Origin of the sequence: Cellvibrio sp. KY-YJ-3 (genome assembly GCF_008806955.1) — a bacterium.
Lineage (GTDB): Bacteria > Pseudomonadota > Gammaproteobacteria > Pseudomonadales > Cellvibrionaceae > Cellvibrio.
The window spans coordinates 230686-288356 of the sequence record NZ_CP031727.1; the positions used below are offsets into that span (position 1 = coordinate 230686).

General features: G+C 48.8%; 53 protein-coding genes (2 of these 53 only partly in view). 21 read left to right on the top strand and 32 right to left on the bottom strand.

Features of this window, described 5'->3' with window-relative positions:
- A protein-coding gene (locus D0B88_RS01075; protein ID WP_040391211.1) for an HDOD domain-containing protein crosses the window boundary here: on the top strand, window positions 1-795 show its 3' portion. The gene continues 57 nt to the left of window position 1, outside the view; only the last 795 of its 852 coding nucleotides appear in the window; its start codon lies beyond the left edge, outside the window; the stop codon is at window positions 793-795.
- A 78-nt stretch (window positions 796-873) separates the two neighbouring features.
- Here D0B88_RS01075 and ilvC read toward each other — a convergent pair whose 3' ends face one another.
- The gene (ilvC, locus tag D0B88_RS01080) at window positions 874-1890 is read right to left on the bottom strand and encodes a ketol-acid reductoisomerase (RefSeq protein WP_007640245.1); all 1017 of its coding nucleotides are present in this window, start codon (window positions 1888-1890) and stop codon (window positions 874-876) included.
- 158 nt (window positions 1891-2048) lie between these two features.
- On the opposite strand from ilvC, the gene ilvY reads away from it, so the two are divergent.
- Window positions 2049-2915, top strand: coding sequence for an HTH-type transcriptional activator IlvY (gene ilvY / locus D0B88_RS01085; protein WP_151054382.1), 867 nt, complete (start codon window positions 2049-2051; stop codon window positions 2913-2915).
- A gap of 4 nt (window positions 2916-2919) precedes the next feature.
- Here ilvY and D0B88_RS01090 read toward each other — a convergent pair whose 3' ends face one another.
- Genes D0B88_RS01090 through D0B88_RS01120 form a run of 7 tightly spaced genes read right to left on the bottom strand, consistent with a single transcriptional unit; the run spans window position 2920 to window position 10273 of the window.
- A complete protein-coding gene (locus D0B88_RS01090) occupies window positions 2920-3486 on the bottom strand; it encodes a DNA-3-methyladenine glycosylase (RefSeq protein ID WP_151054384.1) in 567 nt (188 codons plus the stop codon).
- 11 nt (window positions 3487-3497) lie between these two features.
- Window positions 3498-4442, bottom strand: coding sequence for a hypothetical protein (locus tag D0B88_RS01095; protein WP_151054386.1), 945 nt, complete (start codon window positions 4440-4442; stop codon window positions 3498-3500).
- Window positions 4443-4445: 3 nt separating this feature from the next.
- Complete coding sequence (locus D0B88_RS01100) at window positions 4446-6335, bottom strand: iron-containing redox enzyme family protein (protein ID WP_151054388.1); 1890 nt, start codon at window positions 6333-6335, stop codon at window positions 4446-4448.
- Between the two features lie 3 nt (window positions 6336-6338).
- Entirely contained in the window at window positions 6339-7202 is an 864-nt protein-coding gene (locus D0B88_RS01105) for a fatty acid desaturase (RefSeq protein ID WP_151054390.1), read from the bottom strand.
- A 5-nt stretch (window positions 7203-7207) separates the two neighbouring features.
- Complete coding sequence (locus D0B88_RS01110; RefSeq protein ID WP_198284739.1) at window positions 7208-8008, bottom strand: sterol desaturase family protein; 801 nt, start codon at window positions 8006-8008, stop codon at window positions 7208-7210.
- 35 nt (window positions 8009-8043) lie between these two features.
- Entirely contained in the window at window positions 8044-8535 is a 492-nt protein-coding gene (gene ilvN, locus D0B88_RS01115; protein ID WP_007640230.1) for an acetolactate synthase small subunit, read from the bottom strand.
- Window position 8536: 1 nt separating this feature from the next.
- Window positions 8537-10273: an acetolactate synthase 3 large subunit gene (locus D0B88_RS01120; RefSeq protein WP_151054392.1), complete on the bottom strand. Its 1737-nt coding sequence runs from the start codon at window positions 10271-10273 to the stop codon at window positions 8537-8539.
- Between the two features lie 514 nt (window positions 10274-10787).
- On the opposite strand from D0B88_RS01120, the gene D0B88_RS01125 reads away from it, so the two are divergent.
- Together D0B88_RS01125 and D0B88_RS01130 are read left to right on the top strand one after the other, a co-directional pair.
- Entirely contained in the window at window positions 10788-11210 is a 423-nt protein-coding gene (locus D0B88_RS01125; RefSeq protein WP_151054394.1) for a DUF4124 domain-containing protein, read from the top strand.
- A gap of 242 nt (window positions 11211-11452) precedes the next feature.
- Complete coding sequence (locus tag D0B88_RS01130) at window positions 11453-12286, top strand: choice-of-anchor L domain-containing protein (protein ID WP_007640223.1); 834 nt, start codon at window positions 11453-11455, stop codon at window positions 12284-12286.
- 83 nt (window positions 12287-12369) lie between these two features.
- Here D0B88_RS01130 and clpB read toward each other — a convergent pair whose 3' ends face one another.
- The 4 genes from clpB to rluD form a co-directional block, all read right to left on the bottom strand.
- Window positions 12370-15027 (bottom strand): ATP-dependent chaperone ClpB, encoded by a 2658-nt coding sequence (gene clpB / locus D0B88_RS01135; RefSeq protein ID WP_151054396.1) that lies wholly within the window; start codon window positions 15025-15027, stop codon window positions 12370-12372.
- A 188-nt stretch (window positions 15028-15215) separates the two neighbouring features.
- Window positions 15216-15719, bottom strand: coding sequence for a DUF4870 domain-containing protein (locus tag D0B88_RS01140; protein ID WP_007640219.1), 504 nt, complete (start codon window positions 15717-15719; stop codon window positions 15216-15218).
- Between the two features lie 135 nt (window positions 15720-15854).
- Window positions 15855-16646: a peptidoglycan editing factor PgeF gene (gene pgeF / locus D0B88_RS01145; protein ID WP_151054398.1), complete on the bottom strand. Its 792-nt coding sequence runs from the start codon at window positions 16644-16646 to the stop codon at window positions 15855-15857.
- Window positions 16639-17604 (bottom strand): 23S rRNA pseudouridine(1911/1915/1917) synthase RluD, encoded by a 966-nt coding sequence (gene rluD, locus D0B88_RS01150; protein ID WP_151054400.1) that lies wholly within the window; start codon window positions 17602-17604, stop codon window positions 16639-16641. Before rluD ends, pgeF begins: the two co-directional genes overlap by 8 nt.
- A gap of 162 nt (window positions 17605-17766) precedes the next feature.
- Between rluD and D0B88_RS01155 the strand changes: the two genes are divergently transcribed.
- Window positions 17767-18672: an outer membrane protein assembly factor BamD gene (locus D0B88_RS01155; RefSeq protein ID WP_151054402.1), complete on the top strand. Its 906-nt coding sequence runs from the start codon at window positions 17767-17769 to the stop codon at window positions 18670-18672.
- An 84-nt stretch (window positions 18673-18756) separates the two neighbouring features.
- On the opposite strand, the gene D0B88_RS01160 is transcribed toward D0B88_RS01155, so the two are convergent.
- Entirely contained in the window at window positions 18757-20385 is a 1629-nt protein-coding gene (locus D0B88_RS01160) for an NAD+ synthase (RefSeq protein ID WP_151054404.1), read from the bottom strand.
- A 257-nt stretch (window positions 20386-20642) separates the two neighbouring features.
- Here D0B88_RS01160 and D0B88_RS01165 point away from each other — a divergent pair, with 257 nt between their 5' ends.
- Both D0B88_RS01165 and D0B88_RS01170 read left to right on the top strand, forming a co-directional pair.
- Complete coding sequence (locus D0B88_RS01165; protein ID WP_151054406.1) at window positions 20643-22298, top strand: PAS domain-containing sensor histidine kinase; 1656 nt, start codon at window positions 20643-20645, stop codon at window positions 22296-22298.
- A 43-nt stretch (window positions 22299-22341) separates the two neighbouring features.
- Window positions 22342-23757: a sigma-54 dependent transcriptional regulator gene (locus tag D0B88_RS01170; protein ID WP_151054408.1), complete on the top strand. Its 1416-nt coding sequence runs from the start codon at window positions 22342-22344 to the stop codon at window positions 23755-23757.
- Between the two features lie 41 nt (window positions 23758-23798).
- On the opposite strand, the gene D0B88_RS01175 is transcribed toward D0B88_RS01170, so the two are convergent.
- The 6 genes from D0B88_RS01175 to D0B88_RS01200 all read right to left on the bottom strand — a co-directional run bounded on the left by D0B88_RS01175 (window position 23799) and on the right by D0B88_RS01200 (window position 31539).
- Entirely contained in the window at window positions 23799-24242 is a 444-nt protein-coding gene (locus D0B88_RS01175) for a type IV pilin protein (protein WP_151054409.1), read from the bottom strand.
- A 20-nt stretch (window positions 24243-24262) separates the two neighbouring features.
- Window positions 24263-28729 carry a pilus assembly protein gene (locus D0B88_RS01180; RefSeq protein WP_191966483.1) on the bottom strand — a complete coding sequence of 1489 codons (4467 nt, stop codon included), beginning with the start codon at window positions 28727-28729 and terminating at the stop codon, window positions 24263-24265.
- Between the two features lie 63 nt (window positions 28730-28792).
- The gene (locus D0B88_RS01185) at window positions 28793-29365 is read right to left on the bottom strand and encodes a PilX N-terminal domain-containing pilus assembly protein (RefSeq protein WP_151054413.1); all 573 of its coding nucleotides are present in this window, start codon (window positions 29363-29365) and stop codon (window positions 28793-28795) included.
- An 18-nt stretch (window positions 29366-29383) separates the two neighbouring features.
- A complete protein-coding gene (locus D0B88_RS01190) occupies window positions 29384-30466 on the bottom strand; it encodes a PilW family protein (RefSeq protein ID WP_191966556.1) in 1083 nt (360 codons plus the stop codon).
- Window positions 30467-30476: 10 nt separating this feature from the next.
- Window positions 30477-30911: a type IV pilus modification protein PilV gene (gene pilV / locus D0B88_RS01195; RefSeq protein WP_191966484.1), complete on the bottom strand. Its 435-nt coding sequence runs from the start codon at window positions 30909-30911 to the stop codon at window positions 30477-30479.
- Between the two features lie 19 nt (window positions 30912-30930).
- Window positions 30931-31539 (bottom strand): GspH/FimT family pseudopilin, encoded by a 609-nt coding sequence (locus D0B88_RS01200; RefSeq protein ID WP_151054419.1) that lies wholly within the window; start codon window positions 31537-31539, stop codon window positions 30931-30933.
- Between the two features lie 192 nt (window positions 31540-31731).
- Here D0B88_RS01200 and D0B88_RS01205 point away from each other — a divergent pair, with 192 nt between their 5' ends.
- Window positions 31732-32253, top strand: coding sequence for a GspH/FimT family pseudopilin (locus tag D0B88_RS01205; RefSeq protein ID WP_151054421.1), 522 nt, complete (start codon window positions 31732-31734; stop codon window positions 32251-32253).
- 9 nt (window positions 32254-32262) lie between these two features.
- Here D0B88_RS01205 and ispH read toward each other — a convergent pair whose 3' ends face one another.
- The 7 genes from ispH to murJ form a co-directional block, all read right to left on the bottom strand.
- Window positions 32263-33198 (bottom strand): 4-hydroxy-3-methylbut-2-enyl diphosphate reductase, encoded by a 936-nt coding sequence (gene ispH, locus D0B88_RS01210; RefSeq protein ID WP_151054423.1) that lies wholly within the window; start codon window positions 33196-33198, stop codon window positions 32263-32265.
- Window positions 33199-33200: 2 nt separating this feature from the next.
- Window positions 33201-33650 (bottom strand): peptidylprolyl isomerase, encoded by a 450-nt coding sequence (locus D0B88_RS01215; protein ID WP_151054425.1) that lies wholly within the window; start codon window positions 33648-33650, stop codon window positions 33201-33203.
- On the bottom strand, window positions 33643-34140 hold the full coding sequence (gene lspA / locus D0B88_RS01220) for a signal peptidase II (RefSeq protein ID WP_007640192.1): 498 nt from the start codon (window positions 34138-34140) through the stop codon (window positions 33643-33645). The genes D0B88_RS01215 and lspA overlap by 8 nt, the downstream gene beginning before the upstream one ends.
- A 126-nt stretch (window positions 34141-34266) precedes the next feature.
- Window positions 34267-37065: an isoleucine--tRNA ligase gene (ileS, locus tag D0B88_RS01225; RefSeq protein WP_151054426.1), complete on the bottom strand. Its 2799-nt coding sequence runs from the start codon at window positions 37063-37065 to the stop codon at window positions 34267-34269.
- Window positions 37066-37126: 61 nt separating this feature from the next.
- A complete protein-coding gene (locus tag D0B88_RS01230; protein ID WP_007640187.1) occupies window positions 37127-37621 on the bottom strand; it encodes an MgtC/SapB family protein in 495 nt (164 codons plus the stop codon).
- A 56-nt stretch (window positions 37622-37677) separates the two neighbouring features.
- Window positions 37678-38634 (bottom strand): bifunctional riboflavin kinase/FAD synthetase, encoded by a 957-nt coding sequence (gene ribF / locus D0B88_RS01235; RefSeq protein ID WP_151054428.1) that lies wholly within the window; start codon window positions 38632-38634, stop codon window positions 37678-37680.
- A 117-nt stretch (window positions 38635-38751) separates the two neighbouring features.
- A complete protein-coding gene (gene murJ, locus D0B88_RS01240) occupies window positions 38752-40293 on the bottom strand; it encodes a murein biosynthesis integral membrane protein MurJ (RefSeq protein WP_191966557.1) in 1542 nt (513 codons plus the stop codon).
- Between the two features lie 202 nt (window positions 40294-40495).
- On the opposite strand from murJ, the gene D0B88_RS01245 reads away from it, so the two are divergent.
- The 4 genes from D0B88_RS01245 (at window position 40496) to D0B88_RS01260 (ending at window position 43963) form a co-directional block, all read left to right on the top strand.
- Window positions 40496-41035: an MliC family protein gene (locus D0B88_RS01245; protein ID WP_191966485.1), complete on the top strand. Its 540-nt coding sequence runs from the start codon at window positions 40496-40498 to the stop codon at window positions 41033-41035.
- 196 nt (window positions 41036-41231) lie between these two features.
- Window positions 41232-42248: a glycosyltransferase family 2 protein gene (locus D0B88_RS01250; RefSeq protein WP_151054434.1), complete on the top strand. Its 1017-nt coding sequence runs from the start codon at window positions 41232-41234 to the stop codon at window positions 42246-42248.
- Window positions 42249-42371: 123 nt separating this feature from the next.
- The gene (locus D0B88_RS01255) at window positions 42372-42674 is read left to right on the top strand and encodes a YebG family protein (protein ID WP_007640183.1); all 303 of its coding nucleotides are present in this window, start codon (window positions 42372-42374) and stop codon (window positions 42672-42674) included.
- A gap of 395 nt (window positions 42675-43069) precedes the next feature.
- Entirely contained in the window at window positions 43070-43963 is an 894-nt protein-coding gene (locus D0B88_RS01260; protein ID WP_225318474.1) for a transporter substrate-binding domain-containing protein, read from the top strand.
- A gap of 49 nt (window positions 43964-44012) precedes the next feature.
- On the opposite strand, the gene D0B88_RS01265 is transcribed toward D0B88_RS01260, so the two are convergent.
- The gene (locus tag D0B88_RS01265; RefSeq protein ID WP_151054436.1) at window positions 44013-46025 is read right to left on the bottom strand and encodes a phytanoyl-CoA dioxygenase family protein; all 2013 of its coding nucleotides are present in this window, start codon (window positions 46023-46025) and stop codon (window positions 44013-44015) included.
- Window positions 46026-46234: 209 nt separating this feature from the next.
- Between D0B88_RS01265 and D0B88_RS01270 the strand changes: the two genes are divergently transcribed.
- Together D0B88_RS01270 and D0B88_RS01275 are read left to right on the top strand one after the other, a co-directional pair.
- On the top strand, window positions 46235-47500 hold the full coding sequence (locus D0B88_RS01270) for a glycerophosphodiester phosphodiesterase family protein (protein ID WP_151054438.1): 1266 nt from the start codon (window positions 46235-46237) through the stop codon (window positions 47498-47500).
- A 114-nt stretch (window positions 47501-47614) separates the two neighbouring features.
- Window positions 47615-47875: a TIGR03643 family protein gene (locus D0B88_RS01275; protein ID WP_007640173.1), complete on the top strand. Its 261-nt coding sequence runs from the start codon at window positions 47615-47617 to the stop codon at window positions 47873-47875.
- 10 nt (window positions 47876-47885) lie between these two features.
- On the opposite strand, the gene D0B88_RS01280 is transcribed toward D0B88_RS01275, so the two are convergent.
- The 5 genes from D0B88_RS01280 to D0B88_RS01305 all read right to left on the bottom strand — a co-directional run bounded on the left by D0B88_RS01280 (window position 47886) and on the right by D0B88_RS01305 (window position 51601).
- The gene (locus D0B88_RS01280; RefSeq protein ID WP_151054440.1) at window positions 47886-49091 is read right to left on the bottom strand and encodes an SAM-dependent methyltransferase; all 1206 of its coding nucleotides are present in this window, start codon (window positions 49089-49091) and stop codon (window positions 47886-47888) included.
- 179 nt (window positions 49092-49270) lie between these two features.
- Window positions 49271-49438, bottom strand: coding sequence for a CsbD family protein (locus D0B88_RS01285; protein WP_007640164.1), 168 nt, complete (start codon window positions 49436-49438; stop codon window positions 49271-49273).
- 216 nt (window positions 49439-49654) lie between these two features.
- Window positions 49655-49897 (bottom strand): hypothetical protein, encoded by a 243-nt coding sequence (locus D0B88_RS01290; RefSeq protein ID WP_151054442.1) that lies wholly within the window; start codon window positions 49895-49897, stop codon window positions 49655-49657.
- Window positions 49898-49909: 12 nt separating this feature from the next.
- The gene (locus D0B88_RS01295) at window positions 49910-50335 is read right to left on the bottom strand and encodes an OsmC family protein (RefSeq protein ID WP_151054444.1); all 426 of its coding nucleotides are present in this window, start codon (window positions 50333-50335) and stop codon (window positions 49910-49912) included.
- Between the two features lie 354 nt (window positions 50336-50689).
- On the bottom strand, window positions 50690-51601 hold the full coding sequence (locus tag D0B88_RS01305) for a LysR family transcriptional regulator (RefSeq protein ID WP_151054446.1): 912 nt from the start codon (window positions 51599-51601) through the stop codon (window positions 50690-50692).
- 117 nt (window positions 51602-51718) lie between these two features.
- On the opposite strand from D0B88_RS01305, the gene D0B88_RS01310 reads away from it, so the two are divergent.
- The 7 genes from D0B88_RS01310 to D0B88_RS19065 form a co-directional block, all read left to right on the top strand.
- Window positions 51719-52327 carry an MBL fold metallo-hydrolase gene (locus D0B88_RS01310; protein WP_225318475.1) on the top strand — a complete coding sequence of 203 codons (609 nt, stop codon included), beginning with the start codon at window positions 51719-51721 and terminating at the stop codon, window positions 52325-52327.
- Between the two features lie 90 nt (window positions 52328-52417).
- Window positions 52418-52603, top strand: coding sequence for a hypothetical protein (locus tag D0B88_RS19060; protein WP_225318476.1), 186 nt, complete (start codon window positions 52418-52420; stop codon window positions 52601-52603).
- Window positions 52604-52766: 163 nt separating this feature from the next.
- A complete protein-coding gene (locus tag D0B88_RS01315) occupies window positions 52767-53327 on the top strand; it encodes a GbsR/MarR family transcriptional regulator (RefSeq protein WP_040391534.1) in 561 nt (186 codons plus the stop codon).
- Between the two features lie 18 nt (window positions 53328-53345).
- On the top strand, window positions 53346-54701 hold the full coding sequence (locus D0B88_RS01320) for a cytochrome ubiquinol oxidase subunit I (protein WP_040391196.1): 1356 nt from the start codon (window positions 53346-53348) through the stop codon (window positions 54699-54701).
- A gap of 10 nt (window positions 54702-54711) precedes the next feature.
- The gene (locus D0B88_RS01325) at window positions 54712-55731 is read left to right on the top strand and encodes a cytochrome d ubiquinol oxidase subunit II (RefSeq protein ID WP_151054450.1); all 1020 of its coding nucleotides are present in this window, start codon (window positions 54712-54714) and stop codon (window positions 55729-55731) included.
- Between the two features lie 89 nt (window positions 55732-55820).
- Window positions 55821-56891 carry a beta-ketoacyl synthase N-terminal-like domain-containing protein gene (locus D0B88_RS01330; protein ID WP_151054452.1) on the top strand — a complete coding sequence of 357 codons (1071 nt, stop codon included), beginning with the start codon at window positions 55821-55823 and terminating at the stop codon, window positions 56889-56891.
- Between the two features lie 65 nt (window positions 56892-56956).
- Window positions 56957-57671, top strand: partial view of a hypothetical protein gene (locus tag D0B88_RS19065; protein WP_225318477.1) — the 5' portion only. Its footprint extends 680 nt past the window's final position; only the first 715 of its 1395 coding nucleotides appear in the window; it begins with the start codon at window positions 56957-56959; its stop codon lies beyond the right edge, outside the window.

The following is a 57671-nucleotide window of genomic DNA, read 5'->3' on the forward strand; positions in this document are numbered from 1 at the left end:
ATTGCCAAGGAGCTGCAAGGCGATATTGTATTTCCAACCTGTTTTGATGTATCCGCGCGAATCTCGGAAATTATGCGCAGCGATTCTGCAAGCCTTCGACAAATTGCTCAGGAAATACAACACGATCCACTAGTCACCAGCAAAATCCTGCAACTTGCCAATTCAGCAAGCTATAACCCATCCGGGCACAGTATTACCGATATTGAAAAGGCCCTGAATCGCACAGGACTGGAAATTGCCCGGTCTGTAGCCCTTGCCTGCGCATTGACCCAGCTTGCACAAACCCACGAAACAAGCATTTTTGCACCCGAGCTAAAACAGCTGCTTATACACAGCCTTAAAACAGCAGCCATAGCCAAAGTACTGGCGTTAAAGCTAACGCGCGTGGCACCGGAAACCGCCATGTTGGCAGGATTGATCCACGATCTTGGCGCGTTTTTTATTCTGCATCGCGTGACTCGTTACCCGGAGTTGGTTGAGCGCCCGGAGAGCGTTAGCTATCTGGTTGCGCAGTGGCATGAAAGTATTGGAACGATTTTGCTGGATGCTCTCGGCCTACCCACCGAGATTATTAATGCAGTGCAGGAAATCGACATCCCCAGGGTGCAAATTACCCAGCCACGCAATTTGTCTGAAATTGTGTATATCGCCAATCTGTTTGCCGGGGGATTTAGTGAAATACAGAAACTTGACCTACCAAACCTGCAGGAGCCGCTCGAATTGAAAGATCCACGCTATACCGCACTCTACACAGATATGGATGAAGCTTGCGCCGAAATGCTCAATCTCTGGTGAACGCACAATCGCAGCATAAAAAAACCCGCACGAAGCGGGTTTTTTACACATAACTCACTACATTATTAACTGCAGGAATTAGTTTTTGCTTTGGTCAACGATTTTGTTGGCTTGAATCCAAGGCATCATCGCACGCAACTTGGCACCCACAACTTCGATACCGTGAGCGGCGTTGTTACGACGCGCAGCAGTCATAGAAGAGTAGTTAGTTGCGCCTTCAAGGATAAACTTCTTGGCGTATTCGCCAGTTTGGATATCTTTCAGCGCTTGACGCATAGCTTTGCGCGACTCTTCGTTGATCACTTTAGGACCAGTCACGTATTCACCGTATTCAGCGTTGTTAGAGATGGAGTAGTTCATGTTGGCGATACCGCCTTCGAACATCAGATCAACGATCAACTTCAGCTCATGCAAGCACTCGAAGTAAGCCATTTCTGGCTCGTAGCCCGCTTCAACCAGGGTCTCGTAACCCATTTTCACCAACTCAACCGCACCGCCGCACAGAACAGCTTGCTCGCCGAAGAGGTCGGTTTCGGTTTCGTCTTTGAAAGTGGTTTCGATAATACCGGTACGGCCACCGCCTACGCCTGATGCGTATGACAGAGCAGTATCTTTCGCCTTACCTGATGCGTTTTGGAAAATCGCGATCAGGTCAGGAACGCCGCCGCCGCGCACAAACTCAGAACGCACGGTGTGGCCTGGTGCTTTTGGAGCGATCATGATTACGTCCAAATCTTTGCGTGGCACTACTTGGTTGTAGTGAATCGCAAAGCCGTGAGCGAAAGCCAAGGTAGCGCCTTGCTTGATGTTTGGCTCGATCTCTTCTTTATAGAGTTTTGATTGGAACTCATCCGGAGTGAGGATCATCACTACGTCAGCTGATTTAACCGCAGTCGCAACGTCAGTCACTTTCAGGCCGTGAGCTTCAGCTTTTTTAACTGTGGCAGAACCAGCGCGCAGACCAACAACCACATCAACGCCTGAATCTTTCAGGTTGCACGCGTGCGCGTGACCTTGTGAACCATAACCAATGATGGCCACTTTTTTGCCTTGGATAATAGAAAGATCGGCATCTTTATCGTAATAAACGTGCATAACAGACTCCTGTTGGGATGATTACCGCCTGACGATGAGAAATCACAAGGCGACTTGGATAAAAGGTCGCCAGTGTAGAGAAACACCCGCATCGCGTAAAATGATATATTCGCAATTCAATATTTCAGTTTATGCAACGAGGTTATTAATCGCTAATCATGGATATCACCAAACTCCGGTTGTTTTGCAATCTCGCCAGCAGCCTGCATTTTGGCCGCGCCGCCAATGCCTGCCATGTAAGCCCGTCAACACTCAGCCGCAACATCAAACAGCTTGAGGACGATTTGGGCGTGAGCCTGTTTGTACGCGACAACCGCTCGGTGATCCTCACTCACGAAGGCGAACAATTTCTGGGGTTTGCCAAAGAAGTGATCCAACAGTGGGAGACATATCAAGAATCCCTACTGGCGCAGGCCGATCAGCTGCGCGGCCAACTCAGCATTTATTGTTCGGTAACGGCAAGCTACAGCTTCCTTTATGAAATCCTCACCGAGTTCCGCGTTAAACATCCCGGCATTGCGATCAAACTCCACACCGGCGACCCAGCACAATCGATCGAGCGAATTCTGGCGGGTGATGAGGATATCGCCATCGCCGCCAAACCCGACAAACTTCCCGCAGGCATCAGCTTCAAACCCATTAACAGCTCACCGCTGATTTTTATCACCGCGAATAATGAAGATTGGCAAGGTGAAAGCTGGAAGGATATTCCGGTGATCATTCCCGAAGAAGGTTTGGCGCGGGAGCGATTAAATATCTGGTTCGATTCACTCGGTATCAAGCCCAATATTTACGCCGAGGTAAAAGGGAACGAAGCGATTGTCAGCATGGTGAGCTTGGGATTCGGAGTGGGCGTTGCACCGCAGATCGTGGTGGACAACAGCCCGCTCGCGAACAAGGTAAAACGTTTTGACCCACAACCGGATCTCGGCCCTTACGACACGGGGATTTGTGTGATGGAGAAACGATTGAAAAGCCCGATTGTGAATGCGTTTTGGAGCCAGCTGCGCGAGCCAAATAATTAATCGATTAACGAAAAGGTTTACTGAGAAAAGGCGAGCCCGCCAAACCAAAACGCCATGGCAAATCCATGGCTTTGGAAATACCAATGCGTGGGCCATGAATAACATCAACCGACGCAACTGCAGGCAATAGCTTGAAAGGCCTTTTCCTAAGGGAGCGACCAGTAAAGGCATGGATAATGCCCAATGCCTGCCCCACACGCCCCGGCCCCGAGCAGAGCAAACGTTCAGCCTCAACACCGCGACGCGCGCGCATGATCTCTAACCCTTTGGTGGGTTGAATCGCCCGAATCAAAATACCTGCACCATGCCCCTCAGGTGAGCAAACAAAATTCAAACACCAGTGAATGCCGTATGAGCGATAAACATAAGCGCGGCCCGGCGGTCCAAACATGGACGCATTGCGTACACTGGGACCGGAAAATGTGTGGGATGCAGGCTCGGACTGATCGTAAGCTTCTACTTCAACAATAATTCCTCCTACGCCATTCACAAAAAATTGCGCACCGATCAACTGCGGAGCAACCTCGTGCGATGGAGCAGAGAAATCTATTACTGAAAAAATATCGCTCATTACATACCTACTCAGTTTGCATCCGCAACCGATGTTGATTGGTTGACACTGTAATCCGGCGCATGATGTTCAGTTTGTGCTTTTTTCAAATCCATTAACAAGGCATGCAGCATTTCCGTTGACAATCCGTGAAGCACCAAACGATAGCCAGCGCGCAAGGTGCTCATCGGCACAAGTGGGTGCTTGTTATTAAGTAACACCAAATGTTGCGGCGAGTTTAAAATGGTTGCCACATACAAACCGATGGTTTCATCTAATTGCAAGGAATTGGATGCGCGCCAAAAATCGTTATCAGTTAAAAATAGTTGGTAGGTGGGCGTAAACATTTCGATGGCGGTTTGCAGGTCGATTCCATTGAGCTTTCCGCGCGGCATTGAATCCAATGCTAGCTCCGGCTCTTTGATCATACTGAAATCAGGGTTCGCGACTGGCGCTAATTTTTTATCCGCATCGCGCAGTGCCTTGCCTAGGCGAATCACAAAATTAAACAGATTCAGATCGTGTTTTAAAAACAGCTCATCTTTTAAATCGTCGAGATTCATTGGCTTGAGCGGAGAGGTTTCTACGGCAACCGGTGCGTTGGCAGCAATAAATTCCAGAATCTGTGCGCCCATATGAAAATGGCGCAGCACCAACCAATTAGCTTCAGGGCGCACAAAATATTTCAAACCCGTAGCAAGAATCCAATGCAGCAGTTTGGAGGCGGCCCAGTTGCGCGGCACCACCACTTTAACAATCTGAATTAATACAATCAGCGTGCGCGCAATCGGGCGTACAAAGGGCAACAGAAATTGGCGCGAAGGGGTTTCCGAATCCGCGAGCCATGCCTTTTTCACATGATCCGGTAGCGGTGTGCTTTGATCCAAATACAACGCGAGCCAAGGGCTCGGGTCGCGCGGATCAAATTCCGTTTGCAAAAACGTTGGCAGCTTTTCAGTTTTTTCTACATTATCCATTCGCTATGACTCCAGAATATGTTCGAACTGCATAAGATACAGTTGTGCCGTACGTTTGGCAGTGGCGATAACCGCGTTTGCGGCCTTTGGATCAATCGCCAGCACCAATTCAACCGCCGCCAACCAACGCGCGAGATGATGCTCATCATTCGCACCGTGGTATTCCAAAAAGCGAAATGCACTTGCGGGCAAATCCACTTGTTTGCGCAGCAAAGGCAAGAGCGCAGGCACGATACGCTGGCCAGTACCTTCAATAATATAAATCGCACCCAATAATCCGATGGGGTTTTTCGTCGCTGCCAGCGAATGCAAATAGCTATTCAAGGCTTCGCCACCGGGATTGCGGCGCAAATTATCGAGCGGTTCAGTTCCACCTGCCGCGCAATAATCTTCATACAAAATTTTAAAATCGTTTTGTTCTTCGCCGGCGTGGGTTTCGATTAACGCAGCCAGATCAGCATAGCTACCCGTGAGCGATGCAACGGCTTCGCGCATCCACTTACTGCCCTCGCGCACTTGTGGCACCCATTGCGCAGTCCAATGTCGATAATCTTCCAATGCAAATTGCTGGCTCACCAATTTGTGGATAACCGGGCTACGCCATACTTGCGAACGATAGTCATGCCAGATACCCGCAAGCCTCGTTAATACGCTTTGTAAATGTTGAGGAGCGGAGCGTGGATCATGAGGTGCTGCAATATCCGGCAGCGCGGTTTTTTCTGACGTTATCGAATTATTTATGGGAGCAAGATTAGCAGCCAAAGGGGCATTGGCCGCTTCCACTTCAATCAACATATAGGCCGCTGTCATACGGCCTGACTCGGGAATAAAACAAAATATTTTCTCGCCCGGCTTAACTTGATGCGTATCGAGAAATTCCGCGAGCATAATAAAAATTGATGCCGAACCAGTATTGCCGCGCGTGGTTAAATTGCTGTACCAGCGCTCGCGTGGAATGGTTAATCCCGCTTTATCTAACAACTCCCCTACCACCGGAATAAAACGTGCGGATGAGTAATGGCAGAGGAAATGATCAATCTCATCCGAAGCCACCCAACCATCGTGCACCAGTTTTACGTATTCGTGGATACTTATATCAAACAAATGCGGCAGCAAGCGAATATCCTGCCGCAGCGAAAGAGCACCCGCCGCTTCCGCCTCGCTGGATGACGGAAAATCGAGAAAGGATTTGCTGCGATCCTCCGTTAAACCAAGCTGCATACAAACAGGATAATCTCCGGCAAAACTTTTTTGGTGTATCCAGTTTATTTTTAAGCGCACACCATTTTTTGCCTGTGGTGCATCGGTAAGCAATACTGCACCAGCGCCGTCAGATAACATCCAACGCAAAAAATGTGCATCAAAATCGCTGCTGTAACCGCGCGGTGCAAAGCGACTTTTTTTGAAAATGCGCGACGGCATTTCAGCGGTTGCAACCAATGCTTGCTGATGCGCCCCCAGCTCCACCGATTGCGCCGCATAAGCCAGTGCAGAAATACCGGCGGCACACACACCAAGGCTCGACAAGGTTTCCATCGGCGGCGCACCCAACTCACCTTGCACCATAGCCGCAAACCCGGGAATTAAGGCATCGCTACCCGACGAGCCCACCGACAGCAAACTCACATCACTTAAACTCATACTAGCGCGCGCCAAACAATCGTGGATGGCATTAGCCGCAAGCTGTGTATGCGACGTTACTGTCTCGCCATTTTTATCAATCGCATAATGTCGGGTTTGAATACCATTTTCCGCCAGAATTTTATTTTTTATGCGCAGCGATATGCGATTAATCGGTGCAATAAAATCATCCATCTCCTGATTATTGACCGGTTCACCCGGCAAGTGATAACCAGCGGATTGGATGTAAACACGATTAAAACGGGTAGGCATAAATTAGTCCTTGTGATGTAACGAGCGGCTGCGCCAACGCGGGTGCAGCAACGCCAATAGATAGGTGCGCAGCATATAACGCAACAAACTTTTTTCATGCAACGCAGGGTGAACTTGGGAAACATAGTCTTGATGCAATTCCGGCAACTGTGACCAATGGGCACGCGGGTGTTTATGATGCGCCGTATGCAATCCAATATTAAATAACAAAGGGTTAAGCAAACCATAAAAATTGCGTGCAAAGTGTAAATTTTTGCCAGAGCCATCGGCATGCGCATGCTGAAGATAATTTGTCGCCAACAACCAATGAAGACCATGTAGCTGCGGAATCAATACCAGCACTAACCATTTCTCCCAATCGATCACGGCCAGCGCCAGCCAGAAACCAATAACAAGAAGATACTGCAATACACAATAATAAAAATAGGCGCGCTGGAATTTATAACGACGTTTTAGGTAAGCAATAAATTCCGGATATAACACTGAAATTGCCTGTAGCGGATGCAACAAATATCCCAGCAAATGATTAGTGTCGCCGCGTGCACCGGGTGTATTAAAGCGATAGGTGCGTGTTATATCCTGTTCACCATGTTGATAACGGTGATGATTAGCAATGTGGGAAGGATAAAACACAAAGGTGGGATGCCCCTGCAGCAGCGTAATCCATAAATCGGTAAGGCGATTTAACCGACGCGAAGTCCAGATACGCAAATGCGTGTGATTATGGTGGATCACGCCCACGCCTAAGGTTAAAAATAATTCCAACAAATAGAGTGGCCAACTAAATCCCTGTTGCCATTGCCATAACACCAACAATGGTAAAACCAGCAAGTACGCCAGGCTTTGCCAATCGCGCCAGTTACGCATAGTGTTTAGCGCACTCGCCAGCGATTAATTTGTTTGTCGGCGGCATCCGCAGGCAATGCAGTTTTGAAAAGCTTATCCATAAATGGAAACATAAAACCGTAATTGCCATTAAAACAAGCGTGATGCAAATGATGGCGGCGACTGGCATTGTGAAATACGCTATGCCCGGTGGTTTTCCAATCGTAATTGGAGTGACCAATACTGTTGAACAACAGGCTAAATAACGGCACAGAGAAAAGTGCATACACACTAAAATCATGTACCAACATCGGCAATAAAATTACATTGCCCAACATTAATGCTTCTACTGGATGAAACGCATAGGTCGACCAAGGAGTAGTGACCACCGAGCGATGATGAGGCAAATGAAAGCGACGCAACCAGCGAGTATGCAGCAACCAATGATTGGCATAAAAATGGATTTCATTCCACACCACCAAGACCAAAATTTCGATCAAGGTTTGCAGCACTGAAGGATTTACCGCGAGCTTCGCCCACCCCAACTGCAACAAGCCCCACGGAAAAATCATGCCTACCCCAAAAATCCCGATAGAGCTGGCAGACAATAATAATTCCCTCTCCAACTGGCCATCGCCAATTGGGCGAGGATCAAGCTTGGCGCCCAAACGCCAGCGCGGCAATAACTGTTGGGTAAGAATCAGGTTGAGTATGCCAAACAACAGATAAATTCCACCAAAAAATGCGAGCCCAGCACCGGCAATCTCAAAAATATTGCAATTTAAAATAAAGTCGCGCATCAACCTGAATCCAGCAAATAATTTTTCATAAAAAAGGCCGATGCTCATGCAAGCATCGGCCTTCATCATACAAACAAAAACACTTACAAACTCAACACTTTCTCGCCACGTGAAATACCGCACACACCGGTACGCACGACTTCGATAATTGCTGCATCACCCACCGCTTGTAAAAACGCGTCGAGTTTGTCGCTCGCGCCGGTGATTTGGATGGTGTAGAGCGTACTGGTGACATCCACGATTTGACCGCGGAAAATATCCACGCAGCGTTTTACTTCTGCGCGCTGTGCACCGGATGCTTTGACTTTGATCAGCATAAGTTCGCGCTCGATGTGCGAACCTTCGGTTAAATCCACCAACTTAACCACATCAATTAATTTATTGAGGTGTTTGGTGATTTGTTCGATTTTGTGATCATCGCCAATGGTGGTCAGGGTCAAACGCGACAGGGTTTCATCTTCGGTTGGTGCCACAGTGAGGCTCTCAATGTTGTAGCCGCGCTGGGAAAACAAACCTACTACACGCGACAAGGCACCGGGAGCGTTTTCAACTAATACAGAAATAATACGTCTCATATCAGGTGCGCTCCGTTTTGCTTAACAACATGTCGCGCATGGAACCGTTGGGCGCAACTTGCATGGGGTAAACGTGTTCGGATTGATCCACCATGATATCCATAAAGACTACGCGATCTTTCAATGCAAAACACTCTTCCAGTTTCGCCTTGAGCTCTTCGCGTTTGGTGACACGAATACCGACATGACCATAGGCTTCCGCGAGCTTGATGAAATCCGGCAGCGAATCTTCATACAAACTTTCCGCGTAGCGGCTGGAGTACTGCATGTCTTGCCACTGGCGAACCATACCGAGCGCCTGGTTGTTCAAACAAATCACTTTGACGGGTAAGTGATATTGGGTACAGGTGGACAATTCCTGGATACACATTTGAATTGAGCCTTCACCGGTTACACACACCACGGTTGCATCGCGATCTGCCATTTGCACGCCCATTGCCGCTGGCAAACCAAAGCCCATAGTGCCGAGACCACCGGAGTTGATCCAGCGACGCGGTTTGTCGAACAAATAATATTGGGCGGTAAACATTTGGTGCTGACCAACATCAGAGGTGACATAAGCGTCGCCTTTGGTGACTTCCCAAATTGCCTGGATAACTTCTTGCGGTTTGATTTTATCGCCAGAGGTATCAAAACGATTTTGGGTGTAAATACCGTGGCGCTCGCGCCATTCGTTGATTTGCTCCCACCAACTGGCAATGGCTTGCGCATCGGGTTTTTCATCGCTGTCTTTAATCAGGCTGAGCATTTCGCTGAGCACATTATCTACCGCACCAACGATAGGCACATCAGCAGTAACGGTTTTGGAAATTGATGCGGGATCAATATCAATATGGATAATTTTGGCGTTCGGGCAGAACTTGCTAACGGTGTTGGTTACGCGGTCATCAAAACGTGCGCCCACAGCAAGAATCACATCGCTGTGATGCATTGCAGTGTTGGCTTCATAGGTGCCGTGCATGCCCAACATACCGAGGAAGTTCTTGCCGGTACCGGGATAAGCACCCAAGCCCATCAAGGTATTAGTCACTGGATAGTTGAGCAGATCAACCAACTCTTTCAGCAAATGCGAGGCGTTGCCCTGCACTACACCGCCGCCGGAATAGATCATCGGGCGCTTGGCGCCGAGCAGCAATTGCACTGCTTTTTTGATCTGACCTGAGTGGCCACGTGTCGCCGGCGTGTAAGAGCGCAGCTTTACCTTCTCTGGGTAAGCATAGGGAAAGGTATACGCCGGATGCGTCAGGTCTTTAGGCACATCAATAACTACCGGGCCGGGGCGACCGGTCGCGGCGATGTAATAGGCCTTTTTCACGACTTCAGGAATTTCGCTCGCGTGTTTGATCATAAAACTGTGTTTTACGATCGGGCGGGAGATACCCACCATGTCGGTTTCCTGAAAGGCGTCTTCACCGATCAAGTGACTTTGCACCTGACCGGAGATAACCACCATCGGAATAGAATCCATATAGGCCGTCGCAATACCGGTGATGGCATTGGTCGCACCTGGGCCGGAAGTCACCAGTACTGTACCCACGTTGCCGGTCGCACGCGCGTAACCGTCGGCAGCATGGGTGGCTGCTTGTTCGTGGCGAACGAGAATGTGTTTAACGTCAGATTGACGAAAGATGGCATCGTAAATATGCAGTGCCGCGCCGCCCGGATAGCCGAAAACGTACTCAACGCCTTCGTCTTTCAGCGCGCGGATGAGCATATCTCCGCCTGAAAGCATTTCCACAATAATTCCCCTTTTAGGATATGTAAGTCGCAATAGCGAGTGTGTGCCGCAGTATTCAGCAGAAACAAGTACACGGGGCATCACACAAAACAGGCGCCAGCGCACAGAGGCGGACAAGCGCAATGAATGATCCACGAACAAGACCCGGCAAGGCCAAGATCGGATCAGCGAAAACCGTGCAGGTAAACAGCGGCTTTCTCAGGCGGGATTCTGGTAGGAACCCGGCCAGTAGATGGGTCGCCAAGAGGGTGACTTGGCGGGGAGCAGAGTAACGCCCAAGCTTAGGGGCATCTGCAGCCATCTAGCGGAGTGGCAATTCTCCCAAGATAACCAGCAAAGTCAAGAAATTAGATACCTTTTTGTTCATTTTTTAACTAGCCCAACCAGTTCTGGCGAAGACTTCCCTAACCGCTTGCGCTTGCTCACAGTTTTCGGGGCCGCGGTTTCGCTCGCAGACCATAAGCGCTATAGTTGAAGGCATCTCTCGGCTATAGCTGAAACAAGGGCGCGACAAATGAAACAAAAACTCCTGATTAGTATTCTTGGTGCTTGGGTTGTGGCTTTCTCTGCCAGCAATACCTTTGCAGCCAAAGACAATGTTTTTACCTGGACTGATGAAAAAGGGGTAGTTCACTATGGGGAGCGCCCACCCAAAGATTCACAAGCTCGCCAAATTAAAACACGCACCGGGCATAGCGAGCCAACACCAGCACCCACAGCACCAACTACCCCAGCCAATACAACTACAGATGCTGTCGCCGATTCATTGAAAGACCCGGAACGCTGCACAATGGCACAAAAAAATCTGGAACTACTCAATACCGTTGCACGTATCAAAATTGCCGGTGAAGACGGTGTTCAACGACTGCTAACTGAAGAAGAAAAAGAAGCACAACGCACCGCAATGCAAGCAGTCATCAATCAAGCCTGCGAATAATCCACTCATTTTTTCAGGCTGGGAACACTCCCAGCCACTTCCCTCCTCCCCCCAAAAAACCACCTTCAGCGCTCACCGTCTGGCGAGCTAGCACTCGTCGGATATTTTTACAATTACACGACATTACAAATAGATTAAGCCTATGATTTATAAATAAAAAATCGTATAGGCACAGAAACTGCTAAGCCACGGCTGCTAGGGACAACTCCAGCATACAATTTGTTTATTAAAGGAAAATACCCATGAAAACTTCATTGATTACTGCAGGTTTTATCGCCGCTATGGCACTCAGCAGTGCTGCTAACGCACTGGTTATCACCCCCGAAAATAATGGCAGCTCACTGGCCAACACAATTCTGGGCTCCGGTATTAGCATCAGCAATGTAAATTACAACGGTGCTAATGGCGCTTCAGGTACCTTCACAAATGGCAATAGTGCAGGCATCAGCATCGACAAGGGAATTGTGCTCTCTACCGGTCAGGCAACCAACGCGCTTGGCACTAACAACAGCAGCGGCGCAGGAAGCAGCAATGGAACTGCGGGTTACGCTCCTCTCACCGCGATTGCCGGATTCAACACTTTTGATGCCAGTGTCCTCAAATTCGATTTTGAATTTAATGGTGGCAATGGTGGCGATCTGTTCTTCAACTTTGTATTTGGTTCAGAAGAATATCTGGAATATGTTGGAAGCCAATTTAACGATGTATTTGGCTTTTTTGTTGACGGCGTGAATGTCGCTTTAACACCAGGCTCGGGCGACCCAATCACTATCAACACAATTAACACTTCACAAAATAGCAGTCTGTTTGTGGATAACACATCCGCTGTTTACAACACCCAAATGGATGGTTTTACCAAAAGCTTGCAGATCACACTGAAAGGTTTGAGCGCGGGCCTGCACACCATGGAATTTGCAATTGCCGATGCTGGCGACAGCATTCTGGATTCCTGGATTTTTATTGAAGCCAAATCGTTTGCCGATACTCCTGTTGGCGTATCTGAGCCATCCTCATTAACCCTGCTGGGCTTGATGCTGGCGGCACTGGGCTGGAGCCGTCGCAAGGCAGCAAAATAATTTTTTATTGACTGCTGGACATAAAAAACGGCCATCAATTATTTGATGGCCGTTTTTTTATTCAGACACAAGAGTATTCCAAATCAATTTAAACGCTTTGGATCAAACACAATTTTATCGCCTAATAATTTACCGTGAATGATTGCGCCGGGCATAAATTTACCACTGAGAATATCCTGCGCTAGCGGGTTTTCAATCAGCTGCTGGATAGCGCGTTTTAGCGGGCGTGCACCATAGACCGGATCGAAACCGACATTGGCCAGTTTATTCATCACTGCATCATCCAACTCCAGACTCAATTCGCGCTCCCCCAAACGTTTGCGCAACAATTCCAATTGGATGTCGGCAATGCCGCGAATTTGTTCGCGACCCAGCGGATGAAATACCACCACTTCATCGATACGGTTGATAAATTCCGGGCGAAAATGGCTGCCCACTACCTCCGTCACTGCATCTTTCATGGCGTTGTAGCGATTTTCATTATTGAGTGAGTTATTCATGTCTTCACTCACCGAGGTATCAAAACTCACGGTATCAAACGAGCGGTCTTCTGCCAGCTCCTGAATGCGATCAGAACCCAAGTTGGAGGTCATCACAATCACCGTATTGCGGAAGTCTACCGTGCGCCCCTGACCATCGGTTAAGCGGCCGTCATCCAATACTTGCAACAAGATATTAAATACATCCGGATGCGCCTTTTCCACCTCATCCAGCAACAATACCGAATAGGGTTTGCGGCGCACCGCTTCCGTTAAATAGCCACCCTCTTCATAACCGACATAACCCGGTGGCGCGCCAATTAAACGCGCTACCGAATGTTTTTCCATAAATTCCGACATATCAATCCGCACCATGGCATCGGCAGTGTCAAACAAAAACTCCGCCAGAGATTTACACAACTCGGTTTTACCCACACCGGTTGGGCCTAAAAATAAAAACGAACCATTGGGACGATTGGCATCCGAAAGCCCGGCGCGGGAGCGGCGTACGGCATTGGCAACAGCAACTACCGCTTCGTGTTGACCGATAACACGTTTGTGTAATGCCTCCTCCATGCGCAATAATTTATCGCGCTCACCCTCCAGCATTTTGGATACGGGAATACCAGTCCACTTGGAAACCACTTCGGCAATTTCTTCTTCGGTAACCTTATTGCGCAGCAGTTTCATCTCCATCATTTCTGCTTGACCGGCCATATCCAATTGTTTTTCAAGCTGCGGAATAATGCCATATTGAAGTTCTGACATACGCGCCAAATCGCCTTTACGTCGTTTTTCTTCCAACTCCAGACGCGCCTGCTCCAATTGGCTTTTAATTTCCTGCGAGCCTTGCAGCGCGGCTTTTTCCGCGCGCCAGATTTCTTCCAAATCGTTTAACTCGCGTTCGAACTTATCAATATCCTGATCGAGTTTCGCCAAGCGTTTTTTGCTCGCCTCATCTTCATCTTTTCTCACCGCTTCGCGTTCAATTTTAAATTGAATTAAGCGGCGTTCAAGGCGATCCATTTCTTCCGGTTTGGAATCAATTTCCATTCGGATACGACTCGCCGCTTCATCAATTAAATCGATAGCTTTATCGGGCAATTGACGATCGGTAATGTAGCGCTGGGATAATTTTGCCGCCGCAATAATGGCGGAATCAGTAATATCCACACCGTGGTGAACTTCATAGCGCTCTTTCAATCCGCGCAGAATCGCAATGGTGTCGGACTCATTCGGTTCATCCACCTGTACTTTTTGAAAGCGACGCTCAAGTGCTGCATCTTTTTCAATGTATTTGCGATATTCATCGAGCGTAGTCGCGCCCACACAATGCAACTCGCCGCGCGCCAATGCAGGCTTTAACATATTGCCCGCATCCATCGCACCTTCGGCTTTACCGGCGCCGACCATGGTATGGATTTCGTCGATAAATAAAATGACGCGCCCTTCTTGTTTGCTCAATTCATTGATGACAGATTTCAAACGCTCTTCAAAATCACCGCGAAATTTTGCACCGGCGAGCAAGCCACCCAAGTCGAGCGACAGCAAGCGTTTATTTTTCAACCCTTCAGGCACTTCGCCATTGACGATGCGCTGGGCAAGGCCTTCCACAATCGCCGTTTTACCTACACCTGGTTCACCAATAAGTACCGGGTTATTTTTAGTGCGGCGCTGCAGCACTTGAATGGTACGGCGAATTTCATCGTCGCGACCAATGACTGGATCGAGCTTGCCCTCTTCGGCGCGTGCAGTTAGATCCACAGTGTATTTTTCCAAAGCTTGGCGATTGCCTTCGGAGTCGGCGTCCTCTACTTTTTCACCACCGCGTACTTTCTGAATCGCCTGCTGCAAGCGTTGGGCGTTACCGAATTTTTTCAGCAACTCGGGAACGGCGCCCTGCATTTCACTCATTAACACCAGTAGTACTGAATCGCTGGAGACAAATTTATCACCCACTTTTTGCGCATGGCGATCGGCAAGGTTGAGCACCTTGATCAAATCCTGCGACATAGTCACTTCGCCCGTGGGGTTTTTAATTTGCGGCAAATTCTCGACCAACTCATTTAAGGCGGTACGCAAACCGGCGACATCAAAACCCGCTTGACTGAGTAGCGAACGAACACTTGCCGCACCTTTTTGGTCGATCATGGCGAGCAGTAAATGGCTGGTATCCAGCTGGCTGTGATCCTGCCCCAACGCGATGGACTGGGCATCGGAAAGTGCAACTTGCAATTGATTGGTTAAACGGTCGATACGCATGATTTACCTCTGCGAATAAAAAAACGGGTCGTGACAGTGACTCGATTGAAGCAGACGTGGGGGCAAGCGAGGTGATTTCAAGCAGGCGGCGACCTGCTTGAAGGTTTTAATGCGGCAAGATGGAAACCATTTGCGTTAAATCAAAAGTACATCAGTTCAAAAGCGTGTTAAGCAAACAGTGCAGAGGATCAAAGTGGAGGGGAAATCACCCGCGGAGTTTCATTCACATCAAAAAACTTGATGGTAAGTGGATAATTTTTAATAACGCCTTTATTCGCATCCATCGCGCCCATAATAGTGAACACCACCGAACAAATCGCCAGTGCCGCCAGCATGGGGATGCCAATCAGCACCACAAAGAGTATCAAACAAACGATGGCGTAGATTAGCGAGCTGAATACCCAGTTCATGACCACCTTACCCTGCTCATCCACGTAGGGATCTTCCTTTTTGGATTGCCACATAATAAGCGGTACCACCAACCCCAAAAAGGGGAACAACCAGGAGCAAAACTGGGTGAGGTGTAACACCATGGCGTAGTCGTAATTGTTGGTCTGCAAAATGGTATGCGGTTGTACAACCTTGTCGTTTTGCCCACCCAGAATTCGCGCTTTGGCTTGCTGATACTCCTCTTCACTGATTAATCCTTTTTGTTTGAGGTCATTCAGCTTTTCGATTTGTTCGAGATCCATGAAAAAACTCCTGATGATGAATTGGTTGAACAAGCGGACGGCAGATGAGTCAACAGCATAGCCTCAGGTTGAAACATCCTCCATTAACTCATTGGACGAGCGAGGGAGCAAAACAGATTCACGAGATGCTTATTTTTATTCGAGCCAGATCAAGCTGGCCATGCGTCCGGTGGTTTTGTCGCGCCGATAGGAGTAAAAACGCTCCGCCTCAATAAAGGTACAGTCGCCGCCACCGTAAATGGCGGTCACCCCCAACGCGTTGAGTTCTGCGCGGGCCAGTGCATAAATATCCGCATAAAAATGTAAGGGGCGCGCACCGGGAATAAATGCGGCGGCGATCTCATCGGCATGGAGGGTATTACGCGCTACAGTAAAAAACGCCTCAAGCACATCGATACCTACTTCAAAATGGGCCTGTGAAATTGCCGGGCCGAGGTAGGCAAGCAGCTCACTGCGCGCACCGCTGAACTTATCCAACCCACGCTCACAAATACCGCCGGCCAAACTGCGCCAACCGCAATGTAAGGCTGCTACCTGAGTGCCCTGCTTGTCGCATAACAAAATGGGTAGACAGTCCGCCGTCATCACCAGACAGGTCAGCCCATGCTGGGTGGTATAGCTACCGTCGGCGGTACGCACCAAACCATCGTTTTGCGCATCCACCACTTTTATGCCGTGGATTTGCTCCAGCCATTGCGGGCTTTGCGACAAGCCCAGCTGTTCACTCAAATGCTGGCGATTGTGAGCGACGGCCTGCGCATTATCACCTACATGCAAACCGAGATTATTGCTCGCATAAGGTGGCAGGCTAATTCCGCCATGACGGGTGGTGATACAGCTGCGCACATTCGCTGGCGCTGGCCAATCCGGTGCGATCCACCCCAATGCATGCCAGGATTCCGTGTTGCTGCCCGTCGGTTTATTCATCGTCGCGAATATAACCCTTGTTCAACGCGTCGAGGAGGTTGCGGAAATCCTCCGGAATTGGCGCCGTCCATTCGGTGTACTCGCCGGTGCCGGGGTGCTCTAACCCCAACTTGAACGCATGCAGTGCCTGACGCGGGAAACCTTTGAGGGTATCAATCAAATGCTGATTGGCGCCTTTGGGAATTTTAAAACGGTTGCCGTAGGTTTGATCGCCCACCAGCGGGTGGCCGATATGCGCCATGTGAACGCGAATTTGATGAGTGCGCCCGGTCTCCAGTTTTACGCGGATATGGGTGTGATGGGGGTAGCGCTTGGCCACACGGTAATGAGTGACTGCACGTTTACCGCCAGCACTGAGCACAGCCATCAACTTGCGCTGGATGGGGTGACGCCCCATGGGAGCATCCACTGTACCTCCGCCGGTCATCGCACCTACCGCCACCGCTTCATATTCACGGCTCACAGTGCGATCGGACAACTGCTCAACCAGATCGGTATGGGCTTCCAGGGTTTTGGCAATCACCATCAAACCCGTGGTTTCTTTATCGAGACGATGCACTATGCCTGCGCGCGGCAGGTTAATTAGCCCGGGAATATGGTTGAGCAATGCATTCACCAGCGTACCGGTATAATTGCCCGCCGCCGGGTGAACCACCAAGCCTGCCTGCTTATTGATGATAATCAGGTCATCATCTTCATGAACTATATCCAGCGTAATCTCTTCCGGCTCCCACTCGCCCTGAGCCTCAAGCTCCGCCTTTAATTCCAACTGCTCGCCGCCGATCAACTTGTCTTTCGGCTTGGCGATGCGACCATCCACCTTGAGTTGGCCGTCTTTAATCCAGCTCTGCAAACGCGAGCGGGAAAAGTCAGGGAACAACTCGGAGGCGATCTGGTCGAAGCGCATGCCGCTCATCTGGATCGGCACCTGTGCGCTCAGGTCAAAAACATCTTTCATTAAAAAACCTCTAGTGATGTGTTTCTGGCTACTGATGATTTGCCAAAAACCGGAAATTGGGAGCTTTTCTTGCTGCCAGATTGGTATCCGCCAAGCTCTGTGTTTAAATACCCTGCCCCGCAAAAGGGGCCTTTGTTTATTGAGATAAGAGTCTATAACCCTATGCGCGTCCTGCCCTGTTTGATGCTCAGCACCCTGGTATTGCTGACTGCCTGCTCCTCCAAAGAGCCCGAATACACCACCGAAGCGGATTTGTACAATGCCGCCGAGCAGCAACTTGAACGCAGCCAGTGGGAATCCGCCATCCGGAACCTTAACTCGCTCGAAGAAAACTTTCCCTTTGGCACCTATGCAGAACAGGCGCAATTGGAGCTGATCTACGCCCAGTACAGCTCGGGTGAACCCGATGCAGCCATCGCCACAGCCAACCGTTTTATCCGCCTGCACCCCCAACATCGCAATGTTGATTATGCCTACTACATGCTGGGCATGAGTTCCTTTACTAAAGATAAAGGGATGTTTGAGCGGGTAATGCCGGTGGATACGTCCAAACGCGACCCGGGCGCGGCGCGTGAATCACTCGCCAATTTTACCCAATTACTCAACCGTTTTCCCGACAGTTCCTATGCCGCCGACGCCAAGAAGCGCATGTTACACCTGCGCAACCACTTGGCGCGCTATGAAATTCATGTCGCTAACTATTACTTCAAGCGCGGCGCCTATCTGGCAGCAATAGCACGTGGCCGCTATGTGCTGGAAAACTTCCCGCAAACCCCGGCCATTCCTGATGCATTGGCAGTCATGGTGCAGGGTTATTACCTAATGAAGATGGATAGCCAGGCAGAGGAAATGTTGGAAATCCTTAAGCTCAACTACGCAGATTACCCGGCACTGGATAACAACGGCCGCTTTGATCAGGAGTACATGTACAACAATGGTCGTTCACGCTGGCTCGCCTACCTGACTCTTGGTCTATTCAGCAAAGATGACATTACCGGTTTTGATACCCGCGCCCTATACGACCCGCAATTCAAAAGACCCGATACCAGTGTTGCGCGCGCCAATTAATTAACGCGCCACACCAGAGTCATAACGCTAGAGAATAAAGGCCGCACTGCGGCCTTTATTGTTTTTACGAATTGCGATGGTTACTTAATCGCCCAATTTCCAGCCGGAGGTGATCGGGTAGCGGCGATCGCGACCAAAACCGCGCTGGCTAATACGCACCCCCACCGGCGCCTGACGACGCTTGTATTCGTTGATATCCACCAAGCGCACTACGCGCTCTACCTGCTCACGCACAAAGCCCTCACGGATAATCGCTTCCGCGCTAAAGTCCTGTTCCACATAAAGTTCCAGAATACGGTCGAGCACATCGTAGGGTGGCAGGCTGTCTTCGTCTTTTTGATCAGGCGCCAACTCCGCTGAGGGTGGACGGGTGATCACCGTCTCGGGGATTACCGGGCTAAGGGTATTGCGATAGCGCGACAGCGCAAACACCAGGGTTTTAGGCACATCTTTCAGCGCATCAAAACCACCAGCCATGTCGCCGTACAGTGTGGAGTAACCCACCGCCATTTCACTTTTGTTGCCGGTAGTCAGTACCAGATAGCCTTTTTTGTTGGAAATTGCCATCAACAATACACCGCGACAGCGCGCCTGCAGGTTCTCCTCGGTGGTATCACGTTTGGTGCCCGCAAACTCATCACTGAGTGCTGCCATAAAGGCTTCGTACATGGGCTCAATACTGATTGAGCTGTAGCGCACACCGAGCCGAGCCGCTTCATCGGCTGCATCGTTTTTACTCAGGTCAGAGGTGTAGCGAAAGGGCATCATCACGGCTTCGACACGGTCAGCGCCCAATGCATCCACCGCCATCGCCAGGGTTAATGCGGAATCGATGCCGCCGGATAAACCCAGCACCACGCCTTTGAAGCGATTTTTATTGACGTAATCGCGCATACCCAGCACCAGCGCCTGATAAACAGCAGCCGTATTCTCGGGAATAGGTGCGAGCGATTGGGGAGATACAGCAACGCCAGTGCTACTGCAATCGAGCACCACCGGGAAATCACCTTCATCAAACGCTGGCGCACGGAATTGGGTTGCACCACTGGCATCCACCACCACTGAGCCACCATCAAACACTAACTCGTCCTGCCCACCGACCAAATTGGCGTAAACCACCGGCATCGCCCCCTCGCGGGCGCGCTGCGCAACTATGGCTTCGCGCTCAAGCTGCTTACGCTGATGGTAAGGTGATGCGTTGAGACTTATCATCAACTGCGCGCCTGCGGCTTTGGCCTGTGCCATAGGTTGCGGATACCAAATATCCTCACACACACTGAGCGCTGTCGGTATTCCTTTTAAGTTGAAAACAACGGCGGAATCCCCCGCAGCAAAATAGCGTTTTTCATCAAATACCTGGTAGTTCGGTAACTGCTGCTTGGCATATTCTGCGATCAACTGGCCATCGGCAATGACACCCGCCATATTGAATAGCTGGCCATTTTTGCTGCGCGGATAACCCACAATCAACGCCACAGGCAGCTTGGCCGCAATAATTTCGTTAAGCGCGCGCTCAATACGCAAATCCAAACTCGGGCGCAGCAGTAAATCTTCAGGTGGATAGCCCGTGAGGGTCAGTTCGGGAAATATCACCGCATCCACCGGTCCTTGTGCCAGCGCAGCGCGGGCAGAGGCCAATACCTTGGCGGTATTACCGGGAATATCCCCAACCAAGGTATTAATTTGGGCAAGCGTCAAATATAAATGCGACATAGGAATTCATGATTATCAAAGAGTAAAAAAACTGACGCGATAATATCGCGCGAATAACTGTCAGGGTCAGCAGCAGAAGTTATGGAAAAATGGCAGAATTAGCGCATTCGCACCGAACCTGACAAGCCACTTGTGCGCCACCAGCAAGATGACACGCTCATTCAGGTTCAATTGTTACAGACGTGCATTGTCCGTGAAATAAACCGTTAAAGCCAAGCGGATTTTGTCAGCTACCGAAAAAGGAACCTCCATACATCATGTTGCACGCGCCGCTCGCCAGCCCACAAGGCTATAACCCCTACGACCTGCTGCGTATTTATACCTATTACCGCACCCTGCTCGGTAGCGTATTGTTATTGATGTTCCAAATCGAGTTTGCACCAAGAATTCTGGGGAACGACAACCCGCAACTCTTTTTCTATAGCTCCATCGGTTACACCGCGATTAACTTTATGACCCTGATTGTGATGTGGCGGGTTAAATACGCGCCCTCACAAACCAAACTCTTCAGCTCACTGCTGATCGATGTTATTGCTATCAGTTTGTTGATGCATGCCAGTGGCGGTGCGACCAGCAGTTTAGGTTATTTGCTACTGATTGCGATTGCGGCCGGCGGCATTATGTTGCGCGAGCGTATATCATTCTTCCTCGCAGCCATCACCACGATTGTCGTGATTAGCGAAGGAGCCTATCGATTTATTATTCTCACGCAAGACAACAAAGCGGTATTTACCTCGGGCACACTCAGTGCTCTCGCCTTTCTTACCGCACTCCTATTTCAACATCTCACGAAAAAAATTCGCCTCTCCTATGCCGAAGCCGAAAGCCAAGCCAAACAGGCAGCGCATTTACAAAAACTGGCGCAACTGATTGTCGAAAGAATGCGCACCGGAATCCTGGTGCTCAACAACCAACTCACAATTGAATTACACAACCACGCCGCACTCAAATTGCTGGGAATCACCAGTGACACTATTGAAAATATTCCGCTCAGTCGGTTTCCCGACCTCTATAAAAAACACCAATCCTGGCAGCGCAATAGCAGCGATCACTCACCATTTTTAAAAATTGAAGGCGAAACCAGCAATGAAATTAAAGTCAACTTTGCCTACCTTGAAGCCGACAAAACCAATGAAGTATTAATCTTTTTGGAAGATGTGCGCTCGCTCAATCAACAGGCACAACAATTGAAACTGGCATCGCTGGGGCGATTAACTGCCAGTATCGCCCATGAGATTCGCAATCCACTCGGCGCCATTAGCCACGCCAGTCAATTACTGGCAGAGTCACCGCAGCTGCCACAGAGCGATGCACGACTGCTCGATATCATCAACAATCACAGCACGCGCGTGAACCAAATTATTGAAAATATTTTGCAGCTCTCCCGCCGTCGACCAACACAAACCTTACCGATTAACTTGCGGCAATGGATTCCAACTTTTATCAACGACTATAAGGCGAGTAAGACTAATGGCCCGCAATTGGAAATTGCTTTGCTGGAGAAAAATCTGCGCAATAATCGTAACACCGGCAATGTAAACAGTGATGGAGCGCTGGAAGCTAAATTCGACACCAGCCAATTGACTCAAGTGCTAAGTAACCTGTGCGACAACGGACTGCGCTATAGCAGTAAAAAAACCGGGCGCCCTGATTTACGCCTGGAAATTGGGGTGGACATCAGCCAACACCAACCCTATATTCGCGTGATTGATTACGGCCCCGGCATTAGTGATGAAAACATCAAGCATTTGTTCGAGCCATTTTTTACCACCGAAAACACTGGCTCCGGTTTGGGGCTTTATATTTGCAAAGAGCTATGCGAAGCCAATCAGGCAATCATTTCCTACAAGCGCACACCGCAGGGTGAAAGTTGTTTTCACTTACAACTCGCCCACCCTGATAAAGCTTCCTAACATGAATAACACTTTCTTGAATGCCGTTTGCGAGCAATAACAAATGACAGAAAAACGCGCTCTAATTATCGATGACGAACCGGACATCCGTGAACTGTTGGAAATTACGCTCGGTCGCATGCAAATTTGCACCGACACCGCAGACTCAGTTGCCAACGCCAAACAAATGTTGGCCAACCACAGCTATGACTTGTGCCTGACCGATATGCGCCTGCCCGACGGCAAAGGCTTGGAGATTGTTGAGTTAATCCAACAGCGTTACCCACAGCTCCCTGTAGCGGTGATTACTGCTCACGGCAGTGTCGATGCCGCGATAGAATCAATGAAGGCAGGGGCGTTTGATTTCATTTCCAAACCAGTGAATCTCGCCACCTTGCGCAAACTGGTGAATACGGCAATTGAAGCCAGCCAGTTAGCACCACAACCAGTCCCCAAACTCACACCAATTATTGGTGACTCAAAAGCAATTCAGGATTTAATCCGCAGTATTGAAAAATTAGCCCGCTCGCAAGCGCCGGTTTATATCAGCGGTGAATCAGGCTCGGGAAAGGAATTAGTCGCCCACTCTATTCACGACCTGGGGCCGCGCGCAAACAATCCGTTTATCGCCGTCAACTGCGGCGCGATACCGCGCGAATTGATGGAGAGTGAATTTTTTGGTCACAAAAAAGGCAGCTTTACCGGCGCGCATCAAGACAAAATTGGTTTATTCCAAGCAGCCGAGGGCGGCACCCTATTTTTCGATGAAGTCGCCGATTTACCGCTGGATATGCAAGTCAAACTTCTGCGCGCCATTCAGGAGAAATCGGTTCGCCCCGTGGGCGCGGCAGAAGAAATTAATACCGATGTTCGTATTTTATGTGCGACTCATAAAAATCTTGAAGAGGAGGTCAAAGAAGGGCGTTTTCGTCAGGACTTATTTTACCGCCTGAATGTAATTCAACTAGCTGTCGCCCCGCTGCGCGAGCGACGGGAAGACATTCCCCTGCTCACCCAACACTTGCTGCGAAAACTCGCCACCGAAATCAATTTGCCCAGCCCCAGCATTTCACCGGCAGCACAAAACGCACTAAACAATTACCACTTCCCCGGCAATGTGCGTGAGCTGGAAAATATTCTTGAGCGCGCATTTACACTGTGTGAAAGCAATCGGATTGATGCAGATGATTTGCAACTGCGCAGTACAGCGCAAGGCTTATCCTTTGCGGCTGAAAAATCATTTAGCAGCAACTTTAACGGCAACAAAACCAATCAGCAGGAACGCATAGGCGTTGACTATCCAGCTCGCTGCGCAGAGTACTCATCGCTGGATGAATATCTGCAAGATGTTGAAAAAGAAATTCTCTGTCACGCCCTGGAACAAGCCAAGTGGAACAAAACACTCGCGGCAAAACATTTGGGAATTAGCTTTCGCTCGCTGAGGTACCGGTTGCAAAAGCTGGGGTTGGATGATGAGTAGAGTGCCTCAGTGGAGGCCCTCTACTTTAATCTAAAGATAAATTATTTCCAGCAACTAGAAGTAGTATCTGCAGATGAGCCATTAACTGCAATACGCTCACCCGTATGCTTCAAGCTAAAACTGCTGCAATCAGTATCCAATGCCTGCACAGTGCCTGTAATCGGGGTAGCGGTTAATGTGTACGTAGTTTTATCAAAATCGCTCCCTTTTATCACATAAAAGCCACCTTGGGACTTGACCCCTGTAGAAACTTTTAGCTGGTCAATAACATCGCACTTCCCCTCAGCAGGATCGAACGTATTATAAGTCGTGTAACAACGCTGCAAACGAATTGCAATGTTATTTAGTTCACTGGTTGCATCTGTTCTGTTGCTCTTGCGAACCATTGCTGTGTAGCTCGGATAAGCAATAGACGCAAGAACACCAACAATTGCAACAGCCACCATCAGCTCGATAAGCGTAAAACCTGATTTATGACTCACCATTTACTACTCCGAATTTTAACTTATTCAAGCTGACGCCATGATAAACGCCCGAGTGCATCACTTGCACCACCACCATCGATAGACTCAGCTATTAATTGCCCATCTGCAGTACCATAAATTAAAGTATCTGTTCCCGAAACACCGGCCAAAGAATTTTTAAGCCTTGCAATCTCACCGGGGATAAATACGTCAAGGAAGCTCCCGTTGTGACTACGCAGAGAACGCTCCGTTCCCATAATGCTACTATCACCTGTGCCAACCAGTTCCATTAGCCAACCAGTACCACCGAATGAACAACCATCAGCATTAGGAATCATTGTTGAAAATATTACGCGGTCATACGCCAAAACGGCTTTTGATAATACTCTCTCCGATGCAGGAAAATCCAAATACCACCCAGACTTAGTATTCCAATTCGGTGTAGATGCGCTAGTGCCGCTATCATTCACATCACGAACTTTCCCATCTGTCGTCATTTCCTTTTTGTGCAGGACGGTTGATCGGTTTGTGTTGTAACTGATTCGCTCATTACTATCAGCAATGCCATAAAAGCTTTGAGTCGCAGTAGTTGCCGCATCGTTCAGCGTCATATAACTGCCTGTACCAAAATACACCATGATTGCATCATCACCGCCAACGGAGTTTCCATTTTTAAAACCCAGCGTAGGGCTAGCAGTAATAGGCTGACCTACGCCACCAGCAGACGCGAAGAATAAAGGGACATAATTCGAGCCACTCGAAAAGGATGGCAACCAAGCAGAGGCGGATCCCGTCAAGTTAAACTTCCACATATTCCCTAATCGATCCCCAGCATAGGCAACTTCGATTGGGCCTGTATTCACAGCACGATAAAGCGCAGGCCCCGCAAGGCCGTTAGCGGTTTCCGTATTGGTAACCACCGCTTTGGTGTAGATTGGATCAAATGGAGACTCTAAATCTATAACTAATAGATAAGCACGGCCATCCGCACTGTTGTATCCATTACCCAACACCACTTTCCAACGTCCATTCACAGGGGCTATATAGGGCCGGCCAAATACATTACCGATTTGAGGCATATCAGTAGCGGTAATTTCGAAAAGAACATTGTCTTCATCAAAATTATCGGGGTCAGTAACGTCCAGCACAAAAATACCCCGTGCGCCTGCGCCCATTGAACCAACCAAAATATTGCGCCACTGACGCCCCGTTTGACCAGGTACATTTATATACGCATCACCCAAAGCAATAGGACCATCAACCAAATACTGGTGAGCAATGCTCTCACCGTAGGAAGGCGATGCTACAGTCGCAAACTTGCTATAGACGGGCGAAGGGATATATGTAAAGAGTTCTTTTCCACAGTCGCCAATATTTGTTTTTGTACAATCGGCATTGATCGCATGCAACATTCCGTCGTTGGCATTAGCATAAAGAACTTTTGTGCGGGAGCTTTTAGCTCCAGCTAAATAAGCCTTGTACTCACTTCCGCCATAAACAGAATCCTCTAAACGATCATGCCCCTCATTTGCATCACCAGCGAACACCGGTGTTGAAGTAACTACGTCTCCCAGTAAGTTTTTGGTTCCATCAGACATTACGCGTTTGCGATAGCCGGAGATATCATCGTTCCCACGAACCCAGTTCATTAACTGTTGTGCACTAGTCTCATCGGCACCCAGTGCCGCTTTTTGAGTTGAACTTAGCATGCTCCAATTAGCAGTATTGAATTCGAAACTCTCATGAGACTCAGGGTTATAACTGAAAATTTTTCTACCAGTTTCAGAGTTTATCTTCCCTTTAGTAGACCAAACCTCTACAAACCCTTGCGCAGCATTATTGGATTGAGTGAACGCCTTAATTTCACCAAACCACCCTTTAGTGTTGAACATAGCCTGATAAACAAAGGTTCCCTCTTCCAAACGAGTTGAGTTAGTTGCTACGCCAGAACCAGTTGCAGTTTCTTTTGAGATGCTGGCAAAAATATTTATAAGACTTTCTTCAAGCAATGATGGATTTTTCATTACAAAATAATTGTCGGGCAATCCGTCCGGCACAGGTTCGCCTCTGACATTCTGAATATCCCACTCACCTTGCGAATCGGGAATTCCATTATTATTGGTATCATCAAACTTCCCGTATTTTGCAGCATAAAAAAGAGGGCTTTTCAGGTTACGCAAGCTAGGAACATCCGCTCCTCCTGCAGTATAAACTTTTTCTTTTCTATAAGAGTTATCTGCCGTATCAGGAGGCAAATCATCCGTACCCTCTGGTGCGATGGTGTTATACCAACTCAAACTTCCAATAGAAGAAACGTAGCCAAGATTGTGGGGATCATATCCACCTCGGGTAACCCATTGTAAGGTTTGAGTTCCCTCTGCTTGCCCTGTCACAGACAGATCAAGACCAACCAAGTTATAACTCATGTGCATACGAGATGTTCCAGTTGCCCAGTAAGGCAGCGTATTAACAATCTTAATTTGGTTACTATTTACACCCGTACCACAAGCAGCTCCCACACAAAACTCCAAGCGCTGCACAGCGTCCATATCATAGTCTGATCCCCACTGATTATCTTCCCAATAAAAAAGATAACTACCAGAGATAGGCTTTCCATTTTCATCGTTGGCAATATTTTCAACACGAACACCAACCAATGAACACGCATTAACATGTGTTCCATTGGTACAAACTGGAATTATCGATACAAATTTATCGCCAACGGGGATGTTAAAATTTGGTAGCCCTTCTGAAAGCTCAACCGCATAAGTGGATACAGTCTGCTTACCAGAGTAGCTGCTGCGAATATCATTAGTACGAGCATAGCGAGAAAGACCGGCAATAGCATATGTGCCTTGCCCTGTGGGAAACTCGGGGCAGCTACCGAGCAACCCTGATAATTTCAAATCTTTTACTGAGCACTGGGTCGACAAATTTGCATTTGCTGCAAGCCCAAGAAAGAATTTATTTGTTTCAGCACCGAACTCGTTAGTTCCTATACCATCGGTATATCCATCCAAAACGGAACGAGTCAAAGTGGCATTGATTGTTTTTAAATAATCACTTGTTAAATCATTTCCATCAAATGAATTAGGGCCACTTGATAGAACAATAATAGAACAACTGGCACACCAGGAGTTACTAGGCAAAGGGTCTCCCCAGTTACTACTTCCAACCCTAGTCAAAGGTAGCGCAGCTGTTTCGGTGATCTCATCAGAATCAAATTTGGCTGAACCGGCACCAGCCAAATAACGCAAAGTCTCTGCATATATTTCACCAATTGGGTTACGCCAATCTGAATTTCCTGAGTAGCTTTTATTCCCATCAGCAGGGACAAACGAAAACTGTGCAATTCTAAACAAGCTCAAGTTGTGAATAATGCCCTGCACTGATGTGTTAAAAACACCGGTTTCTATTGAAAACTCGTTAATAGTATCTGTAGTTGTTGAATATGTAAGCCCTGCTAAAGGGCCAGCTTTTTTGCGAAGCACACCACCCTTACCTGGAGCACCCCAGCTACCAGTAACCAAACCGAAGTTAATACTGTCATATTTTTTCTGCAACACACCTACAGGCTTGTAAGAACCTTCTTCATAAGCTAAACAACCTCCATTTACATTGGTGGATGCATTGTAGGTATTATCGGGAGCATCTTTGGTGGGATCACATACTTTCACTTTAACTACCAATTCACCCAACTTGCTGGTTAAGGTAGGCGAAGTAGTTCTTGAAGATGGTAAATTGGTTGTATTTGTGGAATCACTTCGCCACTGGCATTGTTGAATTTCAGTGTGCGACCAGTTGTACCACTTTCCTGGTGCGACGCGAATAACAGGGTAACCTGCTGCACCAGATTCAGTAGATACACTACAGATAGTGATTTCACTATTCGTATATGGAGTGTAATCACTGACAGCGCCATCTGCGCCCGCGTAGACTTTTGCAAAAGCATGACTTTCTTTTGGCAAAAAAGACCGCTCAAGAATGGTCGAGGCTGGCACAGTATCGCCACTTGCACTGGTAGACGCCGCAGTATCTACAGCGCGCTTACCGCCAAACAACACTTTGCGCAAAATGTCCATGCGTGTCATGGATGCCCAATTTAAAAAGTTACCGCTCCACTTTCCAGAACACTTGTAGTTGGTAGCTTTTACTGACGGGGCGAAGAAACTGCTCGCGGTAGCAGCAGTATCCGCAACGTAGTCATAACACCAGTTTGAATCAAAATATCCGTAATATTTAAAATCATTTCTGTAAGTGAGATCTGCGCTACGCAAGAATCCGCCATCCAAATTAGAATAATCCGGGTAAGCCTTGTAAGAGAGCTCTTGGTCGCGCGACATAGCCAGCATCACCACCGGCTTTACTGATTGTCCGACAAATAGTGGCGACTGAGCCAGATCAATAGCGCTAGCAGCGTGCGCAATGGATAGCAGTAACAGGAACCCCACTTTGGCAATCAATTGTCCAAGTTTTGAATTCCAATATAGCGACCGATGACGGTTCATAAACACATCCCCTTGTTGAAACTTCATATGCCCAACAATTAATTAATTCAAATTTAAGAACATCTAGTGCTGTGCACGATAGGTTGACTGCAATACCACTTTTGAGTTTTCGCTGCCTCCAAATCCTCTGGCAGAGATGCGGTAAATAGTTCTATTCCCTGCCTCCTCTACATTCATACCGTACTCTACAGACTCTCCCGAAGCAGCGGCGCCCGCACCTTCTACTTCAAGTAGCTCAATCACATAATCGGGCATGCGAGTTAAATTCAGCTCTATGTCTGCTTTTTTTAGAGTAAGAGCATAAGCTTTCCAATCATCGTCATCCCATCCAGCAACTGGCCCAACAACAGCATCAGATTTATTTTGGTTATTCAATAAACCATCTGCGTCATTAAATACCAACACTTCACCTTGTGTTTGAGCTATTAGTTCGCCAGTACGGAGCGCAGCTTCTGCTGATTGAAAAGCAAGGTTACGATCACGCATATTGCCCGCCATCAGCTCTTGCATATTGCTGCCACGAATAGCCGAGACAGCGACTATGGACATCAATAACACCATGATCAGACCGACGATAAGGGTCATTCCTCGCTGCGACTTGACTGTAATGTTTTTTTGTTTACATCTGGGTTTCATAATCTATTCCACCAATAACTAATTGAGCCGACTGCGAATACCAACAGTACTGACAAACACTTGTCGCAATCTAAAATCAGCCGCCTCTTTATCTATGTCATCTGCAAAACTGTAGGTTTGCTTTTCCGGTACCACATTATCATCAAGACTTTGAACCAAAAGATGCAAACGTACACTACTAACATTATGCCAAGCAGCCGCTCCAATCGCGTCAACTTGAGCGGCGCTATTGTAGGTATCCGGAATCAAATCGTTATTAGTGTCTCGCCCGTAGGTAATATGCATATCCTCTACGCCCTCAAGGATTTCCAAAGAAATTCCACCGGTGTTTTGCCAAAGACTAGGACGACCGGACTTACCTTTAGCCAGATAATAAATCACCCTTTGCATCTTCAAAATTTGCCCACCATCGGTATAACTATTATCCGCACCAGAACTCCCACCCCAACTACTGATCGTATTCCCAGGGGTACCAGACGCCTCATGATTTATATGCAATTCTCCCGACGAAACACCCACCTTGGTGGCCTGAAAAATACGTGCTTTTTTGCAATCAGTAACCAACAAAACATCTCCAGGGCAAATACCGCTCAGGCGATCATCTGTACCATTGGGACAGCCCTTGGCTTCTTGTTTGGTCAGCGAGGCGAACATAGTCGCCGCTTCTTTATCTTTGATAACCGACACATCATCATCCATAGCGCCGGTAACAACAAAGAGGTCAGTATTGGCAAGTGGCGCTGGTGATAACACAAGACCGGCAGGCGTTGCTGAGTAGCCGCGAATTGCATCTAAAACAAGCACGCCAGGTGTGGCTGATGAATCGAGCATGTCATATTGAAAATCAGTGCCTTTTACAGTGCTGTCGACTTGCCCTATTTTCCGACTGGCACAGCCCATAAAACCCGCCATACGAATATCACGGGCCATAAATTCAATAGCTAAACGGCCTGACTCTTGTACATTGGATACTCCTCGTTGGGTATTAAAAGCAGTTTTACTGCTAATAAACATTTGGATCACACCACCCATTAATATCAAACCCAAGGTGATAGAAATCATTAATTCAACCAACGAAAAACCTTTCTGTAGTTTTGGCATAGATGACACACTAAACCCGCGTTGTATATTCAAAGGTCGCAATATCTTCATCATTGTTCTCGCTCTGATTTTGCTCGCTCCAGCGAATTGAAATCGTACAAATACCGCTGCTATTGCACTTCACTTGACCAAGCCCTTCGGGAAGTACATCTTCAACCAGATCTCTCCATTCACGCAGATCCACTTCTGCCAGAGACGTACCACTGGGAGCATCTGCGTCATAATCAATTACATATTCTGTTACATGAGTTCGATTTAAGCGCATTCGATCAATAATGTCATAAGCAAGAATATTGGCTTGCGAACGCAAATACGCACTCTGATTAAATTGCAATGAGCGCATCTGCATTGCAGACAAGGTCAGCAGCGCCGTTGCAATAATGAGCACAGTAACCAACACCTCAATTAAACCAACGCCGCGCTGCCATTTCGCTAAGCTTCCCATATTCATTTCCTCCACACTCCTAACACGCAACATAATCTGTGCTTAATAAGCCGGCAACGCCTATGGACACTATGTTTGTGTTAAACCCGGTACAATTGGATACATGTAACTTGAATGTAACTGTTGAATTATTAGAGACTTTGGCCAAGGTTCCTAAAGCACTAAACCTGACAAAGTTAACAGCTGTGGTTGCAGGAATTACCAGTGCCTGCCCGGATTTAACATTGCCAGCGGCTATAGTGCCTGCCGCCGCAAAAGCAACATTGATCTCTGGATCTGTCAGAGGCCAATAGCGAAGAATCGTACCAGGAGTTGAAGCAATCACTGGCGTTGTAGCGCTGTCGGCAGCAGCAGAATCAACAAATACAATCCAACCTTTTGCCCAATCGGTAGCTGTGGCACAGGTAGTCTTGTTAATTGAGGGACATATTGAAACTCTAGCTGCTCGTTTTACAGATTCCGTTCTAGCGAAATTCAACGCAGCTATAAAATCGCTTCCCAAGGTCATAGACTTGTTATTGCGGATTTGATCATTGAAACTGGGAATTGCGACAGCCAATACAACCCCCAAAACGACCAAGGTAACCATGAGCTCTATAAGAGTAAATCCAAACTCTCTGCGTACCATCTCAAATCTCTTTATGCGTAATTGATATTTGCTATCGACCGTAGACACTGACTTACAGGTGAATTATATTTCTATAACTTATCACGATCGGACACTGGATATGTTGTCACTCTCGATATCCGGTCAGTGACAAGGTATGAGTGGCCAAAGATGGACTAATTTTCATCAAATCCCAAGGAGGGACATCGAATTATGAAAGGCTTTACTCTTATAGAATTACTCACAACACTTTGCGTTATATCACTACTGCTATTCGTTGGCCTCCCCAGTTTCACGGAAGTCCTCAAAGAAAATAGGCTTAAAACCTCCACCCTCAGCTTACTTGAGTCGATTGAAACCACTCGCTCTGTGGCGGTATTCAATAATCAGAGAGCGTTGTTGCTACCCAAAAATGGTGACTGGGAAGATGGATGGATCATTTTTCTTGATCTCAATGATGACGGACTACTAAACCCAAATGAAGACGTCATTCGTGATGTCACTGCACCCACTGGTGTAACTATCGAGCCTAATACACCCGTTACTGATTACATCTCCTTTATCGGCTCTGGTGAAGGTAGAAAGATAGGCAAGAAAAATGGAGGATCTCCGATGATGGGAACATTAAAAGTGTGCCCTCTCGAGGGAGGAGAGGGCTATGCTCTTATACTTTCCAGGGGAGGCAGAACACGATTGGATAAGTTGGCCTCAGCAGATTGCGCAAGCGCTCCCTAACTAAAGTTACTAACGCAGCGCTTTAGGTAGAGAAAAGCTGATATTTTCAGGAGTGCCGTCCATTTCGATTGGCACTTGTGCGCCGCAGGCTTTTAATTTGTCGATGACCTGTTTCACCAAAATTTCTGGCGCAGAAGCGCCAGCGGTAATACCAATACTGGTGCGATTTTTAATCCACTCCGGATTAATATCTTCAGGTCCATCGATCAAATAAGCTTCCGTTCCACAGCGCTCGGCCAATTCGCGCAAACGATTTGAGTTGGACGAGTTAGGTGAACCAACAACAAGAACCAAATCACACTCTAACGCGAGCTGACGCACAGCGTCCTGGCGATTGGTAGTTGCATAGCAAATATCATCGCGGCGCGGCCCCTGAATCTTGGGGAATTTATTACGTAGCGCTTCAATTACCTTGGCAGTGTCATCCATAGAAAGCGTGGTCTGGGTAACGTAGGCAAGGTTTTCCGGGTCATGCACTACAAGTGCATCAACATCAGCTTCATCTTCTACCAAATAAATTGCACCGCCGTTACTGGTACTGTACTGCCCCATGGTGCCTTCAACTTCCGGGTGACCTTCGTGACCAATCAAAATACATTCGCGACCTTCGCGACTGTAGCGTGTCACTTCGATATGCACCTTGGTTACCAGTGGACAGGTCGCATCAAACACCTGCAAGCCGCGCGCCTCTGCTTCTTGCCGTACCGCTTGCGATACACCATGGGCGCTAAAAATAAGAATCACATCATCAGGAACTTGATCCACTTCGTCGACAAAAATTGCACCGCGCTCGCGCAGAGAATCCACCACAAATTTGTTATGCACAACTTCATGACGCACATAAATTGGCGCACCAAAAACATCAAGCGCGCGGTTCACTATATCAATTGCGCGGTCGACACCCGCACAAAAACCACGGGGATTCGCGAGTTTGATTTGAGTCATGATCAGTGCACCTGAACCGGTTCGATTTTGAGAATAGCGACTTCAAATAAGATATCGCGACCCGCCAAGGGATGGTTAAAATCAACCACCACCACATCTTCATCAAAGCGTACAACGACACCGGGAAGCTCGGTTTTTTGCGCATCAGCAAAAGACAGCATTAGACCTTCGCTCAACTCTAAATCCGGGCTGAACTGGCTGCGTGCAATCTCTTGAATATTATTCGGATTGCGTTGACCAAATCCGTCTTCCGGTTTGATCACCACCGTTTTATGCTCACCTTCGAGCATGCCGAACAATGCCTTTTCAAAACCAGGTAATAGATTGCCATCCCCAACAGTAAAGGTCGCCGGGTCGCGCTCAAAATTGGTATCCACTAATTCGCCATTGTCCAACTGCAAGGCAAAATGCAAGGTGATTTTTGTGCCGGGACCAATTGCTAATTCACGCATTCGCTGGTTTCTCTTTGCTAAATAACATATCGATAATCAATACCGCCGCACCCAAAGTAATCGCCGAGTCTGCGATATTGAATGCTGGCCAATAATTATCGTGATAATGCACCACAATAAAATCCACTACATGGCCGAGCACAATACGATCATAAAGATTGCCTAATGCACCACCAAGAATAAATGCCAACGCAAAAGCCTCGCGCGGTTTTTGCTGCGCCGTGCGTGAAATCCACACACTCAACAGCACGCTTGCGGCAATAGCGATAACGGCAAAAAACCAGCGCTGCCAACCACCCGCACCGGCAAGAAAACTAAATGCTGCACCAGGATTGTAAGCCAAGGTGAAATTAAAAAATGAGGTAAAGACTTTCGTCTCGCCATATTCAAACGCTGCTTCTATGGCATGTTTACTGGCTTGATCCAGTGCCACTATCACCAGTGCAACGAGATACCAGAACCAAGATTTTTGGTAGATTTTGTCTGCCATTATTTTCGTTTCACCATGATTGATTATTGACAACACCTATGGGACCCCGCTTGCTGCGCCCAATAAACATCCAATAAAAATATTTGCACAGACAGGGCGCGGCAAGCAGCTCCCCTGCAAAAGTAATTACGCGAACTGACGGGTTTCGCCCGCACCATCCACGTTTTCCACACAGCGCAAGCAAATAGTTGGGTGCGTTGTATTTGCACCCACATCTGCACGATGATGCCAGCAGCGTTCGCATTTCGCGTGTTCGGATTTTTTCACTGCCACTTGCAGACCAACAACATCGGTTGCAACTGCATTATGCGCTTCGGCAAGTGGACGAATTTCCGCTGTGGAGGTGATCAATACAAAACGCAATTCATTGGCGAGTTTTTGTAATTCGATTTGCAATTTTTCATCGCAATACAAAATCACTTCCGCGCCTAATGAACCACCCACTTCACCCGCAGTACGTTTTGCCTCCAGCACTTTGTTTACGGCATCTTTCACTTGCGCGATCAATTCCCAGTAGCTGTCAGCAAAGGAGTCCGCTGGCATTGTGGGCAACTGATACCACTCAGCAACAAACACATTCGCCTCGCGCTCACCCGCAATCTCTTTCCAGATTTCATCGGCAGTGAAACTTAAAATCGGCGCGATCCAGCGCACCATTGCTTCAATTACATATTGCAAAGCAGTTTGCGCCGAACGGCGCGCAAGAGCATCGCCTTTTACGGTGTACTGACGATCTTTAATAATATCGAGATAGAAACCACCTAATTCTACAACACAGAAATTGTGCAATTTTTGGTAGATCAAATGTAATTGGTAGCTATCGTAAGCAGCGATAATTTCTTGCTGCAACTGCGCAGTGCGCGCCACAATCCAGCGATCCAGTTGCAGCATATTTCCAACTGGCACAGTATCAGCTGCCGGATTAAATCCAGTGAGATTGGACAAAATAAACCGCGCAGTATTGCGGATACGTCGATAAGAATCGGCAGTGCGTTTCAGAATTTCATCCGACACACTCATCTCGGTGCTGAAATCTGTAGCAGCAACCCACAGGCGCAACACATCTGCACCCAAATCGTTCATCACTTTTTGCGGCGGGATTACATTGCCAATCGACTTGGACATCTTGCGACCCTGCGCATCCACTACAAAACCATGGGTCAACACGGTTTTGTAAGGTGGAACCGCATGCATCGCCATGGAGGTTTTGAGCGATGATTGGAACCAACCGCGATGCTGGTCTGAACCTTCCAGATACAAATCCGCAGGGAAACGTAAACCAGCGCGCTGCGCGAGCACGGCGTAATGGGTCACACCGGAATCGAACCATACATCGAGAGTATCAGTCACTTTTTGATATTTATCAGCATCCGCGCCGAGCAACTCTGCGGCATCCAATTCGAACCAGGCATCCATCCCGCCCTGCTCTACTTTTTGCGCAACTGCTTCAATCAGGCGTGCCGTTTCCGGATGCAATTCTTGCGTTTCTTTGTTTACAAATAACGCAATGGGTACGCCCCAAGTGCGCTGACGGGAGATACACCAATCGGGCGAAGTGGCGAGCATTGCATCGATACGCGCCTTGCCCCAGTCCGGCACCCACTCAACCGACTCCACCGCTTGCGCAACCTGATCGCGCAAATTGTTTTTGCTCATGCTCACGAACCACTGCGGCGTTGCGCGGAAAATCAGCGGGGTTTTGGTGCGCCAGCAGTGCGGGAAGCTGTGCGTAATTTTTGCCTGCGCCAGCAATGCATTTTTTTCGATTAATAAAGCGATAACTTTTTCATCGACTTTGTAAACGTGATCGCCCGCGAAAATTTCTACATTCGGGCGATAGGTGCCGTGATCGTCGATATAGTTCAGCGTACCTATACCGTATTTCACACCGACACTAAAGTCGTCGGCGCCGTGATCGGGCGCGGTGTGAACAAAACCGGTACCAGCATCAGTTGTCACGTGATCACCGAGAATCACCGGAACCTGACGCGCATAAAAAGGATGCTGCAGCAGCAAGTTTTCCAGCGCAGCACCTTTTACACGGCCAACGATTTCATGGCTTTCAATTTTTGCGCGCGCCAGCACGCTGCCGATTAAGGTTTCTGCAATTAGCAGGCGCTCATCGCCAACTTGCACTAACGCGTAATCAACTTCCGCATTGGCAGACACAGCTTGGTTTGCAGGCAATGTCCAAGGTGTAGTGGTCCAAATCACCAAAGAGATTTTTCCGCTGCCACTTAATTCGGTAATGGCTTTTGCAATCCCTGCTTGATCGACAACCGCAAATTTTACGTCGATAGAAAAAGACGTCTTATCCTGATATTCCACTTCCGCTTCAGCGAGCGCGGAACCGCCGACCACGCTCCAATACACCGGCTTAAAGCCTTTGTGTAGATGACCGTTCTCAGCGATTTTACCGAGTGCGCGAATAATGTCGGCTTCGAATTTGTAATCCATGGTGAGATAAGGTTTATCCCACTCACCCAAAACCCCCAAACGCACAAAGTCAGCCTTTTGGCCTTCAACTTGTTTGGTGGCATATTCGCGGCATTTATTGCGGAAGGTTTTTACATCCACTTTGTCGCCCGCTTTGCCGATTTTTTTCTCAACATTGTGCTCGATCGGCAAGCCGTGGCAGTCCCAACCCGGCACATAGGGCGCATCAAAACCGCTCAGGGTTTTACTCTTGACAATAATGTCTTTAAGAATTTTGTTGACCGCGTGACCGATATGAATATCGCCGTTGGCGTAGGGTGGGCCGTCATGCAAAATAAATTGCTCGCGGCCAACACGCGCGGCGCGAATCTGTTGGTACAGATCACTCGCTTGCCATTGTTTCAACATGTCCGGCTCGCGCTGGGCGAGGTTTGCTTTCATCGCAAAACCGGTGTTAGGCAGATTCAGTGTTGTTTTGTAATCGATCATGATTCACGGTCAACTTGTTAACAAAAATGTTTAGAAAAAATTAGCGAAAATCGCCAGAAAATTATTGCTTGTCTTTCACTTCAAGCCGATCAACCACCTTTGGCATGGTGACCAGAATTGCCAGGGCTAATAGGGTGCAGAGGATTGCTGAAGATTCGCGCCCTAAACCGGCCGCCACACCAATGGCTGCTGTCAACCAAATACCGGCAGCGGTTGTTAAACCCTTAAGATCCTTTTCATCATTTCCTTTCAAGATTGCCCCGGCACCCAAAAAACCAATACCTGCAATAATGCCCTGCATTACCCGGCTTAACTCTTGCTCTGAAAGACCTGCCTGCTGGGGAATTAACACGAATAATGCAGAGCCTATGGCTACCAGCATATGTGTTTTAATACCGGCCGCCTTGCCACGCTGCTCGCGCTCAAAACCCAGAATTCCACCCAACAATGCTGCCATCAGCAAGCGGGTTACGAGAGTGGTAATCTCGCTTACATCTTTTAGGTCAGAAAACTCTGCCACCAATGTGCTGGTTATTTGTTGCCAAATGCTGCTCATAGTTTGTATTCCATTTTACGAAAACCGAACATCGACAATCTTCAGCAACTTGTAAATCAGCTGAGGCTATTGCCCCTGAAATAATCTTGCCCCTGACTGATATCTGTTTGTAATTGCGCTTGCAATTCATCCAATGAATTGAATTTTTTTTCATCGCGCAATTTGGTATGAAACACCACATCGATCATCGCGCCGTAGACTTTGCGCGAAAAATTAAACAGGTGCACTTCCAGCAGAGGCTTTTTATCCCCCGTAACCGTTGGCCGCACACCAACGTTAGCGACGCCCTGATGCACGCTGCCATCGACAAAGCGCGCGATGACAGCAAACACACCGTGCAGCGGTGAGCGATAACGACGCAAATGCACATTGGCAGTGGGAACGCCGAGTTTGCGCCCGAGTTGCTGGCCGTAGGCGATGCGTCCACTAATGCTGTAAGGTTTACCCAATAGGATTTCGGCCTGTGCAAAATCGCCCACTTCCAACAACTGGCGGATGCGGGTGCTGCTAACACGCTCACCCCGAAGCTCCAGAGTACAGGTATCCGTTACACCAAAACCGCGCTCACGCCCAACGTTTTGCAACAGCGTAAAATCACCCCGGCGATCACAGCCAAACCGGAAGTCATCGCCCACCACCAAATGTTTGATGGCCAAACCATCCAGCAGGACTTTTTCGATAAATTCTTCGGCAGTCAGGTTGCGCAAGGCTTGATTGAATTGCACGCACAGTACGCGTGCCACACCGGCAGCCAGTAATGCCTGTACTTTTTCGCGCAGGCGCATCAAGCGTGCGGGGGCTTTGTCACCCGAAAAAAATTCGTGCGGCTGAGGTTCGAATACAATTACCACCGCCGGTAAGTTGTAGTAGCGACTAACATCAATCAACTGGCGCAAGATGGCTTGATGCCCTAAATGCACACCATCAAATGAGCCAATGGTCGCCACGCAGCCGCGATGCCAGGGGCGCAGGTTATGTAACCCACGAATAAACGCATGTGCCGCTGGATTCACTCTGTGTTTTGCCCTCAGCCAATTTGCCTGAAAAAATGGAGGGCGGAAGTATACAGGAGCGGTGGCACCTGAGCCTACCCCGCTAGCCGCGCCCCTCCCTCCTAATCAATATTGTTGCTAATGCTGGGCCTTAAAGTCACGCAGGCGCACGCCCACGGCAAACAGCATCAATAGATAGACAACAAAGCCAACCACGCAAATCACCATCAAGCGCAGGATCCGCTCCAACGCCGACCACTCGGGCCAGATATTCCAGAGCAACAGAAAACCGGTCAAGACCGCCACCAGAGCCAAATTGGCCGCACCGTAGCGCAACCACAACGCCGGCCAGTTGCTGGCAGGACTGTAGACTTCACTCTTACGCAGGCCGCGATAAAGCAACCAGGCATTTACGTAGGCCGCCATCGCCGTGGTAAACGCCAGCCCAACATGCCCCATACCCCAGAGCATTACCAGCGGAATCACCACCAGCGGTTTCATCAGGATATTGGCAAAAATCGCGATGATGCCAATACGCACCGGTGATTTCATATCCTGCCGCGCAAAATAGCCAGGTACCAGAACCTTGATCAGCATAAAAGCGAATAACCCGAGTGCATAGGCTTTAAGGCTATAAGAGGACATAAGGATATCCGACTGCCTCATCTCACCATGGTAGAACAGGGTATAGAGAATCGGCTCCGCCAGAATGATCAGCGCGAGCGTGGCGGGCAGCGCGATCAGCACCACAAAACGAATCGCCCAGTCGAGCATCTGGCTAAATTTTTCACCCGATTGCGTGGCGCTCAGGCGCGATAAGCCGGGCATAATCACCGTCGCAATCGCCACCCCGAATACACCAAGCGGCAGCTCTACCAAGCGGTCGGAATAGAACAGCCAGCTTACGGCACCGTCACCCAACATAGTGGCAATCATCGAATCCAGCAGCAGATTCAATTGACTTACCGACACCCCAAACAGCGCCGGCGTCATCAGCACCAAAATGCGTTTAACGCCGGGGTGCGACCAATCCAGCTTGGGCGATGGCAAGAGGTGGATCTGGCGCAAAAACGGCAATTGGAACAGCAGCGAAAAAATACCCGCCGCAACAATACTCCACGCCAGTGCGTAGGCGGGATTGGGGAAGAAATCGGCGACAAGCAGCGCCGCTGCGATCATAAATACATTGAGAAAAACCGGCGTCACGGCGGGGATCGCAAAGCGGTCGTAGCTATTCAAAATCGCCCCGGCAAAACCGGTAAGCGAGATCAACATCAAATAGGGAAAGGTGATGCGCACCAAGTCGGTCAATAGCGAAAACTTCTCTGGCTCATCGGCGTAGCCATAACCAAAAATATAGGCAAAACCAACTGCACCCAACACCCCAATCACAGTCACCAACAGTAAAATCGAACCAAGGCAACCGGCTACTTTATCGACCAACTCTTTCACTGCAGCATGAGTACCTTTCTCGCGATACTCGGATAACACCGGAATAAATGCCTGGGAAAAGGCGCCCTCGGCAAACAAACGCCGAAAGAAGTTGGGGATTTTCTGGGCAATGGCAAAAGCATCCATCGCGCCGCCCGCACCCAACACACTCGCCAATACGATATCGCGGATCAGCCCCAGCACCCGCGACAGCATCGTCATGGAGCCCGTAAGCAAGCTGGAGCGCAGCAGGCTTTTGGGACCCTTTGGTTTCTCCGGTGAGGGTTTCTCCGAAGAGGGCTTTTCCGGCGATGGCGGTTCAGGTGATGGAACGGGAGGTAACGCGGCGGAGTCAGACACGGGCAAATCCTGTGCAGGTGAAAAGAAGCGGCATTATCAACGGCTGGTATACTCAGGCACAACACCCAGCCATCACGATCAAGGAGAATCTATGCGCAACTTATCACGCCACCGCACTGCGGCAGTTATTACCAGCCTGATTACACTGCTTAGCGCCTGTTCAAAAGAAACTACCGACACCCAAATTGCTCCGTCCTCCGCGCATATTTCCGTTGCCGCCAGTTCCAGCGTAGTCGCCAAAATTATGCACCCCAGCTGGGATGCAGACCAAAATGGCGTGAATGATTGTGAAAATGATGGCAGCTGCGATCACAACGTCGACTACAGCCAGCCGCGTCCCGATCCGGTTGCCGCCCTGCACCAACGGTTCGCCGCTAACAGCAAACGAGGCCCCTTTGTATTTACCTGCGCAAGCGAGGCAGCACCCACCTTTACCGCCACTTTTTACGCCACTGAACCGGGCACACTTATTTTGGAACACGGCCAAAATGCCGCCGAACTACAGCAGGCGCCAGCCGCCAGCGGCAGCAAGTACGAAGGGCCGGATGCCAGCTTTTGGGAACATCAGGGCGAGGTACGAATCCGTTGGGGAACTGGGTTGACAGAGTTGATCTGCAAAGCAACCCCTTAAGGCCTTCACCGGTGGGTGCCTATAGCCACCCACCGTCTCCTCACCAAAAAAATGCTTTCAAACACTCAAAATCACAAAAAATAACAACTTCTCCGCTTCCTGATGATGCCCGGGCATGGCAGACTTCCGCCCTCAATAGCCTGGGTATTTTCGTAACACAACCATTGTGTACATTTCCATTCATCAGGAAGATTTTATGTCTATTAAGGTCGATGATCTGACGGTAATTAGCGTCATAGTGCCTGTATACAACGTGCAAGATTACTTGCCCGAATGCCTTGCGTCCCTCGCCAACCAAACATTTAGTAAACCTTACCAAATCCTGCTGATTGATGACTGCTCCACAGATGACAGCAAATCAATCTGCGAAGACTTTGTGCGCACCAACCCAAGCCTCGCTAAACTTATTTACCTGCGCGAAAATAGCGGCGTCTCGGTTGCACGCAATACGGGAATCAGCGCCGCCACTGGCACCTACTTCACCTTTGTCGATTCTGATGATCGCCTGCCCGCCACCGCACTGCAGCAACTTTACGACGCTGCGATTAAGCACAAAGCCGACCTAGTAAAGGGCAACAACCTTATTTTTAATGAGGTGCGCTGCCGCAGCGCCAATCACAATGTAAAGAAAGAAAAAATTTACGAAGGTGAAGCCATTCTCTCGGCCTTTCTGCAACACAAGGAAGTCCGTGGCCACACCTGGGGCAAACTTTTCTGCCGCGCCAGTTTTGCCCATATCCTCAACCCGCCCAAAGTCACCATGGCGGAGGACACGCTCTACTGCGCAGAGGTTTTTTCCAAAGCAAAAAAACTGGTGCTAATTACCGACACTGTATATCACTACCGCCTGCGTCCATCCGGTGCAACGGGCAGAAAGTTCCAAACCGGCGCCTATCTCTGGTGGCTGCATAGCATCGAAAGTTGTGGTCATTTTGTTTCCAACGCCACACAACAACGACACCTGAAAGCACTGCAAATCAGAACACTTCTGCAATTGGTTCGAGAAGCGCGCCATCTCAAAACAAAAGACCTGAGCACAATTTTGCCCGAAGTAACAGCACGCCAGCGGCAATGGCAATTGGATGCATCACCGCGCCGTCTGGTATTTAAAATCAGCCCCAAGTTTTTATTTGATTTCCTTAAATTCAAGCTTCAACTCAACCACTTGAAACACCGCCTGCGCTATCAAAACCATGCGAATATCACCCATTAACTTCCGCTAGCCCCACCCAAAAAAACGCGACGCTTACTTCACAGCAATTTTTAACGGTTGACATCCCGCCCCGCCGCAGATACTGTATATAAAAACAGTAACAACCTTTTGAGGATTTACCCCATGGCAGTAGTCGCCGTTTGGTTATGTGATCGGGATGGCAGTATGTTTGAAGACAGAAAAATCGCAGAAGAGCACGATAAGTATCTGGAACTTGCTGCCAACATCACCCAGTTGATAGAAGACAACATTCCCGGTATCGATGAACAACACAGCGAAGCGATTGGGCTGTTATTAGCGCAACGCCGCGAATTGTTAGCAAAAGCCTGCAAAGGCAAGCCCGATGAATTATTGCAGCCCTTCACCTACGAAAAGCCTGCAACCCTGAACAGCAAAACCGGCGCCGCCATGGACAAGGACAACTAGGCAGCAAGGGTTTCTGTAAGCATGGGTGCGCCCACAATCACCCGTGCCGTTAATGGCCGCCCACACAGCCATTAACACCCCACAAACAACTGAATTACCACTCAGTGGTTTGTTCGTGTAAAGGTGTGCTTTTGCTGCGGGCAATCACTACTCCCCAGCAGTTGTTGTTCTCAGCACTGCACACCGGCTTCCAACCATTCGTTAATGTCCGTTTGTCAGCCACAAGCGACCACAGAAACGAATCGCTTTCACCACTGCACCTTTCCTATGGAACCTCAACGGGTGCGGTGGTTTTTTCATTTTCTTGTGTTATTGTCATTTTTACCATATAACTATTTACCCCTGCCTCGCCGCAGCGGATAAACCATAACAATAAACTTGTGGATGAAAACGACATGCATTCAGAAACTCTCCAGGCTCGCCCCTGTAACACCTATTTGGTCCTTAGCGCCCTGCTTTTTTCCGTGTTATTCAGCGCTTCGCTTGGTGCACATGCAAACACCCTGCGAATAGTGCAAGGCAATAACAGCATTGAGGTATACGCCAGAGGTTTACTGCAACTGGCGCTCAGCAAATTGCCCGAATCCTACAAAGCACAAGAGACAGTGCCCAATACCAGCGAGGAGCGCATGGTAAGCATGCTGATGGACAACCAGTTGGATGTGGTCTGGTACGCAACCACCAATGAACTGGAAGAAAAACTGCAGCCAATTCGTATACCTATTTATCGCGGGCTGCTGGGCTACCGGGTATTGATGATTAAAAAAGGCACCCAGCATAAATTTAATGGCATTAAAACCTTGAGCGATTTGCGGCAGGTGTCTTTGGGCCAAGGGCACTTTTGGGCAGACACCAATGTGCTCACAGCCAATAGTTTAAATGTGGTGAGAGTGCTGAAGTACGAAGGACTTTTTTACATGCTCGATGGCGACCGGTTTGATGCATTCCCACGCGGCGCCCACGAACCCTGGTCGGAAATGCAACGCTACCCGGATCTGGCGCTGGAAGTAGAGCAAAACCTGCTGCTCTCCTACACCAACCCTTTTTATTTTTTCGTCAACAAAACCAATACCAAACTCGCGCAAGATATAGAGCGCGGCCTACGCCTTGCGATTGAAGATGGCAGTTTTGATGCGTATTTTTTTAATGACCCAACCGTAAAAGATGTAATGACCAAGGCCAACCTGAAAAACCGCACACTGATTAAATTGGATAACCCGGGGCTGCCCAAAAACACGCCGGTGGACGATGCATCACTCTGGTTCAATCCCTACACATTCAACGAATAATTGCCCCCGGCGGTGCTCGCCACTGTAGCTACAGGGCGAGCTCAAACCGCTAACGGTACATATTCAGGTATTGCACCATGCGCGGAAAATCGGCGCGATTGGGGCTGCTGCCGTGAGGCAAGGCTTGATGCCAAATAATTAAATCACCCGCCTTGGCCGCGATAGGTTTCACCGGCCACTGCGTCCAATCCTGTTGTTGCAAATCGATTCCCTCTGGCTGCGCGGCCAACCACCGGTCAATTTTTTTATGGAATCCCGGCACACAACAAAATGCCCCCTGGTGTTCGGCAACATCGGTTAAATAAATTAACGCCTGGGTACCAAAAGGAACCGGCGCCGTTAATTCCACATCCCAATGCATTCCCGGCCCGGGAAACTGCCAGCGATCAGTTTCCGGCGGATTAAAACCCACGCGATCCGTTGTCATCACCAGATCCTCGCGCTGCCACAGCTGCTGGAAAATACGGCGGATATAATCCGAACGACGCGCAATCTCAAATGCGGGATGGGCAAATAACTGCACCATAATTTTTTTCATCTGCGCGGAAGATTGATACCAACTTGCAGGATCATGTTCGTGCATGCCTAAAAAATCCCAAATAGCAGCGCGCGCCGCTGCAGATTCACTGGCCGCTAACACACCCGGCACAATCAGGTAGCCCTGTTCGTCCCAATGCGCGAGCTGCTCATCATTCAGCGGCAACCCCGCGTGGGGCTTCAATGCCTCGTGTTTATTTTCGATAAAATTGCGTATCGCGCTATTGGTGCGCTCAACTTGTTGCGGCGCAAGCGTGCCAGCATTGGCACTGGCGAGCCAATATTCAATATCGACCAATGTGCGAGCCGAATAGAGTTGTTGCATGGCAGGCTCAAGCCCCACACCCAACTGGTCCAATAAAATGCGATCCAACAGCCATTCACTGTCGGGAACGGCGGTTAATTGCTGCCGCGCTGCCGCAGACGAGTTCGCCTGTTTGCGCAACTGGATTTTGTGCCACAGTCGTTTTACGTGATAAATACCCTGACTATTTTTTTCCAAACTATCAGGCAATGCGCAATCGGTAAGCTCGGGCAATTTCTCATAGGTAAAGACACATTGGGGATAAACGCCAAGCGCGTAGCGAAAATGCAGCACTGAATTGGGCAAGACTCGTGCGTTACGTTCATACAGTGGCAAGGTAAGCTGCGATTGATTGTCGTGCAGCTGATAAGCGCCAAACACTTGAATAAAGGTAGTTAATTTTAAATCCTGCAACAGCAGGTCATAGTCAGGCACCAATAGACTGCCCTGTGCACAAGCAGTATCCCCATTACCTAATTGCATCGCAGTAGTCTTGTCCAGCTGAAATACCGACCCCAAATGCACATCAGGATTTTTGCATTCATTCCCTGCGGGAAAAGCGCCAGCGCTCAACCATAAATTCAGGCGAATAATTTCCGGTATCAGCCAACCATCCGCTTTTAAAAATTGTTGCAGATGACTAAAAATACTGACTTGCGGCTCTTGTATCAAACCTTGCCGCATAGTTTCAGAAATAATCAGATCAAACTTTTTCGCGCTCTGCCATTCACAAGCATCGGCACATTCAGCCTGCACAATAAAATTACTTACATCCAAAAAATCTATCAACCGCTGTAATTTTGTCAGTGACTCCGGGTGAATATCTAACAGCGTTACCCGCAGCTGTCTTGCATCCAATAACGGCAACAAGGGAATCAGCAATAAACCAAAAGGGCCAGTGCCGGCGTACAACACATCGATGGCTTGATGATTGACTTGATGATTATGGTGTTGCAGCTTTTGTTGGATCGCCGCGTAAACACCCTGCATAAAAATGCGCGTGCGCTGCACATCTTCAGCACACTGTGCCGCCGTGGTGGGTGACACTGCCTTGCCCTGCGCGGTGACAGTGGCATGCTCATCCAAAAAGAGTGACGGGTGCAATTCCAGCCCGGTGATAGCACACAAGCGCCGCACCAGTTCGTCGACAATTGGCTTGGCTTCGCCCGCCGTGGTGCAGGCGAGCAATTGGATAACAAGCTGGCGCAGATCAGTAGCCATCAATCAGAATCCTTAAAACAATAATGGGGGAGTTGCCATAAGCCTATCGCAAATTGGGGATTTTGGTATTTCACGCTATTTCACCCACTGCGATAAAGTGCACAAAATGACCCGGCATCGCGAAGCTGTCATCAAATCGGCAAATTACTTTCATAATTGAAGGCTAGGGTTGAGCCTGCAACATCCAACACTGGCCCAAGGAGGTTCCCATGCTACGCCGAATTCATGTATTAACCAGCAGTATGCTATTGATGCTATTAATGGCCGGCAGCGCCGCTGCCTATAAGGATAAACACGACCACCATGATGAGTACGACAAACACAAACATAACAACGCCAGTATCCAGCTCGGCCCCCGCCCATTATTTTTAATCAATGACATGGATGACAGTGCGCTGAAAAAGAAATTACAAAGCTGCATAAATCGCCCGGTTAAAAAAACCGATTTTTCAATTGGTCACCGTGGCGCGCCCTTACAATTTCCCGAGCACACCAAAGAATCCTATGAAGCCGCAGCGAAAATGGGCGCAGGCATTATGGAGTGTGATGTCACCTTCACCAAAGACAAACAACTGGTATGCCGTCACTCGCAGTGCGATTTGCACACCACTACCAATATTCTCGCCACGCCCCTCGCCAATAAATGCAGCCAGAATTTTTCACCCTTTGATCCGGTAAGCGGCAAAGCAGCCAGCGCCAATTGCTGCACCAGCGATATCACCCTCGCTGAATTTAAAACCTTGCGCGGAAAAATGGATGCGTTCAACCCCAAAGCAACCACTGTGGATGAATACCTGAAGGGCACTGCTAGCTGGCGCACCGACTTATACGCCGACAAAGGTACACTGCTTACACACGCAGAAAGTATTCAGTTGTTTAAAAAGCTCGGTGTAAAAATGACACCCGAATTGAAATCAGCCAGCGTAGCTATGCCGTTTGAAGGCACCTACACCCAAGCCATGTATGCACAACAAATGATTGATGAATACAAAGCAGCTGGCGTAAAAGCGCGCGATGTCTGGCCACAATCGTTCGACATTCAGGACATTCGCTACTGGATTAACAACGAACCGGCGTTTGGTAAACAAGCCGTCTATTTGGACGATGCCAATAGCATCGCCGATTTACCGACTGCCAGTGAATTACAAATGTATGCCGACGAAGGCTTCAATATTGTCGCACCACCTATTTGGGTGCTGTTAGCGTTGGATAACAACAATAAAATCATCCCTTCAGAATACGCACGCCACGCCAAAAAAGCCGGGCTAAAAATGATTACCTGGTCATTTGAGCGCTCAGGCCCGTTAAAAAATGGTGGCGGTTGGTATTACCAAACTATCAACCCGGCTATCAATAACGATGGCGACATGATGGATGCACTGCATGTGCTAGCGAAAGATGTGGGTGTGATTGGCATTTTCTCCGACTGGCCCGCCAGCGTGAGTTATTATGCGAGTTGTATGAATTTGAAATAAGCGCAAAGATAAAAATAAAAAGCCCCGGCCAACTAACTGACCGGGGCTTTTTTATGTGGCAGTGATCTGGCAACGCCATAACACGTACCAGTAACCAGACTCACAGGTACGCATATGCACAACGAATTTCCACACACTCCAGCAGACATCTCACGCATTATTGAAATGGCGTGGGAGGATCGCACCCCCTTCGAAGCCATAGAAAAACTTTACGGCCTGGGTGAACCCGAGTTGCGCAAACTGATGCGCCGCGAACTAAAGCCCGCTTCGTTTCGACTATGGCGTGAACGTGTAAGCGGGCGCAAAACCAAACATCTATTATTGCGCTCACCCGAGATTAATCGCGGCTACTGCCCTACTCAATATAAACGCTAGAACAGCAGGTTCAATTTAATAGCAGCGTTTCTAAACAATGCTCTTGGATACCATAAAACGCTTTAATATCTGCGATTTGCTGCAACACCTCAGTATTATCTCGGGCGGTTTTGCGTTTCTGCGCGAGGATCATTTTATTTTTGCTGGTGTGCTCAAGTGAAATAAACTCAAATACCTTAGTGTCGTAGCCATGGGCTTCCAACAGTAGCGCACGCAAACCATCGGTAATCATTTCTGCTTCTTGCCCCAAGTGAATACCGTGTTGCAATACGGGCGCCAGCAGTGCGGGGCTTTTTAGTTGCGGGCGAATTTGTTTGTGACAGCAGGGCGAGCACATAATAATGTCTGCACCGGTGCGAATCCCCATATTGAGCGCGTAGTCGGTCGCGGTATCGCAGGCGTGCAAGGCGATCATGATATTAATGCCCTGCACGGAAAAATGTTGCACATCGCCCTGTTCAAATTTAATCCCGGCAAGGGCTAACTTCTGCGCGGTTTGATTGCATAAATCCACCAACCCCTGACGCAACTCCACACCTGTTACCTGAGTTTTTACACCGAGATTCGCGGTTAAATAATCGTGTACCGCAAAGGTTAAATAGGCTTTGCCTGAACCGAAATCGGCGATGTGTAATTCGCTGCGTTTATCCAACCCCGTTTGCTGGATTGCAGTAGAAAGCACCTCGATAAATTTATTAATTTGTTTCCACTTGCGCGACATAGCCGGAATAATTTGGCCATTCGCATCCGTGATGCCCAACTCGCGTAAATAGGGGCGATCCTGCTCCACATAACGTAGCTTGGTGCGATTGTGCGCCAGCTCGACTTGGGTAGATGTTTTATCGCCCTCCGCTGGTGAGTTTTTGTTGCGATTTTTATTGATCAGCACCTTACCTTTTTTGCTAAAGCTTAGCTGGATTTCCCATTCATCAGTAATCATATGGGCATTATGAAAATCGCCGCCCAGCCACTGCTGCAATTGCGTCATCGCTTCATCAACAGCCAGATTTTTGGTCACATGGTTAGTGCGGTATTCGTATAAAAAGGAGAGTAATGTTTGCGCTTTGATTTCTACGGGGCGAATTACCACCCGAGTCAACTCTTCTTCTGCACCTTTGTATTTGGATAAGACCAAACGCTGCAACGCACCATTGCTGGCAGTTTGTTGGCACATAGCAATAAAGCTGGTTAAATCGGAAACAGGGGAGCCGGTCATGTTTATCTCATTGGTGCACAGGGGATGGATATATCGGGAGATACAAGTCCAGCCAGTATATACAGCGACCACCAATAACGTAAACTCGGCGAAGCGAGGGGGAAGGAACGCATTCCTTTGCGACAGCAGAACTATAAGTTCTGACTACTCTCCTTGAGCGCTGCTCACTTGCACACTACTTACTTGTGATTTTCTTTCAAATCACCAATTCCTTTTTGAACTTTTCCTTCCACTTGCTTAATAGCACCTTTGACTTGCTGTTTTTCGCTACCAATAACTTCACCGGTTTTTTGTTGTACCTTACCGGCAGCCTGCTTTACTGTACCTTTCACTTGATCTTTATTCATGATGATTTCCTCGATGAATGATATTCAGGATCGGGACTCTTTGTTGATCGTTCGCAAACAATCCCCTAACACAAGTGCCTATTCAATATCGTCAGTGAACAACTCTAATTTAACTGAAAATAGCACTTTACGAATTCACTATATAAATAAAAATATATCTATTCAGTGCGGAAACAAACATAAGTCAAAAATATTTTCATTAATTAAATCGCTGACTTATGGCCAAGGAGCGGGTGTGACATTGATATATTGTGCGCCCCCTTCGGAGGGTTCTGGCTCCATTTTCTGCGCATCAATCCCGCAGGCCAGTTTGCGAAATGTATCGCGTACCTCTGCAAAATCTTCGCTGCACAGCTGCTTATCTTTAGTGGGGGAATTTTCCAGAACCCATGCAATAAGTTCGTTAAGCCTGCTGTTTACCTCCATGGCAAACGCAACTTCCTCGGGTGCTTTAGTCATTTTATCCTCCGTTTAATTTTCCAAATTAACAGTGAGACTAATCTGTGCATTTAATACTTTGGAAACGGGGCAAGCTTCTTTTACTTTGTTGGCGATTTTTTCAAATTCATCCGCCGCTATATCGGCGACTTTTGCCTGTAAATCCAGATGCACTTTTGTAATAGTGAAATCCCTGCCTGACTGCTCCAGGGTGACCTGGGCATTGGTTTGAATTTGTGTAATGACCAATTTCATTTCGGTTAAATGCGCGGCCAATGCCATGCTGAAACAGGCTGCATGCGCGGCACCAATTAACTCTTCTGGATTAGTGCCCGGGCCGTCCTCAAAGCGAGTATTAAAACCATACTGCGCGTTAGATAAGACTTCACTCTGGGTAGATATATAACCCTTTCCTTCTTTTAAGGTGCCAGTCCAGACTGCTGTCGCTGTACGTATCATAAGAATTCTCCGCTGGGTAACGCGCCCATCCAAAAATGGATGTTGGGCGGCTGGTGCCACAGCGGCACCAGTAATACGCTAACCATCTCAGCCGGAGCCCTCGGTGTCTGTTCGCTAGCGAACCTTAGCCTGCGCTGGGAAATTCCGAAGCTGAAAGGGAAAATAAAATCCAGCGCGAGACAAACACCTTAGTGAAATTAAACTTTAATAAAATTAATCGCCGGAAATCGCATTCGACGAGATTCCCCAACCGACAATTAAACCGGATGAAATACTCGTAGAAGTTCATGCTGTTGGACTCAACTCAATCAACTACATGATCCCCAAAGGAACGTTCAAGCCCATTCTCAAGTTTCAGTTACCGGGCAGCGATAGTGAAGCCAGATAATTGCTAATTGCTTCAATCGCCGCACTTACCTTGGGCGGCTGCAGTGTGCGTTTCAAAGTAACGGCATAAATGCCCGCGCCGGGCAGCGCCCAATCGGGCAACAGCAAAACCAGCTCGCCGCTGGCTAGCTCGCGCTGCACCATATAGCTCGGCAAGCGGGCGAGGCCAAAACCCTGCACGGCAAAATCGCGCAGCATCGCCACATTGTCGGTCATGGCGCCGGGAGTGAGCACAATACGCGCGCTTTCACCTGTGGCACTTTTGAAGGTGAGCGTGGTCGGTTCTGCAAAGCGGTTAAAGCCAATAATGCGATGTTCGCGCAGACTTTCGGGCGATGCAGGTACCCCGAAACGGCGCAGATAATCCGGCGCTGCCACGAGCAACTCGTGCAAGTCAGCCAGCTTGCGTGCCACTAACGACGAATCGCGCAACCAGCCAGAGCGGATGGATAGGTCGATAGCTTGGGTAGTCATATCCACGATGCGGTCATCCACCACAATATCCAAGAGCAGTTTGGGGTGCTGCCGAGCCAATGGTGCCAACGCGGGCAGGATAATCTTCTCGGCTGTATCAGAGGCGGCAGAAATCCGTAACCGCCCGGCAATTTCACCCACACCACCGGCCACCATTTCCTCGGCAGTCTCCGCCGCTGCAAGCATCTCCACGCATTTCTCATGGTACAGCTGTCCCGCCTCGGTGAGCGACAGGCTGCGCGTGGTGCGGTTTAGCAGGCGCACACCCAACTCTTCTTCAAGCTGGCTAACGGCGGAACTCAGCACTGAGGTTGCCAAATCCAACGCGCGCGATGCAGCGGAAAAGGAGCCGTGGCGCACCACCATCGCAAATAGCGCCATCCGCCTTAATCGATCAAGTTGCATAGTATTGTTCTGTTTAAGCGAAAGATGATTTAGATCATAGCCTATTTTTCACGCGACCTGATCAGCCTAAAGTCCACCTTCAGGACAAACCTACCAACCCAATTTTTAGAGGCTACTATGAAAATTTCATCAACATTAATTAAGGCAGGTGCATTCTTTGCCATGGTGACTGGCGCCGCACAGGCACTCAGTGCAACATTGGAAACCACCCTCTTTAATCCTCAGGAAAAAAGCATGTTCCCGGTGAGTTCGGTATTAATTACCGGCCCCAAGGAGGCCATTTTGGTTGACGCCCAGTTCCAGCGGAATGATGCGCAGTCGGTTGTTGAGCTGATCAAAAAATCCGGTAAAACATTAACGACTATTTATATCAGCCATGGTGACCCTGATTATTATTTTGGCCTGGATGTCATCACCGCCGCCTACCCCAATGCCAAGGTAGTTTCCACAGCAAATACCCAAGCCTACATCAAAGCATCCATGGAGCCGAAAAAAGCTTATTGGGGGCCGATCCTCAAAGAAAATACACCGCAAACACTGGTTGTACCGGAGGTGCTGCAAGGCGACACATTGATGATTGATGGTGAAAAAGTACAAATAGTCGGTATTGATGGCCACGATCCCAAACATACTTTTGTGTGGATTCCCTCCAGCAAAACCATGTTGGGTGGTGTAGTGGTATTTAACAACATGCATGTTTTTTTAGCGGATACCCAAACGCCCTAGTCGTGTCAGAAGTGGTACAAAACGCTCGATACAATTGAAAAATTACAACCGGAAACCGTCATTGCAGGCCACATGCTGGGCGACAAACCAATGACTCTTGATGCCGTTAACTTTACCCGCAACTACATCAAGGACTTTGAAGCCGCCGCCAAATCCTCAAGCAATTCTGGTGAATTGATTGCCAAGATGAAAACCAGCTACCCCACTCTTGGTGGCGACAGCATTTTGGGTTTAAGTGCAAAAGTTATCATGGGCGAAATGAAGTGGGGGCAATAGCCGCCGCCTAAAGAATCCGCATTGCCCTAGCTCCTCGATTACACAAGCTTCGCAATTACACCTGTTCCGCAAACGCACAATGAAGTGCTTTTCATCTTGACCCAAATCAATGATTCCTGTAATTTCAGTAATTACTGAAATTACAGGAATCTCGCAAATGTCTATTACCCTCACCCCGATGATCCAATCCTGCATCCTCCATTTTGGTGAAATGGGGAGCCGCTGGGGGATCAACCGCACAGTCGGGCAGATGTATGCCCTGTTAGTCTTGAGCAAAGAACCCCTGTGTGCCGACGATATGACCGAGGCGCTGGGTATTTCCCGCTCCAATGTCAGCATGGGTTTAAAAGAATTAATGTCGTGGGAGCTGGTGAAACTGCAGCATCGTCCCGGTGAGCGCAAAGAATTTTATTCCGCGCCGGGCGATGTGTGGGACATCGCCAAGACCTTGATCGAACAGCGCCGTAAGCGTGAGATTGATCCGACACTCTCAACCCTGCGCAATTTGCTGATCGAAAAACCCGCCAATGCCGATGAAGAATACGCGCAGCAGCGGATGCGTGAAATGCACGAGCTGATCGAAATGATCACGCTCTGGACGCAGGAAATTCAACGGCTCGATTCCGCCAACCTCGGCAAGTTGCTCAAGCTTGGTAGCAGTATTGGCAAAGTGCTCGATATGAAAGACCGTTTATTGGGTGGCAAAAAAGAATCCACGAAATAATTGACCGAGGTACCCGTCATGCTCGAAACGCTTATGCTCTCCCGTATTCAATTCGCGGCCAATATTTCCTTTCACATTTTATTTCCCACCATCACCATCGCGTTGTGTTGGTTTTTGTTTTATTTCAAAGTGCGCTACAACTTCAGTGGCGACGAAGTATGGATGCGCGCCTATCGCTTTTGGGTAAAAGTATTTGCCCTGAGTTTTGCACTGGGTGTAGTGAGCGGCATTACCATGAGTTTTCAATTCGGCACTAATTGGCCAGGTTATATGGAAACCGTGGGTAATATTGCAGGCCCGCTGCTCGGCTACGAAGTACTGACCGCATTTTTTCTGGAGGCCACTTTCCTCGGCATTATGTTGTTTGGTATTGATCGCGTCTCCAACCGCATTCATACCCTTGCCACATTTTTAGTCGCCTTTGGCACCAGCATGTCAGCGTTTTGGATTATCGCCCTGAACTCCTGGATGCAAACGCCGGTCGGTTTTGAAATGCGTGATGGCAAAGCCTTTCCACTGGATTGGTGGGAAATTATTTTTAATCCATCCATGCCCTACCGTTTATCGCACATGCTGATCGCATCAGGTTTAACCGCTGCATTTTTAATTGCGGGTATTTCTGCTTATCGCATTTTAAAAGGCGATCACAAACCCGCACCGCGCCTTGCCTTAAAAACGGCCACTATTGCGGCAGCACTATTAATTCCTATGCAAATTTTTCTGGGTGATTTACACGGACTAAATACACTGGAACATCAACCGGCAAAAATTGCGGCGATGGAAGCGGTATGGCACACCGAAAAGGGCGCGCCTTTGGTGCTATTCGCGATTCCCGATAAGGAAACCCAATCCAACAAATACGCGCTTGAAATTCCCAACATGGCGAGTTTGATTCTCACTCACAAAATGGACGGCGAATTAAAAGGTTTAAATGAATTTCCTGATGCACACCCCCCGGTTGCACCGCTGTTTTATGGCTTTCGCATGATGGTGGGCATAGGCGTACTCATGCTGCTCGTTTCCTGGTGGGGCTGTTATTGTTATTGGCGCAAGCAGGAAATTCCGCCGCTCTTACTGAAAGTATTTGTCGGCATGACTTTCTCCGGTTGGCTGGCCACGCTGGCAGGCTGGTACGTCACAGAAATTGGTCGCCAACCCTGGTTAGTGACCGGTGTATTAAAAACAGCCGACGCGGTCACCAGCACACCCGCCACGAATGTCGGCACCTCGCTGGCCATTTATTTAACGCTTTACGTAGTACTGCTGTTTGCTTATATCCGCACATTATTTGTGATGGCGAGAAAATCGGTGTTGGTGGATCGTCCGCAAGAAATTGAAACGCTGCAAGAAAAACTCGTCGAAGAAAATCTGTGAGGAAAATAGTATGACCGATATCAGCACCTTGTCCGGCGAAGCATTTTGGTTGCCCGTTATTTTTATTGGCTTGATGGGGCTCGCATTATTTATTTATGCGATTCTTGATGGCTACGATTTAGGCGTCGGGATTTTATTGCCAAACGATTCCGAAGAACAGCGCGATACCATGATCGCAAGTATCGGCCCGTTTTGGGACGCCAACGAAACCTGGCTGGTATTAGGTATAGGTCTTTTATTAATTGCCTTCCCCAGCGCGCACAGCATGATTTTGTTGAATTTATATTTGCCCGTCACCGTAATGCTTGCCGGGCTGATATTGCGCGGAGTGGCATTCGACTTTCGCGCCAAAGCGCCGGAAGACCATAAACGCTTGTGGGATCGGGTTTTTCAAGCAGGCTCATTACTCGCCACTCTGGCGCAGGGTTATATGCTCGGCCTTTTTGTCATGGGTTTTGAAGACACCATCGCCGCACATTTATTTGCCGCACTCAGTGCAATTTGCGTAACAGCGGGTTACACCTTTATCGGCGCGGCGTGGCTGGTAATGAAAACCGAAGGTGATTTACAAAAACGCGCCGCCTGGTGGGCACGCCGCTGCGCATGGTTGATGGCACTCGGCATTATCGCGGTATCCATCGTTAATCCATTAGTGAGCAATACCATTTTTGATAAATGGTTTGGCACACCGCTGGTAATTGTATTGTGGGTAATTCCGGTATTTTGTTTTCTTTTATTTTTTATTGCCGACCGCTATTTACGCCGCGCACCCTACGCGAATGATGTCGGCTGCTGGATTCCTTTTGTCGCCGCCGCGATGATTTTCCTGTTAAGTTTTATCGGCTTGGCCTACAGCTTTTATCCTTACGTTGTACCCAACCAAATGGACATCTGGCAAGCCGCCAGCGCCCCCGAGTCACTCATGTTTATTTTGTACGGCGTGATAATTGTGTTGCCCACCATCCTCGGCTACACCTTCTTTGCCTATCGCGTATTCCATGGCAAGGCGACGCAGTTGAAATATTATTGATGGCGATCACAAAAAGTTTGCACCAGTAGGTTTTTTTACGCGAAAGGAATCGCTAGCATCCACCGCGACCTAACAGGGAGATTAGTCGCGTGCACACCACCTATATTGCCAAAACCCACCTTATTACCGCTGCTGGCCCCAACTCTCTCAGTAATTTTTACGCTTATCGCGCAGGCATCAACACTTATCAATCGGCGAATTACCACACAGCAGATCATCACCAAATTACGCTGTCCCTCATACCAGACGGTGCAATGCTGCCCTTGGCCGAAGATCTGGAAGACACAGACCTAAGCTTTCGCGACGAACGCCTGTTACAAATGGCCAGCACTGGCGCGCTCGATATACTTGCCGGACACCAGGGCGCCCCCATTCCACTAATTATGGCCGGGCCGGAAAACTACCCCGGTGTGGACAATCAATTACCCAACCAATTTCTCTCCCTGCTGCGCACGCAGGCGGAACTGCCTATCCTTTACAGCGCCAGTCGCATCCTCTGCACCGGGCGCACCGGCATGCTGGAAGCCATCCGACTGGCGCAACACTACCTACAGGGCGGGCACTTCGAGCAAATCCTGATTGGCGGCGTCGATAGCTGCCAACACAGCAATTGGTTGCACGCATTGGAACGCGATGGGCGCCTCAAATCCGAAAGCCCTCACGGCAGAGCCGACACCTTTGTGCCCGGCGAAGGCATTGCCTTTTTATTGCTAACCAACAACCCCGCGCTGGCCATGACCGACAAGGGTTATCGCATCACCCTGAGCCAACCCGGTTTTGGCGAAGAACCGGGACATATTTACAGTGAACTGCCCTCTCAAGGCAAAGGCCTGGACACAGCAGTAAAAGCCGCCCTGTCGCAGCTACCGGAACATCTCTCCATCAGCACAGTGTTCAGCAGTATGAACGGCGAGCACTATTGGGCAAAAGAATTCGGCGTCGCCATGACCCGCTCAAGCCACAGACTCATCAATTTCAAACACGAACACCCCGCCGATTGTTACGGCGATTTGGGGGCAGCCACCGGCGGCGCACTGATCACACTCGCCGCCTTAAACTGCCTTAAACCCTCAACACCTACCACCGCCCTTGTGTGCACCGCCTCCGATAGCGCCTATCGCGCTGCTATCTGTGTAATTCCAGAAAGGACCTCAGCATGACTCAACTAGGCGAAGGCATAGCCGTCACCAGTATCACCGACCCGGACAGACCACACTGGGTTCAAGTGGAATACAAATACGCCAACGGCAAGCCGGTAAAAGGCAGCTTTCTTGCAACCGACAGTGAAGGCATGACCTGGGCCGGCAAACTCAACGACCAAGGCCAAGCCTGCCTCAGCAATTTGCCACCGGGTTCCGTTGAATTTGAATTGGCGTCAGACGATCTGGAGGACGAACTCAAACAAACCCGCACCAATATCAAAACCGTGTTGGATTCGATAGTTGCGGAACAAAAAGCCGAAGCCGCCAAACACGAAAAAGAACTCGCACAACAAAATGCACTGCAACAAGCGGGTAGCCATTACTGGGCCTACACCAAAGGTTTTTGGAATGGCGCGGTTGGCCTTGTCACCTTCGCTAAAGATGTAGTGGTCAAAACCGCCGAAGTCGCGCAATACTTGAGTCCACTGGAACGGCTCAACAATTTGCTACACGCAGGCTACAAAAGTTATTACGACGGCACACTTACCTCTGCGCAATGGAAACAAAGCCTTGCCAAAAACCTGCAAGACGAAGAGATAAAAGACATCGCCCGCATTCTGGGTATAGATGCCAAACATTTATCCTCCGAAGGGCTACAGCGCCTCAAAGAATTATTCGCCGAAGCCTACGAAATCACCGCCTTCATCGCCGACGACAAAGAATCGCTCGACATGCTCACCCAATTTGGTAAAGATTACGCCGGAGCGCAATCCAGCATCGAATGGGCAGAATTCGCCG

Coding starts and splice junctions, on each gene's coding strand:
- ilvC (WP_007640245.1), bottom strand. CDS start 1,890: ATGCACGTTTATTACGATAAAGATGCCGATCTTTCTATTATCCAAGGC.
- ilvY (WP_151054382.1), top strand. CDS start 2,049: ATGGATATCACCAAACTCCGGTTGTTTTGCAATCTCGCCAGCAGCCTG.
- D0B88_RS01090 (WP_151054384.1), bottom strand. CDS start 3,486: ATGAGCGATATTTTTTCAGTAATAGATTTCTCTGCTCCATCGCACGAG.
- D0B88_RS01095 (WP_151054386.1), bottom strand. CDS start 4,442: ATGGATAATGTAGAAAAAACTGAAAAGCTGCCAACGTTTTTGCAAACG.
- D0B88_RS01100 (WP_151054388.1), bottom strand. CDS start 6,335: ATGCCTACCCGTTTTAATCGTGTTTACATCCAATCCGCTGGTTATCAC.
- D0B88_RS01105 (WP_151054390.1), bottom strand. CDS start 7,202: ATGCGTAACTGGCGCGATTGGCAAAGCCTGGCGTACTTGCTGGTTTTA.
- D0B88_RS01110 (WP_198284739.1), bottom strand. CDS start 8,008: ATGAGCATCGGCCTTTTTTATGAAAAATTATTTGCTGGATTCAGGTTG.
- ilvN (WP_007640230.1), bottom strand. CDS start 8,535: ATGAGACGTATTATTTCTGTATTAGTTGAAAACGCTCCCGGTGCCTTG.
- D0B88_RS01125 (WP_151054394.1), top strand. CDS start 10,788: ATGAAACAAAAACTCCTGATTAGTATTCTTGGTGCTTGGGTTGTGGCT.
- D0B88_RS01130 (WP_007640223.1), top strand. CDS start 11,453: ATGAAAACTTCATTGATTACTGCAGGTTTTATCGCCGCTATGGCACTC.
- clpB (WP_151054396.1), bottom strand. CDS start 15,027: ATGCGTATCGACCGTTTAACCAATCAATTGCAAGTTGCACTTTCCGAT.
- D0B88_RS01140 (WP_007640219.1), bottom strand. CDS start 15,719: ATGGATCTCGAACAAATCGAAAAGCTGAATGACCTCAAACAAAAAGGA.
- pgeF (WP_151054398.1), bottom strand. CDS start 16,646: ATGAATAAACCGACGGGCAGCAACACGGAATCCTGGCATGCATTGGGG.
- rluD (WP_151054400.1), bottom strand. CDS start 17,604: ATGAAAGATGTTTTTGACCTGAGCGCACAGGTGCCGATCCAGATGAGC.
- D0B88_RS01155 (WP_151054402.1), top strand. CDS start 17,767: ATGCGCGTCCTGCCCTGTTTGATGCTCAGCACCCTGGTATTGCTGACT.
- D0B88_RS01160 (WP_151054404.1), bottom strand. CDS start 20,385: ATGTCGCATTTATATTTGACGCTTGCCCAAATTAATACCTTGGTTGGG.
- D0B88_RS01165 (WP_151054406.1), top strand. CDS start 20,643: ATGTTGCACGCGCCGCTCGCCAGCCCACAAGGCTATAACCCCTACGAC.
- D0B88_RS01170 (WP_151054408.1), top strand. CDS start 22,342: ATGACAGAAAAACGCGCTCTAATTATCGATGACGAACCGGACATCCGT.
- D0B88_RS01175 (WP_151054409.1), bottom strand. CDS start 24,242: ATGGTGAGTCATAAATCAGGTTTTACGCTTATCGAGCTGATGGTGGCT.
- D0B88_RS01180 (WP_191966483.1), bottom strand. CDS start 28,729: ATGAACCGTCATCGGTCGCTATATTGGAATTCAAAACTTGGACAATTG.
- D0B88_RS01185 (WP_151054413.1), bottom strand. CDS start 29,365: ATGAAACCCAGATGTAAACAAAAAAACATTACAGTCAAGTCGCAGCGA.
- D0B88_RS01190 (WP_191966556.1), bottom strand. CDS start 30,466: ATGCCAAAACTACAGAAAGGTTTTTCGTTGGTTGAATTAATGATTTCT.
- pilV (WP_191966484.1), bottom strand. CDS start 30,911: ATGGGAAGCTTAGCGAAATGGCAGCGCGGCGTTGGTTTAATTGAGGTG.
- D0B88_RS01200 (WP_151054419.1), bottom strand. CDS start 31,539: ATGGTACGCAGAGAGTTTGGATTTACTCTTATAGAGCTCATGGTTACC.
- D0B88_RS01205 (WP_151054421.1), top strand. CDS start 31,732: ATGAAAGGCTTTACTCTTATAGAATTACTCACAACACTTTGCGTTATA.
- ispH (WP_151054423.1), bottom strand. CDS start 33,198: ATGACTCAAATCAAACTCGCGAATCCCCGTGGTTTTTGTGCGGGTGTC.
- D0B88_RS01215 (WP_151054425.1), bottom strand. CDS start 33,650: ATGCGTGAATTAGCAATTGGTCCCGGCACAAAAATCACCTTGCATTTT.
- lspA (WP_007640192.1), bottom strand. CDS start 34,140: ATGGCAGACAAAATCTACCAAAAATCTTGGTTCTGGTATCTCGTTGCA.
- ileS (WP_151054426.1), bottom strand. CDS start 37,065: ATGATCGATTACAAAACAACACTGAATCTGCCTAACACCGGTTTTGCG.
- D0B88_RS01230 (WP_007640187.1), bottom strand. CDS start 37,621: ATGAGCAGCATTTGGCAACAAATAACCAGCACATTGGTGGCAGAGTTT.
- D0B88_RS01245 (WP_191966485.1), top strand. CDS start 40,496: ATGCGCAACTTATCACGCCACCGCACTGCGGCAGTTATTACCAGCCTG.
- D0B88_RS01250 (WP_151054434.1), top strand. CDS start 41,232: ATGTCTATTAAGGTCGATGATCTGACGGTAATTAGCGTCATAGTGCCT.
- D0B88_RS01255 (WP_007640183.1), top strand. CDS start 42,372: ATGGCAGTAGTCGCCGTTTGGTTATGTGATCGGGATGGCAGTATGTTT.
- D0B88_RS01260 (WP_225318474.1), top strand. CDS start 43,070: ATGCATTCAGAAACTCTCCAGGCTCGCCCCTGTAACACCTATTTGGTC.
- D0B88_RS01265 (WP_151054436.1), bottom strand. CDS start 46,025: ATGGCTACTGATCTGCGCCAGCTTGTTATCCAATTGCTCGCCTGCACC.
- D0B88_RS01270 (WP_151054438.1), top strand. CDS start 46,235: ATGCTACGCCGAATTCATGTATTAACCAGCAGTATGCTATTGATGCTA.
- D0B88_RS01275 (WP_007640173.1), top strand. CDS start 47,615: ATGCACAACGAATTTCCACACACTCCAGCAGACATCTCACGCATTATT.
- D0B88_RS01280 (WP_151054440.1), bottom strand. CDS start 49,091: ATGACCGGCTCCCCTGTTTCCGATTTAACCAGCTTTATTGCTATGTGC.
- D0B88_RS01285 (WP_007640164.1), bottom strand. CDS start 49,438: ATGAATAAAGATCAAGTGAAAGGTACAGTAAAGCAGGCTGCCGGTAAG.
- D0B88_RS01290 (WP_151054442.1), bottom strand. CDS start 49,897: ATGACTAAAGCACCCGAGGAAGTTGCGTTTGCCATGGAGGTAAACAGC.
- D0B88_RS01295 (WP_151054444.1), bottom strand. CDS start 50,335: ATGATACGTACAGCGACAGCAGTCTGGACTGGCACCTTAAAAGAAGGA.
- D0B88_RS01305 (WP_151054446.1), bottom strand. CDS start 51,601: ATGCAACTTGATCGATTAAGGCGGATGGCGCTATTTGCGATGGTGGTG.
- D0B88_RS01310 (WP_225318475.1), top strand. CDS start 51,719: ATGAAAATTTCATCAACATTAATTAAGGCAGGTGCATTCTTTGCCATG.
- D0B88_RS19060 (WP_225318476.1), top strand. CDS start 52,418: ATGACTCTTGATGCCGTTAACTTTACCCGCAACTACATCAAGGACTTT.
- D0B88_RS01320 (WP_040391196.1), top strand. CDS start 53,346: ATGCTCGAAACGCTTATGCTCTCCCGTATTCAATTCGCGGCCAATATT.
- D0B88_RS01325 (WP_151054450.1), top strand. CDS start 54,712: ATGACCGATATCAGCACCTTGTCCGGCGAAGCATTTTGGTTGCCCGTT.